The organism is Microcoleus sp. D2_18a_D3 (assembly GCF_036702455.1).
GTDB lineage: Bacteria > Cyanobacteriota > Cyanobacteriia > Cyanobacteriales > Microcoleaceae > Microcoleus.
In genome coordinates this window covers 15116-70653 of the sequence record NZ_JAUBTK010000019.1, presented here as the reverse complement: position 1 = coordinate 70653, position 55538 = coordinate 15116, and the positions used below count along the sequence as shown (strand labels likewise).

Annotated in this window: 60 protein-coding genes and 7 tRNA genes (2 of these 67 running past the window's edge); 19 read left to right on the top strand and 48 right to left on the bottom strand. The window is 45.6% G+C overall.

Features of this window, described 5'->3' with window-relative positions; all coding sequences use genetic code 11:
• The 5 genes from QUB06_RS11880 to QUB06_RS11860 all read right to left on the bottom strand — a co-directional run.
• Nucleotides 1–941: the 5' portion of a DUF4347 domain-containing protein gene (locus QUB06_RS11880; RefSeq protein ID WP_333435431.1), read on the bottom strand. 4423 nt of this gene lie to the left of the window's left edge; the window shows 941 of its 5364 coding nt (coding positions 1–941); its start codon is at nucleotides 939–941; its stop codon lies off the left edge, out of view.
• 783 nt (nucleotides 942–1724) lie between these two features.
• On the bottom strand, nucleotides 1725–2084 hold the full coding sequence (locus QUB06_RS11875) for an NIL domain-containing protein (RefSeq protein ID WP_333281945.1): 360 nt from the start codon (nucleotides 2082–2084) through the stop codon (nucleotides 1725–1727).
• Nucleotides 2085–2278: 194 nt separating this feature from the next.
• The gene (gene cysW / locus QUB06_RS11870) at nucleotides 2279–3157 is read right to left on the bottom strand and encodes a sulfate ABC transporter permease subunit CysW (RefSeq protein ID WP_333435430.1); all 879 of its coding nucleotides are present in this window, start codon (nucleotides 3155–3157) and stop codon (nucleotides 2279–2281) included.
• Nucleotides 3147–4007, bottom strand: a complete 861-nt coding sequence (cysT, locus tag QUB06_RS11865; RefSeq protein ID WP_333435429.1) for a sulfate ABC transporter permease subunit CysT — start codon at nucleotides 4005–4007, stop codon at nucleotides 3147–3149. Before cysT ends, cysW begins: the two co-directional genes overlap by 11 nt.
• A 241-nt stretch (nucleotides 4008–4248) precedes the next feature.
• The gene (locus QUB06_RS11860) at nucleotides 4249–5406 is read right to left on the bottom strand and encodes a sulfate ABC transporter substrate-binding protein (RefSeq protein WP_333435428.1); all 1158 of its coding nucleotides are present in this window, start codon (nucleotides 5404–5406) and stop codon (nucleotides 4249–4251) included.
• A gap of 382 nt (nucleotides 5407–5788) precedes the next feature.
• Between QUB06_RS11860 and QUB06_RS11855 the strand changes: the two genes are divergently transcribed.
• The 4 genes from QUB06_RS11855 (at nucleotide 5789) to QUB06_RS11840 (ending at nucleotide 8644) form a co-directional block, all read left to right on the top strand.
• The gene (locus QUB06_RS11855; protein WP_333435427.1) at nucleotides 5789–7945 is read left to right on the top strand and encodes a WD40 domain-containing protein; all 2157 of its coding nucleotides are present in this window, start codon (nucleotides 5789–5791) and stop codon (nucleotides 7943–7945) included.
• Nucleotides 7946–8070: 125 nt separating this feature from the next.
• A tRNA-Thr gene (locus QUB06_RS11850) sits at nucleotides 8071–8143 on the top strand.
• Nucleotides 8144–8192: 49 nt separating this feature from the next.
• Nucleotides 8193–8393, top strand: coding sequence for a hypothetical protein (locus QUB06_RS11845; RefSeq protein ID WP_333372532.1), 201 nt, complete (start codon nucleotides 8193–8195; stop codon nucleotides 8391–8393).
• Entirely contained in the window at nucleotides 8393–8644 is a 252-nt protein-coding gene (locus tag QUB06_RS11840; protein WP_333103119.1) for a hypothetical protein, read from the top strand. Before QUB06_RS11845 ends, QUB06_RS11840 begins: the two co-directional genes overlap by 1 nt.
• Here the strand turns inward: QUB06_RS11840 and QUB06_RS11835 are convergent.
• From QUB06_RS11835 to QUB06_RS11795, 9 genes are all read right to left on the bottom strand, one after another.
• The gene (locus QUB06_RS11835) at nucleotides 8634–10547 is read right to left on the bottom strand and encodes an aminopeptidase P family protein (RefSeq protein ID WP_333435426.1); all 1914 of its coding nucleotides are present in this window, start codon (nucleotides 10545–10547) and stop codon (nucleotides 8634–8636) included. The genes QUB06_RS11840 and QUB06_RS11835 overlap by 11 nt on opposite strands.
• 16 nt (nucleotides 10548–10563) lie before the next feature.
• Nucleotides 10564–11733: a pyridoxal phosphate-dependent aminotransferase gene (locus QUB06_RS11830; RefSeq protein ID WP_333435425.1), complete on the bottom strand. Its 1170-nt coding sequence runs from the start codon at nucleotides 11731–11733 to the stop codon at nucleotides 10564–10566.
• A gap of 114 nt (nucleotides 11734–11847) precedes the next feature.
• Nucleotides 11848–12180, bottom strand: a complete 333-nt coding sequence (locus QUB06_RS11825; protein WP_333435424.1) for a XisI protein — start codon at nucleotides 12178–12180, stop codon at nucleotides 11848–11850.
• A gap of 26 nt (nucleotides 12181–12206) precedes the next feature.
• The gene (locus tag QUB06_RS11820) at nucleotides 12207–15248 is read right to left on the bottom strand and encodes an SMC family ATPase (protein ID WP_333435423.1); all 3042 of its coding nucleotides are present in this window, start codon (nucleotides 15246–15248) and stop codon (nucleotides 12207–12209) included.
• A 252-nt stretch (nucleotides 15249–15500) separates the two neighbouring features.
• Complete coding sequence (locus tag QUB06_RS11815; protein WP_333435422.1) at nucleotides 15501–16676, bottom strand: exonuclease SbcCD subunit D; 1176 nt, start codon at nucleotides 16674–16676, stop codon at nucleotides 15501–15503.
• Between the two features lie 45 nt (nucleotides 16677–16721).
• On the bottom strand, nucleotides 16722–16967 hold the full coding sequence (locus tag QUB06_RS11810; protein ID WP_445251376.1) for a DUF433 domain-containing protein: 246 nt from the start codon (nucleotides 16965–16967) through the stop codon (nucleotides 16722–16724).
• Between the two features lie 6 nt (nucleotides 16968–16973).
• Complete coding sequence (locus tag QUB06_RS11805) at nucleotides 16974–17315, bottom strand: DUF5615 family PIN-like protein (RefSeq protein ID WP_333435421.1); 342 nt, start codon at nucleotides 17313–17315, stop codon at nucleotides 16974–16976.
• A 3-nt stretch (nucleotides 17316–17318) separates the two neighbouring features.
• Nucleotides 17319–17645 carry a DUF433 domain-containing protein gene (locus tag QUB06_RS11800; protein WP_333435420.1) on the bottom strand — a complete coding sequence of 109 codons (327 nt, stop codon included), beginning with the start codon at nucleotides 17643–17645 and terminating at the stop codon, nucleotides 17319–17321.
• A 79-nt stretch (nucleotides 17646–17724) separates the two neighbouring features.
• Complete coding sequence (locus tag QUB06_RS11795; protein ID WP_333435419.1) at nucleotides 17725–18618, bottom strand: ion channel; 894 nt, start codon at nucleotides 18616–18618, stop codon at nucleotides 17725–17727.
• A gap of 112 nt (nucleotides 18619–18730) precedes the next feature.
• On the opposite strand from QUB06_RS11795, the gene QUB06_RS11790 reads away from it, so the two are divergent.
• Entirely contained in the window at nucleotides 18731–19051 is a 321-nt protein-coding gene (locus tag QUB06_RS11790; RefSeq protein ID WP_333435418.1) for a hypothetical protein, read from the top strand.
• A gap of 373 nt (nucleotides 19052–19424) precedes the next feature.
• Here QUB06_RS11790 and QUB06_RS11785 read toward each other — a convergent pair whose 3' ends face one another.
• From QUB06_RS11785 to QUB06_RS11765, 5 genes are all read right to left on the bottom strand, one after another.
• Nucleotides 19425–20759, bottom strand: coding sequence for a hypothetical protein (locus QUB06_RS11785; protein ID WP_333435417.1), 1335 nt, complete (start codon nucleotides 20757–20759; stop codon nucleotides 19425–19427).
• A 551-nt stretch (nucleotides 20760–21310) separates the two neighbouring features.
• Nucleotides 21311–21832: a glycine zipper domain-containing protein gene (locus tag QUB06_RS11780; protein ID WP_333435416.1), complete on the bottom strand. Its 522-nt coding sequence runs from the start codon at nucleotides 21830–21832 to the stop codon at nucleotides 21311–21313.
• Between the two features lie 287 nt (nucleotides 21833–22119).
• On the bottom strand, nucleotides 22120–22470 hold the full coding sequence (locus tag QUB06_RS11775; protein WP_333103107.1) for a hypothetical protein: 351 nt from the start codon (nucleotides 22468–22470) through the stop codon (nucleotides 22120–22122).
• A complete protein-coding gene (locus QUB06_RS11770; RefSeq protein WP_333435415.1) occupies nucleotides 22467–22679 on the bottom strand; it encodes a hypothetical protein in 213 nt (70 codons plus the stop codon). Before QUB06_RS11770 ends, QUB06_RS11775 begins: the two co-directional genes overlap by 4 nt.
• Before the next feature lie 191 nt (nucleotides 22680–22870).
• Nucleotides 22871–23971, bottom strand: a complete 1101-nt coding sequence (locus QUB06_RS11765) for a saccharopine dehydrogenase NADP-binding domain-containing protein (RefSeq protein WP_333435414.1) — start codon at nucleotides 23969–23971, stop codon at nucleotides 22871–22873.
• Nucleotides 23972–24260: 289 nt separating this feature from the next.
• On the opposite strand from QUB06_RS11765, the gene QUB06_RS11760 reads away from it, so the two are divergent.
• Nucleotides 24261–24419 carry a hypothetical protein gene (locus tag QUB06_RS11760; RefSeq protein ID WP_333435413.1) on the top strand — a complete coding sequence of 53 codons (159 nt, stop codon included), beginning with the start codon at nucleotides 24261–24263 and terminating at the stop codon, nucleotides 24417–24419.
• Between the two features lie 43 nt (nucleotides 24420–24462).
• On the opposite strand, the gene crtO is transcribed toward QUB06_RS11760, so the two are convergent.
• On the bottom strand, nucleotides 24463–26160 hold the full coding sequence (gene crtO, locus QUB06_RS11755) for a beta-carotene ketolase CrtO (protein WP_333435412.1): 1698 nt from the start codon (nucleotides 26158–26160) through the stop codon (nucleotides 24463–24465).
• Between the two features lie 430 nt (nucleotides 26161–26590).
• A complete protein-coding gene (locus QUB06_RS11750) occupies nucleotides 26591–27691 on the bottom strand; it encodes a tetratricopeptide repeat protein (protein WP_333435411.1) in 1101 nt (366 codons plus the stop codon).
• A 150-nt stretch (nucleotides 27692–27841) separates the two neighbouring features.
• Here QUB06_RS11750 and QUB06_RS11745 point away from each other — a divergent pair, with 150 nt between their 5' ends.
• Together QUB06_RS11745 and QUB06_RS11740 are read left to right on the top strand one after the other, a co-directional pair.
• On the top strand, nucleotides 27842–28168 hold the full coding sequence (locus QUB06_RS11745; RefSeq protein WP_172184303.1) for a YbjQ family protein: 327 nt from the start codon (nucleotides 27842–27844) through the stop codon (nucleotides 28166–28168).
• Between the two features lie 263 nt (nucleotides 28169–28431).
• Nucleotides 28432–29055: a hypothetical protein gene (locus QUB06_RS11740; protein WP_333281880.1), complete on the top strand. Its 624-nt coding sequence runs from the start codon at nucleotides 28432–28434 to the stop codon at nucleotides 29053–29055.
• A gap of 170 nt (nucleotides 29056–29225) precedes the next feature.
• Here the strand turns inward: QUB06_RS11740 and metH are convergent, their stop codons facing one another.
• Nucleotides 29226–32777, bottom strand: a complete 3552-nt coding sequence (metH, locus tag QUB06_RS11735) for a methionine synthase (protein WP_333435410.1) — start codon at nucleotides 32775–32777, stop codon at nucleotides 29226–29228.
• A 90-nt stretch (nucleotides 32778–32867) separates the two neighbouring features.
• On the opposite strand from metH, the gene QUB06_RS11730 reads away from it, so the two are divergent.
• Complete coding sequence (locus QUB06_RS11730; RefSeq protein WP_333435409.1) at nucleotides 32868–33029, top strand: hypothetical protein; 162 nt, start codon at nucleotides 32868–32870, stop codon at nucleotides 33027–33029.
• Nucleotides 33030–33172: 143 nt separating this feature from the next.
• Here QUB06_RS11730 and QUB06_RS11725 read toward each other — a convergent pair whose 3' ends face one another.
• Nucleotides 33173–33913 (bottom strand): hypothetical protein, encoded by a 741-nt coding sequence (locus QUB06_RS11725; RefSeq protein ID WP_333435408.1) that lies wholly within the window; start codon nucleotides 33911–33913, stop codon nucleotides 33173–33175.
• 346 nt (nucleotides 33914–34259) lie between these two features.
• Between QUB06_RS11725 and QUB06_RS11720 the strand changes: the two genes are divergently transcribed.
• Complete coding sequence (locus QUB06_RS11720) at nucleotides 34260–35057, top strand: hypothetical protein (protein ID WP_333435407.1); 798 nt, start codon at nucleotides 34260–34262, stop codon at nucleotides 35055–35057.
• 13 nt (nucleotides 35058–35070) lie between these two features.
• Nucleotides 35071–35592 carry a DUF488 domain-containing protein gene (locus QUB06_RS11715; RefSeq protein ID WP_333435406.1) on the top strand — a complete coding sequence of 174 codons (522 nt, stop codon included), beginning with the start codon at nucleotides 35071–35073 and terminating at the stop codon, nucleotides 35590–35592.
• Nucleotides 35593–35637: 45 nt separating this feature from the next.
• Here QUB06_RS11715 and QUB06_RS11710 read toward each other — a convergent pair whose 3' ends face one another.
• Both QUB06_RS11710 and ispE read right to left on the bottom strand, forming a co-directional pair.
• Nucleotides 35638–36003 (bottom strand): DUF3082 domain-containing protein, encoded by a 366-nt coding sequence (locus QUB06_RS11710; RefSeq protein WP_333435405.1) that lies wholly within the window; start codon nucleotides 36001–36003, stop codon nucleotides 35638–35640.
• Between the two features lie 183 nt (nucleotides 36004–36186).
• The gene (gene ispE / locus QUB06_RS11705; RefSeq protein WP_333435404.1) at nucleotides 36187–37164 is read right to left on the bottom strand and encodes a 4-(cytidine 5'-diphospho)-2-C-methyl-D-erythritol kinase; all 978 of its coding nucleotides are present in this window, start codon (nucleotides 37162–37164) and stop codon (nucleotides 36187–36189) included.
• 90 nt (nucleotides 37165–37254) lie between these two features.
• Between ispE and QUB06_RS11700 the strand changes: the two genes are divergently transcribed.
• The gene (locus QUB06_RS11700) at nucleotides 37255–38781 is read left to right on the top strand and encodes an ATP-binding protein (RefSeq protein WP_333435403.1); all 1527 of its coding nucleotides are present in this window, start codon (nucleotides 37255–37257) and stop codon (nucleotides 38779–38781) included.
• 125 nt (nucleotides 38782–38906) lie between these two features.
• Here QUB06_RS11700 and rsmA read toward each other — a convergent pair whose 3' ends face one another.
• A complete protein-coding gene (gene rsmA / locus QUB06_RS11695; protein WP_333435402.1) occupies nucleotides 38907–39728 on the bottom strand; it encodes a 16S rRNA (adenine(1518)-N(6)/adenine(1519)-N(6))-dimethyltransferase RsmA in 822 nt (273 codons plus the stop codon).
• A gap of 180 nt (nucleotides 39729–39908) precedes the next feature.
• On the opposite strand from rsmA, the gene galK reads away from it, so the two are divergent.
• On the top strand, nucleotides 39909–40988 hold the full coding sequence (gene galK / locus QUB06_RS11690) for a galactokinase (RefSeq protein WP_333435401.1): 1080 nt from the start codon (nucleotides 39909–39911) through the stop codon (nucleotides 40986–40988).
• Here galK and QUB06_RS11685 read toward each other — a convergent pair.
• From QUB06_RS11685 to QUB06_RS11675, 3 genes are all read right to left on the bottom strand, one after another.
• The gene (locus QUB06_RS11685; RefSeq protein WP_333435400.1) at nucleotides 40978–41352 is read right to left on the bottom strand and encodes a signal peptidase I; all 375 of its coding nucleotides are present in this window, start codon (nucleotides 41350–41352) and stop codon (nucleotides 40978–40980) included. The two genes, galK and QUB06_RS11685, sit on opposite strands and share 11 nt — an antisense overlap.
• Nucleotides 41353–41537: 185 nt before the next feature.
• Nucleotides 41538–42230, bottom strand: a complete 693-nt coding sequence (locus QUB06_RS11680; RefSeq protein WP_333435399.1) for an SRPBCC family protein — start codon at nucleotides 42228–42230, stop codon at nucleotides 41538–41540.
• Nucleotides 42231–42248: 18 nt separating this feature from the next.
• On the bottom strand, nucleotides 42249–43412 hold the full coding sequence (locus QUB06_RS11675; RefSeq protein ID WP_333435398.1) for a baeRF3 domain-containing protein: 1164 nt from the start codon (nucleotides 43410–43412) through the stop codon (nucleotides 42249–42251).
• A 255-nt stretch (nucleotides 43413–43667) separates the two neighbouring features.
• Between QUB06_RS11675 and QUB06_RS11670 the strand changes: the two genes are divergently transcribed.
• Entirely contained in the window at nucleotides 43668–44345 is a 678-nt protein-coding gene (locus QUB06_RS11670) for a DUF2834 domain-containing protein (protein ID WP_333435397.1), read from the top strand.
• Nucleotides 44346–44548: 203 nt separating this feature from the next.
• Here the strand turns inward: QUB06_RS11670 and QUB06_RS11665 are convergent, their stop codons facing one another.
• The 8 genes from QUB06_RS11665 to QUB06_RS11630 all read right to left on the bottom strand — a co-directional run bounded on the left by QUB06_RS11665 (nucleotide 44549) and on the right by QUB06_RS11630 (nucleotide 47511).
• On the bottom strand, nucleotides 44549–44899 hold the full coding sequence (locus tag QUB06_RS11665; protein WP_333435396.1) for a DUF5615 family PIN-like protein: 351 nt from the start codon (nucleotides 44897–44899) through the stop codon (nucleotides 44549–44551).
• The gene (locus QUB06_RS11660) at nucleotides 44896–45225 is read right to left on the bottom strand and encodes a DUF433 domain-containing protein (RefSeq protein WP_333435395.1); all 330 of its coding nucleotides are present in this window, start codon (nucleotides 45223–45225) and stop codon (nucleotides 44896–44898) included. The genes QUB06_RS11665 and QUB06_RS11660 overlap by 4 nt, the downstream gene beginning before the upstream one ends.
• 14 nt (nucleotides 45226–45239) lie before the next feature.
• Nucleotides 45240–45656, bottom strand: a complete 417-nt coding sequence (locus QUB06_RS11655; RefSeq protein WP_333435394.1) for a hypothetical protein — start codon at nucleotides 45654–45656, stop codon at nucleotides 45240–45242.
• 87 nt (nucleotides 45657–45743) lie between these two features.
• Entirely contained in the window at nucleotides 45744–45938 is a 195-nt protein-coding gene (locus QUB06_RS11650; RefSeq protein WP_333435393.1) for a hypothetical protein, read from the bottom strand.
• A gap of 123 nt (nucleotides 45939–46061) precedes the next feature.
• Nucleotides 46062–46631 carry a hypothetical protein gene (locus QUB06_RS11645; RefSeq protein ID WP_333435392.1) on the bottom strand — a complete coding sequence of 190 codons (570 nt, stop codon included), beginning with the start codon at nucleotides 46629–46631 and terminating at the stop codon, nucleotides 46062–46064.
• A gap of 179 nt (nucleotides 46632–46810) precedes the next feature.
• Nucleotides 46811–47053, bottom strand: a complete 243-nt coding sequence (locus QUB06_RS11640) for a DUF4926 domain-containing protein (RefSeq protein ID WP_333435391.1) — start codon at nucleotides 47051–47053, stop codon at nucleotides 46811–46813.
• 58 nt (nucleotides 47054–47111) lie between these two features.
• Nucleotides 47112–47312, bottom strand: a complete 201-nt coding sequence (locus QUB06_RS11635) for a DUF2283 domain-containing protein (protein WP_333435390.1) — start codon at nucleotides 47310–47312, stop codon at nucleotides 47112–47114.
• On the bottom strand, nucleotides 47302–47511 hold the full coding sequence (locus QUB06_RS11630) for a DUF433 domain-containing protein (protein ID WP_333435389.1): 210 nt from the start codon (nucleotides 47509–47511) through the stop codon (nucleotides 47302–47304). The genes QUB06_RS11635 and QUB06_RS11630 overlap by 11 nt, the downstream gene beginning before the upstream one ends.
• A 60-nt stretch (nucleotides 47512–47571) precedes the next feature.
• On the opposite strand from QUB06_RS11630, the gene QUB06_RS11625 reads away from it, so the two are divergent.
• Both QUB06_RS11625 and QUB06_RS11620 read left to right on the top strand, forming a co-directional pair.
• Nucleotides 47572–47874 (top strand): DUF433 domain-containing protein, encoded by a 303-nt coding sequence (locus tag QUB06_RS11625; protein ID WP_333435388.1) that lies wholly within the window; start codon nucleotides 47572–47574, stop codon nucleotides 47872–47874.
• Nucleotides 47871–48239 (top strand): DUF5615 family PIN-like protein, encoded by a 369-nt coding sequence (locus QUB06_RS11620; protein ID WP_333290224.1) that lies wholly within the window; start codon nucleotides 47871–47873, stop codon nucleotides 48237–48239. The genes QUB06_RS11625 and QUB06_RS11620 overlap by 4 nt, the downstream gene beginning before the upstream one ends.
• Nucleotides 48240–48287: 48 nt before the next feature.
• On the opposite strand, the gene QUB06_RS11615 is transcribed toward QUB06_RS11620, so the two are convergent.
• The 5 genes from QUB06_RS11615 to QUB06_RS11595 form a co-directional block, all read right to left on the bottom strand.
• Complete coding sequence (locus tag QUB06_RS11615; RefSeq protein ID WP_333435387.1) at nucleotides 48288–49265, bottom strand: heme o synthase; 978 nt, start codon at nucleotides 49263–49265, stop codon at nucleotides 48288–48290.
• A 317-nt stretch (nucleotides 49266–49582) separates the two neighbouring features.
• Nucleotides 49583–50497 carry a heme A synthase gene (locus QUB06_RS11610; protein ID WP_333435386.1) on the bottom strand — a complete coding sequence of 305 codons (915 nt, stop codon included), beginning with the start codon at nucleotides 50495–50497 and terminating at the stop codon, nucleotides 49583–49585.
• A 657-nt stretch (nucleotides 50498–51154) separates the two neighbouring features.
• Nucleotides 51155–51228, bottom strand: a tRNA-Lys gene (locus QUB06_RS11605).
• Between the two features lie 75 nt (nucleotides 51229–51303).
• Nucleotides 51304–51426: a hypothetical protein gene (locus QUB06_RS11600; protein ID WP_333435385.1), complete on the bottom strand. Its 123-nt coding sequence runs from the start codon at nucleotides 51424–51426 to the stop codon at nucleotides 51304–51306.
• A 39-nt stretch (nucleotides 51427–51465) separates the two neighbouring features.
• Entirely contained in the window at nucleotides 51466–51741 is a 276-nt protein-coding gene (locus QUB06_RS11595; RefSeq protein ID WP_333435384.1) for a Uma2 family endonuclease, read from the bottom strand.
• Nucleotides 51742–52246: 505 nt separating this feature from the next.
• Here QUB06_RS11595 and QUB06_RS11590 point away from each other — a divergent pair.
• A complete protein-coding gene (locus QUB06_RS11590) occupies nucleotides 52247–53161 on the top strand; it encodes a hypothetical protein (RefSeq protein ID WP_333435383.1) in 915 nt (304 codons plus the stop codon).
• 3 nt (nucleotides 53162–53164) lie between these two features.
• Here QUB06_RS11590 and QUB06_RS11585 read toward each other — a convergent pair.
• Nucleotides 53165–53236, bottom strand: a tRNA-Lys gene (locus tag QUB06_RS11585).
• A gap of 101 nt (nucleotides 53237–53337) precedes the next feature.
• Entirely contained in the window at nucleotides 53338–53910 is a 573-nt protein-coding gene (locus QUB06_RS11580; RefSeq protein WP_333435382.1) for a dihydrofolate reductase family protein, read from the bottom strand.
• A gap of 236 nt (nucleotides 53911–54146) precedes the next feature.
• Between QUB06_RS11580 and QUB06_RS11575 the strand changes: the two genes are divergently transcribed.
• Nucleotides 54147–54311, top strand: a complete 165-nt coding sequence (locus QUB06_RS11575) for a ribbon-helix-helix domain-containing protein (protein WP_333435381.1) — start codon at nucleotides 54147–54149, stop codon at nucleotides 54309–54311.
• A gap of 77 nt (nucleotides 54312–54388) precedes the next feature.
• Nucleotides 54389–54619: a hypothetical protein gene (locus QUB06_RS11570; RefSeq protein WP_333435380.1), complete on the top strand. Its 231-nt coding sequence runs from the start codon at nucleotides 54389–54391 to the stop codon at nucleotides 54617–54619.
• Nucleotides 54620–55165: 546 nt separating this feature from the next.
• On the opposite strand, the gene QUB06_RS11565 is transcribed toward QUB06_RS11570, so the two are convergent.
• The 4 genes from QUB06_RS11565 to QUB06_RS11550 all read right to left on the bottom strand — a co-directional run.
• Nucleotides 55166–55248: transfer RNA gene (locus QUB06_RS11565), tRNA-Ser, on the bottom strand.
• A 4-nt stretch (nucleotides 55249–55252) separates the two neighbouring features.
• Nucleotides 55253–55327: transfer RNA gene (locus QUB06_RS11560), tRNA-His, on the bottom strand.
• 6 nt (nucleotides 55328–55333) lie between these two features.
• Nucleotides 55334–55406: transfer RNA gene (locus tag QUB06_RS11555), tRNA-Ala, on the bottom strand.
• Nucleotides 55407–55481: 75 nt separating this feature from the next.
• Nucleotides 55482–55538, bottom strand: a tRNA-Ala gene (locus QUB06_RS11550); it runs 116 nt beyond the window's last position.

Here is a 55538-nt window from a genome sequence, read left to right as displayed (position 1 = left end):
CCCGCCGCACCTGCACCGCCAACGGCAGAGTTATTAGAAAAAGTAACTCTGTCAACTGTGACTGTACCGTTGTTGATAAAAAGTGCGCCACCTAAGCCCGCAGCGCCACCACCACCGGTGGTTCCTGCGTTGCCTACTGCTTTTGCGGAATCAATGGTGAGGTTTGAGATGTTAAAGGTTGTGTTATCAACTACGAAGGCACGGTTGTTATTGCCACTGATCTTGAAACCACCGCCAACAATAGTGGTGGTGTCGGTAATTCTCGGCAATTGCCCTGCGAGGGTAATATCGGCAGTGAGAGTGATCGTGTCAATGCCACTGTTGATGTTGGCAACATTGATGGCATTTACCAGTCCGTTAAAGTCGCCAGTCGTTTGGTTCAAGTCAGGCAGTACGCCACTATAAGCTTCCCTCGCCTCTGCCGAAAATGCCAAAGGTGTTTCTATGTTGCCCGTAGTTACTTCTAGTTCCCAGTCTCCACCCAAGGCAGCACTACCGGTCAAGTTATCGGAAGCGGCAATATTTGCCCCGGTGAGCTGGCTCAGCCTTTGCACGAAAGCCACACCTGCTTCTGTGGCGGCGACGTTGCAACCGTAAAGTAGAATTTCGGGTTTAGCTGTAATTGAAGAGTTAGAGTTTGTTTCGGCTGCTGGCAAAGCAAACCATGTTTCTAAATAATTGCGGTAGCTTTCAATGTTGCACAGATTTAGTTCTGTTGCTCCCAGTTGCAAGCTGGCTGCTGCACCGTGAGACAAAATGTGGACGGCTGCAATGTTTTTCCGCTGTTTAAGTGTTTCGGCAATTTGCTCGATGCCGTCGCGATCGGCTTTGAGAATAACAATTTCTGTATCGGGATTGACCGTTTCTGTTAAACTTTCACAATCTTTAACTTGTGAATCTGCAAAAACTATCTGGTGTTTCCGTTCTTTATAGGGTTCCACGTTCAAATTCTCCTGGTACACACACACATCAAATTCATATCACAAACCAACCGCAGCAGCGCTCGAGCTTTTTCCAGCGCGGATGAGAGTCGATCGCCCCTAATTTCACCTAACCTAACTTTCACCTAAATTGAATATTGACAAAAAACTTTTTTTATGCTCCCCTGCCCTAACTGAGTTAGTTTGATTGTTTAGAAGTCTTAAAGGGGGATATTGTTCCGGCTGGTACAACAATAATGTTGGAGAAGACTTGCGCGCTGTTTATTGATATGCCAGAGATGGAGAAAAAACCAGATTTTATAAAAATTGTCAATCGAATAGTTAACTGATGACGCTCTATAACCTTTCTCAGAAAGATGAGGTACTCATGGGCATAGGGCATAGGGCATAGGGCATAGGGCATACCTCACTTTTTTGAGAACCGCTATATATTTGTTAATCAAGAGTCATCAGTCACGGTTATTAGCTGTAAGCTGGTGTTATTTGGTAGTTGTTAGCTGCTGAATTATCGGTATGTGCGATCCTCTTCGAGGGCTTCGCTAACGACCAACCGCCCTCAAATTTGTTTGTAGTGAGGAATGCAAATCCTCTGAGTTTTATGACGACTTGCATTCCTTACTAGAAGCTTGATAACGGTTATTTTACAGGAATAGATATGCTGGCTCATGACTAACATTCCTGGAGACTATTAGACTCAATAAACCTGCTCCAAGAAAGAAAATTAGGCGTGTCGGTCCAGAATATTAGCTCCTCTTCCAGTTGTGTGCGTCCAAGACTCACTAATTACCAAGTTTCTTCATCCGGGTTATTGGAATTGCTCCAGATTTCCACATCTAAATCATTGAGATACATCAGAGCCGTTTCAATCTGTTTACTTGTACCGTTAAGTTCCAAGTCAAACCAACCGTCATCTAAAGTTTTGACACCCAACAAAGCCGCATTAAAATTTACCGTCAAACCGTATTCAGAAATCAGGTTAGAGATGACAGGTTCCTGATGGTATTCTTTAGGAACACGAATGCGAATGCGGGTTTGAGTGGGTCGGCTGTCGCCACTATCAGAGTGGGGAATATCTGATTCTTGGGTTTTGTGAAAATGGTCTATCGCCTCAAATTCAGATTCGCTAGTGTTGTGAGCTAACATTTGGGACTCCTAATTTTTGTTTCAGTTTACACTTTGCACCAATATTTTGTAGGGTGGTTCGCTGTGAGATTTTCCAGCTTCCAAGCAGATTGTCGATAGCGCCGCACCATACTAATCACTGGTTTGAGGGATGAGGTTCACAGCGCGCACCCTAAAGCCCTAATGACTAATGACTAATGACTAATTACTAATGACTATTCTTCAACTTCTTTTATCCTAGTTTTTCGTTCTAAAATCTCCTTAAGCACGAGGGTAACAACGGCTAAAAGACCGAGAACTACCGCAGCCGAAAATGCGGCTTGCGTCGCGTACTGCTTGTAAGCATCCTCTACAAACAAAGGCAAAGTTTGCGTTTTCTTAGCAATATTTCCGGACACCACAGAGACGGCTCCAAATTCTCCCATTGCTCTAGCATTGGTCAAAATTACTCCGTAAAGCAATCCCCAGCGAATACTCGGAAGCGTGACATTCCAGAAAATTTGCCAGTCATTTGCTCCCAAAGTTTTCGCCGCCTCTTCTTGATCTGTTCCCACTTCTTCCAAAACAGGAATTACTTCGCGGGCCACAAAAGGCAAAGTAACAAAAGCAGTAGCCAGCACCATTCCAGGGAAGGCAAAAATAACCTTAATATTGGCCGCCTCCAGCCACTGCCCGAACCATCCCAGCCGACCGTAAAGCAGTACAATCATTAAACCTGCAACTACGGGAGAGATGGCAAAAGGCACGTCTAAAAGGCTGATTAATAGCGTGCGACCCGGAAATTTGTTGCGACCAATTACCCAGGCTGCACACAAACCGAATACTGTATTTACAGGCACGACAATCAGAGAAATTATCAGGGTTAGTTGCGCTGCGTGCAGAAAATCTGGCGAGGTTAAGTTAGAAAAAAATGGCTCAAATCCCTTTCTGAAAGCTTGATAAAAAACGTTGAGAGTAGGGATAAATAAGACAAGAGCGAGATAGCCGATCGCAATTCCGATTAAAGTTGGTTTTACCCAAGCTTTTTCCTGACTCCGACTAGAACCTGCGGGAGGAAATGTGTAACCAGCGGGTGAATTGATATTAGCCGTCATAGCGTCTTCTCCATGCTTGTAAGAGATTAATTGCGAACAGCATTGCCAGGGAAATACCTAACATGACAGTGCCGATAACTGTTGCTCCTGCATAGTCGTACTGTTCCAATCTTTGAAAAATTAATACTGGCGCGATTAAATCTTTGAACGGTATGTTAGAAGCTACAATTACAGTAGAGCCGTACTCGCCAACCGCTCGCGAAAATCCCAGTGCTACTCCGGTTAAAATAGACGGAAATAGCGGTGGCAAAACTACTCGCCAGAAAGTTTCAAATTGAGAAGCACCTAAGCACCAAGCTGCTTCTTCAATCTCTTTTTCCATCTCGTTTAAAACTGGCTGTACGGTTCTAACAATAAATGGCAAGGAAATAAATATCATCGCTATACCTACGCCCAATCGAGTAAAGGATATCTTGATTCCTAAAGGTGCAAAAAGCGAACCAATCCAGCCGTTATCGCTGTAAACTGTGGCGAGAGTTAAACCGGCGACGGAGGTAGGCAGTGCAAAGGGTAAATCGACTACTGCATCGACAATCCGTTTTAAGGGAAAGTCGTAGCGGACTAATACCCAGGCAATTAATGTGCCGAATACTCCGTTAATTAATGCCGCAATTAATGCCGTAAAGAAGGTGACATCGTAGGCGGAAAGGGCGATCGGACTGGTGGCAATTGCCCAAAATTCTGCGGGATTTGCTGTGCTGGCTTTCAGCAGCATTGCTGCAACTGGGAGCAATAGCATTAAGCTGAGGTAGCCTAGGGTGATTCCCCAAGGTAATGTTATTTTGCCGATCGCCTTTTTGATATTTTCGATCGGAGATTGAGGGTTACTGATTGCAGATGATCCAGCCATAAGTCAATAGTTTTGAGTTGGAAAGAATAATTGCTGCGGGGGCGGGTTTTACCAAAAATAATTGCCTAAAACCAATCATCTCGTAAACCCGCCCCGGTTCATTAGATAGATGTAGGGTGCAGCTCCATCCTACAATCTGCAAGGCGCGATCGCATATCTAGCAGCGACGCACCCTACCAGATACGGGTTTTACCAAAAATAATTGCCTAAAACCAATCATCTGGTAAACCCGCCCCGGCCACTACTGTTTAATTGAACCTTGGATTTTGTCAAAAACAGCTCCGTCATCGAAGAATTTCTGTTGAATATCTCCCCAACCTCCTAAGTCTTGAGCTGTAAAGAGGGTTTTGATGGGGGCATATTTTTTGACAAATTCTGGTTCCGCTGCTACTGTCGCATCTACTGGGCGGAAGCCTACTTTGGCAAATTCTCGCTGAGCTTCTGGGGTGTAGAGAAACTTGACAAATGCTTCGGCGACTTCGCGAGTACCGTGTTTATCAACGTTTTTATCGACGATGGCGATCGGATTGTCGATCGAAACATTGACTTCGGGAATACTATAAGTCGGTTTTTCGCCTTTCTCACCCGCCAAAATAATCTCGTTTTCGTAGTTAATTAAGGCGTCGCCTTGGCCTTGTTTGAAAAATACGTCGGTGGCTTCGCGGGCGTCTTTAGTCAGGATGGGGACGTTTTTGTAGACTTTAGTAGTCAAGTCTAATGCTTTGGTTTCGTCTCCTCCGGTTTTAACAACAGAGCCCCAAAGTGCGAGGAAATTCCAGCGGGCAACGCCTGATGTTTTAGGATCGGCAGTAATCACTTTTACTCCGTCTTTGCTTAAATCTTCCCAGGTTTTGATGCCTTTGGGATTGCCTTCGCGGGTGACTATTGCTCCTACGGATTTGCTAACTATGCCTTCGTTGGGGACTTCTTTTTCCCACCCAGGTTGAATTAGTCCGGCTTTTTCGATTTTTGCGGTGTCGAGGGCGAGGGCTAGGTGTACGATGTCTGCTTCTAAACCGTCAATTACGGCGCGAGTTTGGGAACCGGAACCGCCGTAGCTTTGGTTGAAGGTGACGGTTTGGCCTTTTTCTTTTTGCCATTGTTCTACGAATTTGGGAATTATCGCTTCGTGGGCGGCTTTGGTGACGGCGAAGGATACTAGGGTTAATTCTACGTTGCCTTTGTTGGCTGCTGGGCTAGCACCGCCTGGACTGCTGCCGGGACTGGCTGCGGGGTTGTTGGTGGTTCCCTGGCCGCAGGATGCAACGGCTAGACTTAAAGTTATTCCCACTAAAAATAGTGACACAAATCTTTTCAGCCCAGTCAATGATTTATTTGTACCGGCTGGTGGCTGTTGCGGCCAGTAAAGGTGTTGAGTTAGGCGTTGCCACGGGCTCATTATATTTGTTCCTCTAGATAAAGTACGGTTCTTAGGTAGGAATACCGTAATTATGGTTGTGAAGTACGATTATAGACAAGAGCGAGTGAAATGGCAACAAAAAAAACAAATTGGGGGAACTCAGGGTCGATCGCATATCCTGAAGTCTTTTCCGTCGGTGTTTTCTAGTCAGATTCGGGGTAAAATGTAAAGTGTATAAATAAATATTATTATTAAGTTAAGGTGCTAAGCTGGCGCGGCTGCACGATTCGCCTGCACGATACGCCTTACATATAGCATCGGCCGATCGCCCAAATCTAATAGCCCCGCCAAGAGTCCCCGCCCCAGGGGGATATGTCTGACTCGCGCGATCGCCCTTAACTAAGAAAAAGTTTTAACTGGTATGCCTTTACCCCGCCCAGTCTCAGACACTCTAATTGAACTGTTGAAGCCTGTAGCCTCTGAATTGGGAGAAAGATTGGGAGCAAGCGCTGTCAACGAACGCTATGCAGAAATTGAACCCTCTGGTTCTTCAGCTTTGAACCAGCAAATCAAAAAAGACCCCCGCTGGATTAAAGCACAAGTGAGATATTTGCAGCGGCAGCAGGCCAGAGAACAAGAATTAATCGCGATCGCCGACGCAGAAGAAAGGGTAAAAGAAGAACGGGCTAATCGAATTAAGGCACAAGAAGTAAGAGATAAGCGGGCAATTAGTCGGCTTTGCCGCGACTTAATGCGGGAGTTTCAATCAGAAGCAATTCGAGTTAAGCTGAGCGAAATTCAAACAATTTGGGACAGGGACAACTGGTTTTCTAATTTGAGCCGGCAGGAAACTGAACAGATTTTGCAGCAACAGCAGCACCGATTGCTGCTGTTAGTTGCTCCCGCAAAAATTAGCCAAGATTGCCCGGATTCGTTTCGCCACAATCTGAATATCGAGCTGCCGGCTAAGTTAAGAGCTTTTTTGAACCAGCACTACCCCCCGCACGGAGAGTTGTGCCCGGTTCAGTTTTACGGAGACTATTTCAAAAAATCCATTTCTGATATAGATGTGGAGCGGTTGCAGACTGTGTTGTCTCCCGTACCGACAGCTATACTGTACAGCGATATCAGCGATTATGAAGTTAATTTTCATGTTGGTTTTTGGGGAGTCATCAATCAGAGCGTTTCTCTAGTGGCGATGCAGCCTTGGAATTGGGAAGAGGTTTATCAACAGTTGGAGGCGGAGGGGAAAGATAAAAAGCTGAGCCTGCGGATTATTCGGCAAATAATTGTGACTATTCACAAGTTATTGGCGGCTTTTTTAGCGGATTTGTATTATTTAAATATCGATTTTACTCACGAACCTCAGCTATTTAATTTAGAGGCGGAATTTGCTCAGGAATGGTTTTCTAAAGATTGGGCAAAACCGTATATTGAAACTCTTAAAGAAATTCAGGAGCAGCAGCGAATAGTCTATAAGGGAGAGATGCGGCGGCTGGCGCTGCGAGAGGCGAAAGCTAGGGCGGAACGCCAGCGTTTGGAGGAGGCTGAACTCAAACGCAGAAAGGAAGCTGAGGCTGCAGCTAAGCGGGTGAAGGAATTAGCTCACAAATTCAAACATCAGAAATGGCGGTGTGTATATACGCTGCCGGGACATTCATCGTTTGTGAATTCTCTGGCGATTAGCCCTGACGGCAAAATTTTGGCTAGCGGTAGTTGGGATAAAACTATTAAGATTTGGGATTTAGAAACCACGGAATTAATTGGCACTCTGACGGGACATTCCGATCGCGTAAATTCAGTTGCTATTAGCTATGACGGAAAAATGTTGGTCAGCGGCAGTTCGGACGAAACAATTAAGTTTTGGAATTTGCACAACGGTGATTTGCTGTGTACTTTTCCGGGACATTCTATGGAGGTGAATTCGGTGGCGATTAACCCCAAGGGCGAGATAATAGCTAGCTGCGGCGGGGCTGATAATACGATTAAGCTGTGGAATTTGCGGACTGGTGAGTTGCTGCGGACTTTGAAGGGTCATTCGGACAATGTGAATTCGGTGGTTTTTAGCCCGGACGGTAAAATATTGGCGAGTGGCAGTTCGGATGCGACGAGTAAGGTTTGGGATGTGGAAAGTGGCAAGTTGCTGCGGACTCTTTCGGGGTTGAATGTTGGGGTGAATTCTGTGGCGATCGCGCCGGACGGTCAGATTCTTGCTAGCGTGAGCAATGATTATACGATTAAGCTGCGAAATTTGCACACGGGCAGTTTGTTGCGGATTTTAAATACTAATTATGCGAAGGGAAAGGGTGTAACGAATTTAGGAACGAATGAGGCGCTGCATATTTTGCAGAATTATGTGAGTCGGGGCGATTCGGTTGCTATCAGTGGGGACGGTTTGACTTTGGTTAGTGGCTGCGATGATAATACGATTAATATTTGGAATTTGCAGACGGGGGAGTTGTTGAGCAGTCTGAAGGGACATTCGGGTACGGTGTACTCGGTGGCGATCGCACCTTCGGGCAATTTGCTCGCCAGCGGCAGTGCGGATCAGACGATTAAGATTTGGCGGTGCGATTAGTTAATTGGCAGTGGGCAGACAATTTCGGTTTTGCCCTTACGGGGAGCGGTTTTGGGCGAATTTGAAAAAAAAATGGCTGGGGGGGTTGCGCTAATGACTATAAGTTTGCTATATTAAGTTTCACTGCTGGTGTAACTCAGTTGGTAGAGTAGCTGATTTGTAATCAGCCTGTCGCAGGTTCAAATCCTGTCACCAGCTTTATTAGTATAATTTTGATAGATATAACTAGCTACAGGTCAGAAGCTCTATGTTGACGATCGAGCAAATTGAAGCCGCTATCCTGGATTTACCACCAGATAAGTTTCATCAACTTTTGGAATGGTTTTTTGAGTTGGATTATCGGCGTTGGGACGTGCAGTTAGAACAAGATATTGCTGGCGGTAAGTTGGAAGATTTAGCCCAGGAGGCGATCGCAGATTTTGAGGCGGGGCGCTATCGGGAAATTTGATGCACTACACGACTCGTCGATTTTGGGAATGCTACAACGCTTTACCTGAAACCGTAAAGCTTTCAGCCGATCGATGTTACGAATTACTCAAAGCCGATCCAACTCATCCATCGCTGCATTTCAAAAAAGTCGGCAAGTATTGGTCAGTCAGAGCCGGACAAGACTACCGAGCTTTGGGTATAGGGATTGAGCAGGGTATTTTGTGGTTTTGGATCGGCGCGCACGCAGAGTACGATCGGCTTATTGGCTAACAGTAACCTCAATTTTACCTAACGCACAGCAGGCTTTTTTCAACCATTCAATTGCTGCTGCATCAAGTACGGGTTCCAGTTTCTCGACTACCGAAGCGTGATAATTATTCAACCATGCTAGTTGAGTCTTTGACAGTCGATCGACATTTATCAATTTGCGCTCAAACGGAATATACGTCAGCGGTTCAAATCCGTACCAAACCAAACCGTTTTTTGAGGGCATTTCCCTGACAACATAGAGATTTTCGATGCGAATTCCGCCCCATCCCGGTTCGTAATATCCCGGTTCAATGCTAGTTACCATTCCGGCTTCCAGGGGATACTGCACAGATTTGCTGATGCCATTGGGCCCTTCGTGACCGGCTAAAAACGCGCCGACTCCGTGCCCGGTGCCATGTCCGTAGTCTAGCTGTTGTTGCCATAATACCGCACGGGCGATCGCATCTAATTGTGCTCCCGTTGTTCCTTTGGGGAATTGCTGCATTGCACAGTTAATGTGCGCGATTAACACTGTGGTGTAGTGTTCTATTTGTAGCGCCGTCGGTTCTCCGATACTTACTGTTCTCGTATCGTCCGTTGTACCTGCTAAATATTGCGCTCCTGAGTCCAATAACAGCAGTTCCCCCGGTTTTAACGTTATTTCAGGGCTGGGGGTTCCATAATGTACGATCGAGCTATTGGCTCCCGCACCCGCGATCGTTCTAAAAGTTAAAGTCTGAAAATCTGTTTCTTGCTGGTAAAATCTTTCGATGGTTTCTTTGACATCAAACTCTGTCACTACCTTACCATTTTCTAGCTGTTCTGTCAACCACTTTAAAGTCAAAGTTTTCGCTCGACTTGCTTTGAAATTGGCTGATTTCATCTGCTCAATTTCAACTGGGTTTTTGCGAGCTTTCATCCCTTCTACCGGATGAGCATCAAAAACTATTTCGATGTTGTAGAACTGCGCTTCTTGCTGGTTTAAGAGTAACTGGTACGTGCCTGCTGTGCTGTGTTTCGGGTCTAAAAGTACCCGAACTTTATTTGGCAAATTTACACAAGTTTCTAATGTATGCCGATAGTCTGCGTAGGGAAGCAAAGTTACATCCGCCCGCAATTCTTGCTTGATTTCTAGGGGAATTCGTTCGGGATTTGTAAACAAAAACGCTGAATCCGTGGTGACAATGGCATAGGATATGAAAATGGGAATGTGGGGAATATCCGAGCCTCGGAGATTGAACAGCCACGCTATTTGATTCAGGTTGGTAATCGGCAGCACATCGATATTGGCGAGTTGCATCGCTTCCCTGACTCTGGCTAATTTTTCGGCGGCGGTTTCTCCTGTCAGGGATACAGGTAAGCTAAATATGGGTTCCGCATCAATCGCGGGTAAAGTCTCTGCTGTTTTCCAAGGATTTTGCGATCGCACTTTGTCTGTCAAATTCTCCGGGATTGGTATGAGTTCAATCTCCGCCGCTTCAAATTTTTTCACCCAATTTTGATATTGCTCTGTCCCTAGGGTAAACGGGTCAAAACCCAGGCGAATTTTAGTTGATTTTTGTGCCGCTTCTACAGCCAGTTTTTCTAAAGTTTCAATCGCGGTTAAATTTCCTTCTAAGCCGAGTTTCGATATTTCGATAAGTGCAGGATCTACTTGCAATTCTGCTTGTTCGTAGTAGCGGGAATCCACAAACAACCAAGCGGAATCTTTACCAACCAACAAATCGCCGGCGGAACCCGTAAAACCGCAAATCCAAGCTCGCCGTTGCTTGGCTGCTGGAACTGATAAATTTAAGTGTTCGTCAACCGCTGGGATGAAATAGCAATCTAAGCCATAATCTGCCATCAAATCGCGCAAGTCTGCCAGTTTTGCAGCGGAGGTATCTTGAATATTTGTATTTGCTTTCAAGTTAGTGGAAACCATTTTGAATTTTCCTATTTTACTTGTTTAAAATTGTCTTCAAACCTTTAACTAATCTCCTAATACCTGCGGTGGCGGTTGCTTTCTCCAAAGCACCGTAAGCAACCCGCAAATAGCAGCCGTTATCCATGCCGAAGGTTGTACCGGGAAGCACTGCTACGTGATATTCGCGAATTAATTTTTCTACTAATTCCATTGTATCGATTTCAGTATCAACTTTCAAGAAAAAGTAGAATGCTCCGCAGGCGGGGGAAATTGTACACAAGTTTTGGATGGTATTGAGTTCGTCTAATACGAGTTGTCGCACGGATGCGATCGCCCTTACATAATTATCGCAGTAACCTCTACCAACTTGCAAGGCTCCCAGGGCTGCATATTGAGAAATTACTGGGGGACAAATTAAGATTGTATCTTGAATTTTTCTCACTGAAACGAGCAAGTGTTCTGGGATTACCATATATCCGATCCGCCAACTCGCAAAACCGTAGGCTTTGGAAAGGCTAAATAGAGAAATTGTATGTTCGCTGCTGTGGGGAAAAGCAGCGGGCGAACAGTGTTTGACGCCGTTATAAGTAAAATATTCATAAGCTTCATCGCTGATGTGATAGATGTTGTGCTGGCGACAAATTTCGTTAACTTCTCGGAGTGCTTCGGCTGAATAAACAACACCAGTGGGATTATTTGGTGAAATGGTAACTATGGCTCGCGTTTTGTCGGTAATTGCTTTTTTTATAGCATCGATATTAAGTTGATAATTGGCGTCAGTTTCTACTATCACAGGTCGGCAACTTGCCATAATTGCCGCCATTTCGTGGTTGAAGTAATAAGGTGATTGGATAATAACTTCGTCTCCCGCCGAGGTGATAGCGAGAATGGCGTTGGTAAATCCCATGTTGCTGCCTGCGGTAACGACAATGCAGTTTTTGCTATTAATTTCTATGTCGTTATCTGTTTTTAGTTTGGCTGCGATAGCATCTTGTAATTGTGGAATTCCTTCCACGGCTTTGTATTTGTGATTGTCGGTATTTGCGAAGAATTCGGGGATTTTTTCAAATGATTCTTGTGGCGGATTGTAGTAAACTACGCCTTGTCCTAATGATATCGTTCCCGGATTTTGGCGAATCAGTTCGCCAACTACTGGAATTATGGGCGACTGTACCGATTGCATTCGAGTCGGCTGATTTTTCATATAATTTTTGTTTCTTGGGGCGTTAAGTAAATTGACATAACTTACAGATTAGAACCCCGATTTGGAGGATTCAGGGTTCTGGGTATTTTGTTGTTTGGGAGATTATTTAAGGATTTACGCTATCGCAAATCCAGTAAATTGCCGTACATAAGGCGCTCGAAATCCCAACACAATATCTGTTTTATGGACTCCAAATTCGAGAAATTGATTTGCAATTCCTGCTTCAGTAAAATCGCGCTGAATCCAAATCTTTCCATCTTTGATATCAACATGAATCGGACATCCATGAATTCGTTCTTCATCCCGCCATCCCACATACAACAATAAATAGCGATCTCGTTCAGTATCGAAAACAATTTCAGTGGTTTCTACATCTTGCTCAGACTGCTCTTTCGCGTGTTGATGTATGACTTTTTGAACTAAATGGCGATAATCTAATCTTTCCATTTGGCCTAAGTCTTATTATATTATAATTAAACTCTCTCAACTTCTATTTTAGAACCTTGCGGGGATTTGGAAACTTTAACTTGGGCGGGCAATCTTTCGCCCAATTCTCTAACGTGGGTAATCACTCCAATCAGCCTGTCTCGCTGGCGCAAAGATTCTAAAATTTGAGTAACGCTTTCGAGAGTTTCGGTATCTAAAGTACCAAATCCTTCATCTAGAAATAAGCTGCCCAAGTGAGTTCCTTGAGACAGCTTTTCTGACAAAGCTAAAGCCATTGATAAGGAAGTGGCAAAGGTTTCGCCACCGGAAAGAGTGCGTACTCGTCTAGCTTCGCCGCCGTTCCAATTATCTGCTACCCAGTATTCGCCGTCTTGGTTTATTAGTTTGTAGCGATTTTCGGTTAATTCTTGCAAGATTAAGGTGGCGCTGCCGACTAATTCTGCTTCTAAATGTTCTAAAATGTATGATTGAAATTCGTTGGATTTGAGATTCTGGGCTAAGGTGTGATAAGTTTGCTCTTGTTCTGTGAAATTTGTGATTTGCTGTGACAGTCTTTCGGCTTGTTCGAGATTTTGAGCTGCTACTTGAATCCACGCTAACAGTTCGGCGCGGTTGTTGTTGGCTTGTTTGAGGTTTTCTTGGGCGGTATGTTTTGCCGATCGCACTTGTGCTAAAGTATTTTCATCGGTAGTTCTGCCTGCGATCGCCTCGCTCAAATCTTTCGCCCGCGTCTCTAACTGAATTTTTGATTCGCGGTGAGAGCGAATAGCATTTTCCCATTCTGATTGTTCCTTAACTGTCGCAACCGCTGCTAAAAATGTCTCTTCTGTGAAATCAGCCGCTGTTAATTTTGCTGACCAATCCAGGTTTAACTGCTGTTTCTGGGCTTGGGCTTGTCCAAAAGCTTCTCCAGCTTGTTGCTCTCTCTCTGCGGCTTGAATAACCTTATTTTGAGCAGTTTGATATGATTTTTCGGCAACTTTCAGCAGATTTGCCAAGTCTTGCTTGTCTTGTTCTAAGACTTTTGCTAAATTAGCATAAGGTTGATATTCAGTAATTTGATAAAGCGCATTTACACAACTTTGCAACTGCTGCTGCCGACGGTCTGATTCGGCGATCGCATCTTGATATTCCTGCTGTTTAGCTGCTTGAGTCGCCACAGCAAAATTAAATTTTTGTTGAAAATTATCATATTCCAATGATGCGAGTTGGAACTGCTGTTCGGTTTGGCGGTATTGGCGATCGCTCTCTTTAAGTATTGCCAACTCCTGCTGCAACCCCAAGCTTTCCCACTGAGGATTTTCCAGCACTTGAGTGATTTGCTGCTGCAATTGAGCAACTTTATTCGCAGTTAATTCCAACATTTGAGCAATTTCAGACTCTTTTTGCCGGCAGGCTGAAACTGCACTTTTTCCCTCAGCAGCCAACCTTTGAGCATCTTGAAAAACCTGATTTGCATCCGCCAATTTCCGCCGCAAACCAGCGACATCGACAATATTAGAATCGGGCAAAGGAGGGAGCCGATCGCTCTCAGGATGCACCCCCCCACACACCGGGCAAGTATCGCCAGAATTCAGCGACATTCTGACAGCAGCAACACTCTCTAAACGTGCCGCTTCCGCATTAGCGGTTTGGGCCGCTTCTAACTCGCGATCGCACTCTTTTAGTCGGATTTCTGCTGCTTCTAAATTAGTGGCAACCTCCACATAATTTTGTTCAGCCTTTTCCTTCTCTGCAATAGAGTTCTCCAACTGTTCTTCCTGAGTTTTTTGCTGCTGGGCAATTAGCTGCAATTCCATCAATAAGGGTGCAATTTGCTGCAATTGCTCTAAACGCTTTCCTCCCGGCGCATACTGTTCGAGTTGTGCCGCTGCTTGAGTAACTCGAAAACCCGCGCCTTGAATTTTAGTGTTAGCAGCTTGCAAATCTTTATCTGCTGCTATAAAAAAGCGGAGTTTTTCCTGTTGAATTTTTTGGGCAAGCGCAACTTCTTTTTCTAATTGAGCGCGCTGTTCTTCATATACTTTAGCAGCAGCTAAAGCATCTTCGCGAGCCTTAATTTGTGGCGCTAGCACCTCTTCTTTCGCTTTTGCCGCGTCAAGTTGCTGTTGCTCTACTGCTAGCTCAGATCGAGCTTTAATTAACTGCTTTCGCGCTGCCACCGAGGCACTTTCTGCAGTTTCATACTGACTGCGAGCCGATCGCACTAAAGCCCAATCTCCCTGTAAATGATTGGCAGCTTGCGCTCTTTCTAAACGCTGTGCTAAAATTTTCATCTCAGCGGAATTAGCATTTAATTCAGCCAGTTGTTGTTGTAACTCTTGCCAGCGAGCTATTTGCGAAAATAGCTGTTCCTCTTCATCTAGATCCTTCTGAGCTTTCATCACAGCGCGATCGAACTGGGGCAACTGCTGCTCTAAAATCAAAAGTTGCGATCGTCTTTGAGCCACCTCATCCGCCGTCGGCGCACTCAAATCCGCTAGCTGCCTTTCCACCATTTCCCGTTCCTGTTTCAGCAACTTTGCGAGTTCATTTGTTTCCTTCCGCATCTGCTCAAAAATCTCAAATCCCGCTAGCTGCCGCAAAATTTCCCGGCGTTTTGATGTATCCCCTTTAATAAACTCATCAAACTTGCCTTGAGGCAGAACAATTGCTCGCGTAAAAGTATCAAAATCCATTCCTAAAATCTGTTCAATGGTATTTTGAACAGCAACGATACTCGTCCCCAAAGTTTCCCATTGACCATTTTGCCAGTTGTCCAAAATCACCTTATTTTCGGGAGATTTCGGACGAAAACGCCACCTTCGCGTCACCCGATACTGTGCCGAACCCACAGCAAAACGCAACTGCACTTTTAAATTTTCGCTGCCTTGACTTGCCAAATCACTTACTTGTTTGCCGCTGCGAGTTGTCGTGCCAAAAAGAGCGTAAGTCATGGCATCTAGGAGTGAAGATTTGCCCGCACCTGTAGCACCAGTAATTGCAAACAAATCGAGTTGAGAAAAATCTAAACGCTGTTCGCGGTGGAAGCTGGTAAATCCTTCGAGAATAAGTTCGAGTGGACGCATACTGATTTTAGATTGGGGATTTGGGGTTTTAGATTGTTATATTCAGGTCTACTGTCTTCCTTCTACAGTCTTCCCGATCCCCCCTAACCCCCCTTAACAAGGGGGGGACAAGAGTATTATCAAAGTCCCCCAACAACCAGGGGGATTTAGGGGGATCTAGACTCGACTACAAGCGACATTGAGCGTGGGTTTCAGTCTTAACACTATTTGAAATTTGAGATTTTGGATTTTGGATTGTATCTTTTTACCCATTTAATTGTTAACTGTTTCCTTAAACTTCTTGTACAAATTTTTAAATTCCTCCAATACTGCCGGTTTTGGTGTCGTTCCCAATCGGTTTTGATAATAGTTGCAAAACTCTGCTGCCGGATCGAAATTATTGGGATCGATATTAGTTATTTCGGTTGCTTCTAGCGCTGCATCTGGATAGCGCGGTTCAATTAACAGCGCTTGAGAACAAATTTGGCGCACTCGATCGGCAAGTCCGATTTGCGGACTGTCCAGTTCTACAATTACTTTCAAGAAACCCGGATGATACTGATGAGCTTGTAAAGTTTCATCCAGATTGTCGTTATGACATTTAAGCACTTTTAAGGGCTTGTGGCAAGCCACAGGCTTAAATTCCACCTTGGCCTGACTTCCCGGCTCAACTTCTATCAAGCAAAATCCTTTTTCCTGTTCCGCTTCTCCAAAATCTAACTGAATCAAAGAACCGGAATAATAAGCGGGAGAAGTCTCAGAAATTCGCTGGTGAATGTGGATGTGTCCGAGGGCAACATACTGAGCTTCCGGCGGCAGAGTTTGCGAGGACAGCAGGTATTTTTCTCGCGTGTAATAAGCGGCTTCAGATTTGGCCAAGCGAGCGCCGTCAATGCTCATGTGTCCCATGAGAATATTGACAGTATTGTCTCTAAACTCTCTGGTTAAATCTTCGAGTAAATATGCTACTATTTCGCGGTAGTCTTTTCGGCGATCGGCATCGCCAGACTGCCAGAGAGAATTAGCATCTAACAGTCTTTGTTCGGAAGCAAAAGGCATCGCTCCCACACAAAGTTTACCGCTTTTTGTATTGAGAGTAATCGTGCCGCCGTCTGCAGAAAGCCTGGGTTTGCCTAAAGCGCGCACACCGGCGAGGGAAAGCAATTGCGCGATGCTGTCGATGCGGGATGCGGAATCGTGATTACCGGCGATCGCAATTGCGGGAATTCCGGCTGCTTGGAGTTCGCAGAAAAAGTTATAAGCAATGCGTTCGGCGTAAGCGGGAGGGTTGGGCACGTCGAAAATGTCGCCGGCAACGAGCACAGCATCGACATCCAAGGCTTTTGCTTGCTTCAAAATCTGTTCGAGGGCGATCGCAATTTCAAAAGTGCGATCGATCCCTCGAAAACGTCGCCCTAAATGCCAGTCAGCAGTATGAATTATTCGCATAGTACAAGGAGTTTTTTGTTTATTTTCATAGAAACCTGTAACTTTTCAATCTTCCTCATTTTCGTGAATGGCTGTTTCAATCTCATCACGATATGCCTCAGCATAACTAAAAGCATTCACCAAATCTGTTGCACAGAGATCGGGATGACCTTCTAAAATATGAGCATCGGTGGCATCTTGACGGCGATAGCTTATTAACAGCCAAACAGGAATCCGCGTTTTTCGGATACAGGCGGCACCACCCATGACACCGGGAGTCTTTTGAATTCCAGACCCAAGGTATTCTATCACTTCTACTCACTCCGAAGGACGGTTAACTCGAATCAGTAAACTTCTCACTGATTCTCGATTAGCAATAGCTTCATTAATGCGTAAAGCCAACAGATCCCTATTTGAATCATCTTTACAAACAATGATACCAGCATGGTCGGGTTGTAATGTATGCAGCCTGATAAAATGACGGCGATTGAGCGTTAAAATAGCGCGGTCAATACTGACTGCAAAAGCTAACACTTCTTCATCAGGAATTTTTTGATTAGCATTTCCTGCTTCCTGTACGGTAAGGACATCGTGACCTAAAGCCCTCAACAATTCCACAACCCGCTTCGGAAATTGTTCATCTGCATAGAAACGCGCCACTTTTCAATCTTCCTCATTGTCTTGAATTGCTATTTCAATCTCATCAGGATATGCCTCAGCATAAGCCCAAGCATTCGCCAAATCAGCGGCACGCAGAGTCGGATAGTCTTCTAGGAGTTCAGCTTCAGAAATACCTAAACGGCGAGCATTCACCAGCACCCAAACAGGAATTCGCGTTTCTCTGATGCAAGCATCGCCGCCGCACACGCCCGGAGTCTTTTGAATTCCAGACCAAAATTTTCTTAAACTTTGGGCTAGTAATTCTATAGCTTGAGCCTTCTCTTCGGGAGTTAAAGCCAAGAGTTGCGGTTGCAATTCTTTCAGTGTCATGTTTGTAATTATTGAGGTCATGAATATTAATTTTTTTTACCATACAGGTATTCTAGCACTGGTGGCTAAATCAAAACTTTCATTCAACAGGCTTCACATCGTGAAACCGAGTATAATCAACCACCCGCCCTCCCGTCGCCGATTTCAAAAGAATATCTACAAACCGCATATTCCACATAATTTCCGACGCCACAAAAGAATGTCGCGCATGAATAGTTTGCGAAACAGTTTCGTCAATTCCTGTTAACGTAATTACAATTTCCGCTTGCTGTTCCATCAAGTCTTGGGCAGTAAGTTGGTACAAAGGACTGCTCTCCTCAATTGCGTGCATAACCGTCCAAGTTAATGCAAAAACGGGAGAGTGACTTCGCACCAATTGCAAATCGTAAAAACGCCGCATAAATTCTCCTTCCGGTGTTACCTCGTCACGGATCAAAGTAGCTCGCTGCTGCGCTTCTAAAATTTGGTTAAAACGCTGATTTGCCGTGCGGTACATCAGAGTCGGAACGCCGTTGAAAGGAGCGATCACAGCTACGCGGCTGAAGATAACTCTAGCTGTTGGTCGAGAAAATCTAGCAAAAGCCAGTCCCGTAATCATCGCGACTCCCCACAAACCAAAAAGCGCTTGGATCGCGACTATAGTATTAGCGTAATCCGTGCGCGGATACATAGAGCCGTAGCCGATCGTCGCCATTGTTTGCACGCTGAAATAAAAGGCATCTGGGAAAGAACCCGGCCGCGCGTTAGCAATGCAATCTCCTCCCGCCAAGTAAGCTAAAGCAAATAAAGAATTTGTGACTATATAGGAGAGACAAATGAGGATGAAAAATCGCGGCCAAGAAAGAGTTAGCAGCCTGTGGTAGAGGTCGGCAAAATGCAGGCGAGGTACTCCCAACTTGACAATATTTAAGGGCAATTGTCCTTTGCGACTGACTAAACGAGCCTGTGGCTGGTGCTTGCGGTTGATTTTCATTGCGATTTGTAACTGCGGCTGTTTCAATTTGTAACTATTGCTTTGACCGGGAAAACTTATCCTTTAGACTGATGTCTGATTCCAAATATTCGGATAAAAGCGGAGTTTAGAAATGGTTGAGCTTAACTGGCATGACTATCTCGTTATGGTTTCTTTTGTGGCATCTATTGCGGGTCTAGTCCTGCTGGGTGATAATCGTGACTCGCAGCCAACGGACGCTCGCACTTTGAGCGAAGAAATCCTAATCAAGATGAGCTTTACTTACTGGATAGTGTACTGCATCTCTTTTTTCGGGCTGAAACTTCACCTACCAGAAGATAGCTGGTTATTGCTCAGTTTGAAGCTGACTACGGTTCTTTCTTACTTGTTGACTGCTTCTAGCATACTCAGCCTGCCGCTGCAACGCATGGCTGTCCGACAAGTTGAAGATTGAAGGGGAAAGGGGAAGAAAATTCGCGCCTGCGGGTAGCCTGCGGTTGGAAACCGCGCCTACACAAACAAAACCCACCTACGTGGGTTAAATACCCCCTTTATCTCTTAGTCCGCGTCGGCGGACTTAGTTTGTGTAGTAGCGATTTCAATCGCCGAGTCCAGAGGCGTCTAAACGTTAATCGGATTTAGTATGATTCACTTTTTCATGATGTGAGGGATGCAGACTAACGCGCCCAAAATGGCTAGGGTCGATCGCACTGATACTTGAAATTGCCACTCTGTTTCTGCTGTCCCTGGGCTGCGGCCATCTCATCGAGTATCCGTTGGCCAAGCCGGCGCATTAGGGCACAGCAGTATGCCAGAAACTCGGTTGCTTAGGATTTAAAGCCTTTAGAGCTTTTCTTTTTCTCCTGCGGTTTAGACTTTGACTTATTAACTTCGCCTAAAGCTTCCTGAAATAAGTTGTGCAGGTGCACGGGAACGCTGGCAATTTCCGGGAGTTCGGGTTCTAAGGGTTTTTTAAACTCTTGCAGCAGGGCATCTAAATCGCGATCGATCTGAAAGTCGGTGCGTCCCAATACAGTTTGCAAAATTTGTTCTAATTTCGCTGGATTAACTTTAGCTAACCGCTGCCAAATCCAGGCATTAATTCCAGGATCTTCTAGATAGTTACGCACCAGCTTTTCGTAACCGGGAACGGTTGAAAAGTCTTCGGCTGCTAGCAGTGCAGTAAATTGAGCGTAGGTAGACAAAAAGGTTTGTCCCCAGCGAGGATGAGAAAGTGCTGTCACCTGTTCGGCTTTCTTGAAGCGATCGGGCAATTCGACTTTCGGCATTACCATTTTTGAACTAGCATTGCTGTCGAGCATTACCTCAACTGCGTTAGCATCCGCACCTGCTGCGGCGATGGCTGCTGCTTTGACTTCTTCTCGATCGACTCCGGCATCTTCAACGATATCCGCCAGAGATTTACTTCCATCAACGCCGATATCAGCTAGGTGTTTTTTAGTGATAAATTCCTGAAATTCAGCCAACTGTTTATTTAAGTGATATCCCGATAGCGTTACTTCCTCACTGCCAAAAAATTCGGTAAAATCTTCGTGGTAGTGTTCTACCGACTGCCAAGCTTGCTCTAACAATTCCGGCGCATCGCTGTACAGGTTATTTTTCTGATTTTGCTTGAAATTGCCGATCGCCACCGCCAACTTCGGCTTGCCCAATTTCCCCATCAGGATGGGAGAGCTCGAAAGTATCCACCAGTCATCGGTAAGGGGAGAAATCCGAGCCCGCAAGATTTCTCCTAACTTAAAGCGAGACATTTCTGCAAGAAAATTAGGACTGTTGGGCTTGACAACGTAGTGCTTTGCCGTCAGCCAGTTCATCAGTTCAAACCTGTCGGGGAAAAGTTGAGTGATTTCAAATAAGCCAGCGAAGCTTCTGTGCTCCCAACTTTCCAGCAAGCTACGATCGCTCTCGGTTAAATCCGGCTGACTTTCGACAAATAGGTCGATCGGCGTTTTCTCTCCGACTTTACCTTCGATGGTAAAACTGTCAATCACTTGATTTTGCTGAGCAATATCGTAGCGCTCGCCGGTCGAGCGAGCAGCAGCATAAGCTTCCAAAGCTACCGCCAACTCTCCTTCAGCATCCAGCACAAAATCAATTAAATTTTGCTTGAGTGTCCAAGCTCTTTCCAACATTTCATCCACAAGTAATACCAATTTTGAATGAGAGGATTTAGATTAACAATTATCGGACTGGAAGCCACCGACGCTTTACGATCCGGCTGCGATTGAAGAAAGCGCATCGCGAACACTGACAAAAATATGCGATCGATGCCTCAGTCCTGAATTAGTTTAATTTTAAGGCTAATAGTCAAAAAAAAATGCCCATCTCCAACCGAAGCATCCCGATTTTGTAAAAAGCGTTTATTACGAGTGCGATCGTCCCGCACAGCAAAGCCTATACGTCTATAGCGAGTTCTCACAGCGAACAGCCCTGTGAAAGAAAAATCGTGCTGAAAAATGCGATTTCAACTTAACCTAAAAATACCCCTCTCCGATGTAGAGAGGGGCTGAAAATCCCCAAAAACTTCGCTAATCTCGCGTTTAAAACTGTGCAACCTATCAACAACAGTCCAAGACGCAGCAACCGGGTTTTTTTATCAAAACACTTCCCTGCATTCCGGTACCCGGCTAAAAATAACCGGAACGCTTGAGTTTGTGTGTCTCCCAGACAGAGAAATACTTGGCGTAAGCCCTTAGCGGCCGTCTTTGTCAATGTCACCAGGAACAGCGCGTTCCACCCGATCCCAAGCGTCGCGCGTGGCGTGCTTAGCTTTTTCCCAACTCACTTTAGACTTACCGCGATTTGTTTCGTAGTCGCGCTGCAAATCCGGTTCGATCTCGTGGTATTTCTTACCAGTAGCGCCATAGCGGCTGTATCCCTCATAACCAGTGCGGTATGCAGGCTGATAGTCTTCGTAAGTTGTGCTCGTGTCGGCGTAAGGACGGGAACTGTAGTTGCTTTGCCAGTAAGCATCTTCTACCGTGGGGTCGATCGCCTCGCCCACCTCTTTGCCCACCAAACCGCCGCTAAACGAACCCACAACAGCGCCCACAACAGCTCCTACAGGCCCGCCGATGGCACCGCCGATCGCAGCACCCGCAGCACCCGCACTCGCCGCACCAATACCCGTTGCGACTGGATGAGCTCCCTTTTCCCCGGAAATCGGGTCTAGGTTAGCATCAGGTTCATGTACCGTTTTTTTGTCATCGCTCATGATATTTTTTTCCTTTTATCTAAATGTAACTATTATTAAATTTACCTTTTAAATTCATATCTATTCATCTGCCTTGAGGATGAACCTGCTAGCTGAAAAACGAGGGAAATGAGAACATACTTCTCGACTCAAAAACGAGTTTTACACGCTACTCTCAAGCAATAAGGTGCGCCGAGGCGCACCCTAGATAATTATGTTCAACTGAGTTCTGAGATCGGCTCAATTGTGTACTCAGTGAAGTTGTGTATTTACCAGCAACTTGAGTTATATCTAAATCTCTTGATTAATTAGTTGCCCGTGACCTTTTCGATCAAATCTTCAGCTTTTTGAACTATGCCTTCTTGCGGGTGTTCTCCCTTGTACTCCTTTAAGCTTTCGTCGTAAGCTTTCTCTACCTTTGCAGGATTTTGAGAGGTTTTGACTATTTCTTCGTAAGCTGCTTGGGGATTGAGATCCTCGAAACTTTCTGCGGGGTCAGTAATTTTAGCTTCTGGCGGCGCCTGAGTTCTGTCTTGACCTGCGTAAGCAGCCTGACTGGGTACTACCGCTAGACTTAGCAGACCAATGAAAGCCAGCGTACATACCAGCAAAATGCTTTGGCTCAATGTTTGTCCGAGAGCTTTTAAAACCCGCTTCATATCAACTTCTCCTCGTATTTTTCCGCAAAAATTATGGTGTTTGTCGCCCCTTCACTGCGATCGCACATTTCAAAATTTAGCGATCGGGGCAACTTTTGTTGCAAGTGCTGCACCCAGATACAGCGAAAAGGGAGATTTACCGTGTTGTGAAATATATTAAACGCCTGCTCGTTAACTTTACTTCTACCAAAAGATAGATTAGTTCTCACCGCTTCTCAATAGAAAATTCCTCACATCACGTACCATGCTCACTAACAGGCTAGGAGTGCGCGTTCCACAACAAATAAACTTTCTTGGATAACAGACCCCAAAGCCTGTTTATGAAAGGCTGATTGAGATTGCTACCCCATTTCAGTTATTCGCAACTGGAGAAACATCCTAACGGATTTAAAGCCAAAAGTTACAAACCTTCTTGATTAATATCGAGGTTGCGACTCTGCATCGCTTGTTCAAATAGTTCGGTAGAAAGAGCTTGCTCTACCGACCAAACGCCAGGTTTTTCCAGCTTTCCTTCTAACATTAATTGAGCTATGCTGCCAGTACCGATGCCCGTAGCGACGGCAGCACTGGGGTGTATCGCTGTCGAGCAAACTTTAGCGGGTTGACCGTTTTTGAGACCGGTCACTTGCGATCGCACTGCCACACCAACCCCACTAAAACTATTAGTAACACTGGTCATCCCATAACTGACGTAGGAGAGAAATTCAATCACGGAGTTATTTTTGAGCCAGCTAGCGGGCCAATACTTGGCAACAAACCAGGTAAGGTGATTGTAAAGGTCGGGAGACGTGCCGAATTTAGTCACAACTGATTTGACCGGGAAAGTTTCGGGCAAAGTGATTGCTTCCGGCATATCAAACCAGTACACCCCTGTTTTGCCGTAGGGCGCGGGAAATTCAATTGTTTCGCGCTTGCTGTAGGGTTTTACTTGCTGCCAATTGCCGTCTTCCCAAACCTCAAAAGGGGTTTGCAAGCCTAAAAAAGTAGTTCTCATGACGGTAACGCCAGCGCCGCCAGAACCTCCGACTACATAACTCAAATGGATGTGTTCTGCTTCATCTAATTGTTCCACATCTCGGCGCACCATGCTATTAGACACACCGGGGAAAATCCCCGTATTAATAATAGCCGTAATCCCAGCATTTTTAGCAGTTTCGCGCAATTCTAAAGCTCTGCGAGTAAAACTGCGGCTGTCGCTGACATCAGTATAATTAACACCTGCTTCTATGCAAGTTTTTAATACACTAGCGTCTCGGTAGTGAAAAGGCCCGGCACAGTGAACGACGAGATTAGAGGATGAAACCGCTTGGTGCAGGGCTGCACTGTCTGCTAAATCTAAAGCTTGATACTGCACCCTATCCGGTGGCAATTCCGGCGTAATAGAGCCTTCAGGGTTGCGTCCGGTAATAGTAATTTCTGCATCGGTATGGGTAACAAGGTCTTGGGCAACGCTGCTGCCAATTCGTCCCCGCCCGCCGACAATCAAAACTCGGTTTGCCATGGCTCAAAAAAGGGTAACGCCAGGTTTAAGTGTCTCAAGTTTGGGTAGTTCTTTTCATCCGCATAAAGTATGAATTTATGAGAATGCCAGAGGCTGGGGGATCGGCAGCGATGCCCCGATCCGCAGATGGGGAGCGACTTCTACCAGCGACTTGCCTGTTCTGCTTTCATTAGAGTTTTGGCTGCGACGCTAAATTAAAAAATGCCTTCACCGTTAACTTGTTCTTCTAATATTGAAAATTTTATCGATGGAATACGCTCTGTGATGCAAAAATATTTTAACAGGTTTGATGGAACGGGAACCGCCGCCACCGATCGCGAAAGATGCACAAGATTTAGAAAAGGTATTGAGGGCGAGCGCAAATCGTTTTCCCTCCACAGGAAATCTAACCATAAAAAGTTCTCGCACTCGCACGCTGATAAATCAATACAAACAAACGCAGATGTGATTCATCTGCGTTTATTTGCGTTCATCTGCAGTTGCTAAAAATCTTACTTCTCATTACTCCGAAATACCGACTTACCCTTCGCTTTCAGAGTATTAGCCGCATCTGCGAAAGTCTGGGCGAAAGGCTGCTGCGAGTGCATGAAAACGCGAGCGGTATTGCGTCCCGGCATCCCGGAAATCGAGCCACCCGGATGCGTTCCCGCCCCCGTGAGGAACAAACCGTCGATCGGTGTTTTGTAATTAGCCAACTCCGGTAAAGGACGGAAAAATATCATCTGATCTAGCGTCATATCAACGTGATAATAATTTCCCTTCAACGCGCCCAAACGCTCTCCCAACTCCGCCGGACTTTCCACGTGGCGGCCGATAATTGCATTTTTGATATTGGGTGCGTATTCTGCTAATTTATCGATGCAGCGATCGGCAACTTTGTTTTTCAGCTCATCCGTCCAACCCGTACCGTGCTGGCCGGTTCCTTCAGCATTTTCGATCATGTAAGGAGCAAAAAATTCAATCCAAGCCGTATGATGTCCGGGGGGAGCCATTGAGGGGTCTAGTACCGTCGGAAACACCACATACATCGATGGGTCAGAGTCGGGGATTCTGCCGATTGAAGGGTCGCTGTGAGAAATTTCAACGTGTCTCACCGAGTCGGCAATTAAAACCGACCCGATTAAATATTCGTCCCGATGATTCCAGCGCTCGAATCTAGGCGCTTCATTGAGAGCTAAGTCTATTTTGAGAATAGTCTCGTTGTTGTTAACAATTTTGCGCTCCAATCTTTCCCGCAAATCCGGGTCGGCACTGTCAACATCGCTCGAGTCCATTAAGTGCAGAAACAAGCGCTTAGCATCAATATTAGAAATGACACCTTTTGTAGCGCGGTATTCCGTGCCGCCGGCAACTCGAACTCCCACAGCGCGACCATCATCAACTAATATTTTCTCTACGTGCTGGTCGGTAAGTACCACACCCGAGTATTTTTTCACTACATTAAGCAGCGCTTGCACTAATGCACCCGTCCCTCCGCGCGGTCTTGCCATGCCGGGATTGTGCCTCATTGCCAGCATAATTGCGCCTACAGCCAGGGTTTTTTGCGAAGGAGGGGCGCCGAGTTCTGAGGCGAATCTTGCGAGGGGTGCTTTGATAAATTCCTCGTCAAACCACTCGTTTACAATGTCTTCAGCGCTGGTGAGCATCGTGCGAATAAAGTCCAGCGTTTTGTCGGGGGAACCGATGACTGACAATAAATCTTTGATCTTTGCAATATCGTAGTTGCCCAGAATATCTATGATGGATTTTGGTGGCGCATTAAACATCGGAACCATTGCACCTAAAGCCCGCTGCCAAAAGTCTGTATATTCTGCATATTTTTTAGCATCGCGCTCGTTGTAGCGGGCAATTTCAGCACAAGTTTTTTCTACAGATTTGTGCGCTAAGAAATATTTGCCGTCGGGATGCGGACAAAAAGCAACTGGATCGCAGAAAAGATATTCTAAACCGTGTTTTTCCAGTTCTAATTCTTCTACAACTGGCCCTAAATGGATAAATTCGTGGTCGATCGCGCACATATTGAATTTAAAGTCCGGCAATTCGGGAATCGCAGCTTCAGTAGTTGCCGCGCCCCCAGGAACCGAACGTTTTTCTAACAACAGGACCGTATATCCCGCTTTGAGGAGATAAGAGGCACAGACGAGTCCGTTGTGACCTGCGCCTATGATAATGACATCATACGTTTGCATAGATGAAGTTCTAGGGATAGGATATTTTGCTTAATTTTACAAATGTTAACAACTTAGCCGTCTCTACCAATAGTAATAGATTCATTGTCAGTAAGCCTTTTTAGCATCTTACAAAAGATGGAGCTTTGACAAAATGCTGTTGTGCGATCGCCTTATTTCTTCTTAATTTTACCGAGCGCTCACCCTTCTCAAATCGCGGGAATATTGTACTCTATTTAGCCACATTTATCTGCATTCAATTAAAAAGTTAACGAAACAAGTAACAAGGAAGAAGGAACAGGAAAGGGGGCATAGGAAATAGGGAATAGAAACAGTTTTGAGAGGTTTTTTTCCTGGCAACACGGCGAGGGGAACGAGTTAAGCCCTAGGAAAATTAGTTACTCCACACTCAAAACTGCTAGCCAATTACCAATTAGTACATTGAGACATTTTACTTTAGTTGCTGAAGCGCCGCCTCAGCTTTTGTTGCACCATCATTGTTGCCTTGCTGGCGGTAAGTGTCGAGGGCTTTTTGAAAAGCTTCAATTGCTTCGGATTTGCGATCGCGCGCTTTGAGTGCCGTACCCATATTGTAATAAGCTTCTGCCCGGTTTGGATCGAGCGCAATCACTCGCCTAAAAGTGGCAATCGCTCCTAAAAAATCTTGTTTTTTCAGTTGAATTTCCCCGATTCCTGCGTGTGCTTCCACTAAATTGGGTCGCACCGCAATAGCCCGCTGATAAGCTACAAGCGCTCCGTCGAAGTCGTTTTGAGCCTGGAGAAGTTCGCCAATTTCTAGCTGCACTTCTGGATTCCGGGGCTCCAATTTGGCAGCTTCTTCAAAAGCTGCTAGCCCTTCGGAAGTATAGCCGGCACGCAGCAAAGCAGTACCTAATTTTAACTGGACACCGGCTTGTTTGGGAGCGAGTTCGGCTGCTTGTTGGAGTACGGTGACAGCACTGGCAAAATTTCCCTGCTGGATCAATACTAAACCCATTGAAGAATAAGCTTGCCAATTTTTCGGATCGAGGGCGATCGCCTCTTGGTATGCTTTAAAAGAACCGCTGTAATCTTTTTGCTGAAAGAGTACCACTCCGAGACCGATCCGAGCATTGACATTTTTGCGATCGAGCGCAGCGGCGCGGCGGTAAGCTGTGGCTGCTGCGGGATAGTTTTGCAAATTCGCCATAGCATATCCTAATGCGTATTGGAAGTCAGCATTGTTGGGTTCCAGACCGATCGCTTGTTGGTAAAATTCTACTGAGGCTTGATAATTGCCCTGACGCGCTTCTAAATAGCCAATACCCGAAAAAATGCGGGGGTTTTCCGTATCTAAACGCGCTGCTTCCTGATAAATGGCGATCGCCTTACTGTAGTCTCCTAAATCTACCAACTCGCGCCCTTGTCGCAGCAGAGCATCTAAATTTGAATCATTTTGAGGGTTGACTTGAACGACTGTTTCTGCTGAGAGGGCTATCTGCGGCGCTGCGACAGCGAATCCTGCTACTAGCAACGTACTGAATACCAAGAGACTTTGTTTGTACACGGCCATTTGTTTCAAAGATTGTGTGGAATGGAAGAGCGAGTGGCTGTCACCTTGTTAAGCTGACAGCTTAGGGTTTACCAGGAATGTTTGAGCGACGAGATGTAGTACATCTACAGAACAAGACCCACTCAAAATTTTCGCGATTGAGGCCAACTGATGATTGTAACAACAACTGATATCATCCAAGGAGCAGAAATTCAATCTTACCTGGGAATTGTAACTGCTGAGGTTGTCTACGGCACCAATGCCCTGCGAGACTTCTTCGCGGGCATTCGCGACATCATCGGCGGGCGCACCGGCAGTTACGAGGAAGTGTTTCTCAAAGGACAGCGAGATGCCCTCGCGGAACTGGAAAAACGAGCCCAGCGCCTCGGCGCCAATGCCGTAATCGGGGTGGAAGTTGACACCGGCACGATTAATGTAGACTCTAGCGGGGCTTTGCTGCTGATTACTGCCGTTGGAACGGCTGTAAGATTGCGTTAAGCTGTATTTTCTGTATACGTCCGCATTTCCTGTATACGTCCCCGAACTTTTCTAACGGGATAAAAAAGTTATCAGTCATCAGTCATCAGTCATTAGCTAATAGCGGCTGGCGCGCGGGCTGATGACTTTTTCGTTTATTTCTTCAGACATAGAGACTGGTTATTTCCCCAGGCAGATATAGTTTTTATCAATCTCAGCCACAATCAATGCTTAGGTGAAAGATTGTTAAAAATTAAAGCAACTCTAAGAGGAAAAAAAAACCTATGTCATACGTAAATAGACCTGTAGATAACGTTGGTACCGAACCCGTGGTCGTAAATTCAGTGATGGAATACCACGATCGAGTACGTTGGGGTCCGATTTTTTCAGGTTTGGTAATTGCGATCGGCACACAACTGGTGTTAAGTGCATTGGGCGCGGCGATCGGCTTGAGCAACATTGCTAATTCAGGAGCTCCGCGCAGTATTTCAGGGGACGTGGGTGCCGGCGTCGGAATTTGGTCAATTATCAGTTTGTTAATTAGCTTGGCAGTTGGCGGTTGGGTAACTGCTCGCGCTTGCGGCCCAATGAATCGCAACACAGCGCTTTTGAACGGAGCAATTTTGTGGGCAACTACCTTAACAATTGGCTCTTGGCTGTTAGCAAATGGCGTAGCCGGTACTTTTGGCGTCATAGCTGCAAATGCGGGAGAAGCAATTAATCAAGCGCAACAGGGCGGGGTCGATTTGCCGAACCGAGCACCTAACGTATCTGCTCAGGATACTCGCAATATTGCTGGTAATGCCGCGAAAGCTGGTTGGTCGTTTTTGTTCGGCTCACTATTGGGTTTAGTTGCTTCGATGGTAGGAGCATCTGCCGGCGCCCGCACTCCCAGGAATTACTCATAAAAGTTTCGTCAGATACGGAAATTTCATATTCATGAAAGCACTTTTTTTAAGGTGCTTTTTTGTTGGTTTAATTCGTGAACTATTTTTTTTATCGTTCCCAGGCAGAGCCTGGGAACGAGGAGAATGAACGAGAAAAACAAGAGAGAGGTGCTTATAGCCCACCCTATAAATTAAGCGCTGAAGTATTTGGCGGCTGCGTGATAGGTGATAATTGCGGTTGTTGATTGTTCTGGATAAAGTTGTTCGCTTTCATCCATGTAGAGGTTGATGCGATCGCACTTTAACAATTCCAGTTGCTTGTACTGATCCGCCATGTTCGGACAAGCGGGATAGCCGAAACTGTACCGCGAACCGCGATATCTTTGGGCCAGCATATCGCGAATGTTGTCCGGTTCTTCGCTACCAAAGCCCAATTCGCGCCGAATTCGCGCGTGAGTCCACTCTGCGATTGCTTCCGCTGTCTGTACCGCTAACCCGTGAAAGTAGAGATAGTCGGTATATTGATGGTTAGCAAATAACTGTTGCGCGTACTCTGTAGCAATTTCTCCCACTGTCGCTACTTGCATCGGAAATACATCGATTTTACCAGATTCTTTGGGCGCGAAGAAGTCGGCAATGCACAGTCGGCGCCCCGATTTTTGCCGGGGAAATGTGAATGTTGCAGCGGGTGTCGATACATCTTGCCCGCCATCCATGATTTCTGGCTGATACACATACAAAGAATTGCCTTCAGCTTGACAGGGAAAATACCCGTAAATTGCTTGTGGCTGCAGTAAATTTTCGGTGATAATTTTGTGTTTCCATTCCTCCAATTTCGGATAAACTGTCTCAGCTAAGAAAGCGTCGTATTCTTCCCGCGATTGGTCTTTTGGCTTGCGGAACTGCCACTGACCGGCAACTAAGGCTTGCAAATCTAAGTGCCAGAAAATCTCCTCAAAGGGGATGTCTTCTCCCTGCAACAGTTTCGTTCCCCAGAAAGGAGGAGTCGGGCGATCGATATCTGCTGCAACTGCCTCGGATCGCCTGGTATCTATTACCACAGGAGTGTCTGCTTTCTTCGCATCTTCTACAGAAGTTTCTGGCGCAGCTTTAGCTTCTTTAACCGCCCCATTCTCCGGCCCTATTTCATCTAAAAATCCTTGCAAATCTTCCCATTTACCAGCAGATTTTGCTGGCATGAGTTTGTCCATAAAATGCAAGTCAGAAAACGCATCTTTGCCGTAAACAACTTTACCTTTGTATGTATTTTGGCAGTCTTCATGTACAAATTTGGGAGTCAAAGCCGCGCCGCCCAAAATTACCGGAACCGTGATTCCTTTCTGGTTGAACACTTCCAGATTCTCTTTCATGAACGCGGTAGATTTTACCAGCAAGCCACTCATCGCTATACAGTCGGCTTTGTGCTTTTCGTAAGCTTCGATGATATTGTCAACGGGCTGTTTAATACCCAAGTTAATCACTCGGTAGCCGTTGTTTGATAGGATAATATCAACCAAGTTTTTGCCGATATCGTGAACGTCACCTTTAACAGTAGCGATGATGAATGTGCCTTTGGCATTGTCCCCAGATTCGGACTTTTCCATGTGCGGTTCTAAATAGGCAACTGCCGCTTTCATGGTTTCTGCTGACTGCAATACAAATGGCAGTTGCATTTGTCCCGAACCGAACAATTCTCCGACTACTTTCATCCCGTCTAGCAAGAAAGTATTGATAATGTGGAGGGGCGGATAGGTTTCTAATGCTTTGGCGAGTTGGATGTCGAGTCCAATGCGTTCGCCGTCGATGATGTGCTGCTTGAGGCGTTCTTCTACCGGAAGGCTTGCGTCTTCTGTACGATCGCGCTTTGTAGTTTTGCCCGCAAACACCGTTGTCAGCTCGCCCAAGGGGTCGTAAACGCAAATTTCCCCGTCAAACTCCCGTTCGTCGTAAATCAGTTTACGGCAGATTTCTTGGTGTTTGGGGTCGATTTTGGCGAGGGGCAAAATCTTATTAGCGCTGACAATTGCCGAGTCCATCCCCGCTTGCATCGCTTCGTGCAAAAACATGGAATTCAAAACTTGCCGCGCCGCCGGATTCAAGCCGAAGGAAATGTTAGAAACTCCTAAAATTACGTGACATCCTGGCAATTCTTCGCGAATGCGGCGGATCGATTCGATGGTAGCTTTGCCGTTTTTTCTGTCTTCTTCAATCCCGGTAGAAATTGGCAATGCTAGGGTGTCAAAAAAGATTTCCTCGGCGGGAATTCCGTAGGCGACGGCGGCGTTATAGGCGCGTTGGGCGATCGCAAATTTTTTGTCTGCGGTTCTCGCCATCCCGTCTTCGTCAATCGTCCCGATAACTATGCCCGCGCCGTATTTTTTCGCCAACTCTAAAACTTGATAAAAACGCGGTTCTCCGTCTTCGTAGTTAGTGGAATTCAGCAAACATTTGCCGCCCGCAACTTTTAAGCCGGCTTCCATCTTTTCCCATTCGGTGGAATCCAGCATTAAAGGGAGAGTGGCATTAGTCACCACGCGGGAAACTAACTCTTTCATGTCTCGCACGCCGTCGCGGCCGACATAATCAACGTTAACATCGAGAATGTGCGCGCCTTCTCGCACTTGTTCCCTAGCCATTGCTACCAAACCGTCCCAGTCTTCAGCGTTTAGCAAATCGCGGCATTTTTTGGAACCGCTGGCGTTGAGTCTTTCACCGACAATTAAGAAGGAATTTTCTTGTTCGTAGGGTTGGGCGGTGTAAATTGAGGCGGCGGATGGTTCCCAAGTAATTTCGCGGATTTTGGGTTTAAGAGTTTTGCCAATTTCTGCTAGTTCGCGGATGTGATCGTAGCGGGTTCCGCAGCAGCCGCCGATGACTTGCACGCCTAAGTCTTCGACAAAGCGCATCAAGGCCATTTTTAATTCTATTGGCGTGAGTTTGTAGTGCGCGTGGCCGCCGATGTTTTCGGGTAAACCGGCGTTGGGAACGCAGGAAACGACGAAGGGGGAATGTTCGGAAAGGTATTTGACGTGTTCGGCCATGCGATCGGGCCCGGTGGCGCAGTTTAATCCTAAGATATCTATGGGATACGGCTGCAAAATGGCTAGGGCGGCGCTGATGTCGGAACCGACTAACATTGTGCCGGTGGCTTCCATTGTGACTGATACCATTAACGGAATTCGCGCGCCTTTTTTCTTAAATACTTCTTCAATCGCATTTAATGCTGATTTAATTTGCAGCACATCTTGACAAGTTTCGACAATAAATAAGTCAACGCCGCCATCATAAAGTCCTTCTGCTTGTTCGGCAAAAGCGGCGGTGAGAGTGTCAAAATCAATGTGTCCTAATGTTGGCAATTTGGTGCCTGGCCCGATCGATCCTGCGACAAATCTCGGTTTTTCTGGCGTGGAAAATTCGGCGGCGATACCCTTGGCAAGTTCGGCGGCAGTTTTGTTGAGATAATATGCTTTGTCTGCCAAATCGTACTCGGCGAGAACGATGGAAGCGCCGCCAAAGGTGTCTGTTTCGATGACATCGGCCCCTGCTTCGAGGAATCCCCGGTGCACGTTGGCGACGGCTTCCGGTTTTGTGTGGACGAGATATTCGTTGCAGCCTTCGTATTCTTTGCCGCCAAAGTCTTCTGCGGTGAGGTTTTGGACTTGCAGGTTGGTTCCCATTGCGCCGTCGAAGACGATGACGGGGCGTGAGGGGTGGTGGAGGCGATCGAGGAATCTGCTATTCATAAGCGGTAAAAAAAGGCAGGTGCTATATATTTACAATTTTATCTATTGTGCAATATTGTCAACAATTGTGTGAATGTTGGGGAATGACTAATGACTGAAGGATTTAATACTGCTGACAATAGTTCGATCGTACCTATAATTTTACCGATCGCCCTGGATTATTGTCAAAATTCTGTGGTGGGCGAGGCTGCGGGGGAAAAACGGGCTAGTTGTGAGGGATTTTTTCGCTTAACTGTTGAGGAATTTGGCTAAAATGCGATCGCCACAATTAAACGAGTCATATAGCAATCCTTGCAGGAGTCGTAAATTTTTACCCCACTCCAACCCTCCCCGAACCGCCTGGGATTCCCTCAGAAATTCACAAATGATGCGAGGATTGCTATAGAACTAAAGCATTAAGATTTCTTTCTCATCCTTTTGTTGGGAGTTCTTTTAGGCTGTCGCTTAATTTCACTTTCCACTCCGGTAAATTCTACTTCTTCTCTATTTTCTATATCTACACTTTTAACATCGCTTTCGGTTATTTTTTCCTTTTCATCAATTCCCTCATAATCCGGTAGATTTTCTATTAACTGCACGTCCAAACCATAATTTTGAATCGGAAATTGTGCGATTTCTTGACTAATTTCAACTTCTCCCATCCCCAGATCAATTTCCGCCGCCACTAAATCTTCCTCAGTAGCAGGAAAGTTATCAATTTCTTGACTAATTTTATTTTGTATTATTTCTTTCTCTACTAGCTGCATAGATAACTGCTGGTTTTCCCTTGACAATTCATCAACCTTAGTCCCAAGCATTCTAATCTGTTCGTTGAGAACGCGAATTTCTCGGTTTTGCTGCTGAATCATTTCTTCGGCATCAGCAAGAGTTCGATTTCTCTCTAATATCACCTCATTTTTAGTTTCTAATTCCAAAGCGCTCATAGCCGCTTTAATTACATTATAAAAATGCGGCTTAGATACATCAACTTGTTTAGCATTATGGCGACTTTTTCCCAAAAGTCCGATCTTTTGTCCTTGCTTAACAGCCAAAACAAAACCTTGATGATTTTTTATTTTTAATTCTTTGACAAAATCAACTTGAACTAAACTGCAAATATATTTGTGACAGTCAAAATAAAATTCTGCTTTCATCAAAAAGCACCCCTTCCTGCTACAGTCCCGCAGAATTATAGCATGAACAAGGTTAAAACTCGATCTAAATCTTTAAATGTAGGATTTGTTGTGCGTACTTTATCATATATAGTCTGGCAAAGGAGGTTTCTCATAACTCTTCAACGTATGCAATGTCAAGAGTTGCTGCTAAAATTAATCAAAAATCGACAACCTAGCGCTCCTTCCCTTCACAATCTCAATTATAACCGTTTGAGACATACTACTATTCATTATAGAAAATGTCTTGGCTATTGCCATAAATCATACTTTATGGTATACATAAATGTATGATTAGCTATTGTCGGGAAATAAATCATAACTACATATTATGGAAACCCAAAAAATATTAATAGCAACTAAAACATATCCATCGATTAGTAGAAAATACCGAGAAACAGTATGCACAGCGGGAGTTATATTGGATGAGGAAGAAAAACCACTTAAGTGGGTTCGTATTTATCCTATTCGCTTTCGACAATTAGATTTCGATCGGCGTTATCCAAGATGGTCTATTATAAGTGCTAAAATCGAAAGATATGATAAAGATTATAGATTGGAGAGTTTTCGGATAGATGATGAATCAATAGAAGTTGTGAAAAAAATTGACACGAGTAATAACTGGAGTGAACGAAAAAAACTTGTTTTACCACTACAGTTCAGCTCTATTCGGGAGATACAAAATCAAGATAAGTCTCTTGGTATTATAAAGCCACGAACTATTAAAAAGTATTTCTGTAAAAAAACCACACGTGAGTGGAGTCCCAAGCAGCAAGCAGTTATCGATCAGTTAGATTTGTTTGCTCCAACCATAGAACTTGAAAAAATTCCATATCAGTTTGGGTATAATTTTATTGATGAAGACGGCCACGAACATCGTTACACTATTAGTGATTGGGAAATTCAAGAACTTTATAGGAAATGTAGAGATAAATCTCAGAGTTTAACCCCACTTGCCAAAGAGCATGATGCCCTCGAAAAAGTAAGGCAAAAACTAGAGGTTGAATTTTTAGGCAATAAGGATTTATACTTTATAGTAGGAAACTTAAAAAACCATAAAAAAACTTTTATGATAATTGGCTTATTTTATCCGCCCATAGTTTCTCATACTCAGCTTACCTTGTTCTAATTCTAAAATTACGATGGATCAACTTATTTGCACCAAAAATCAATCTTCTCAATCCCCCGAAATTTCTCTTAGCATGACGAGTGAAGAGGAAGTTGAAGATTTGTGTAAGAGATGTAATGAATCGGAACTACCTGAAAATGAATACATTTTTACCTTTGGTTATGGAAATCGCAAAAACTACGACTTATTTTTAGCATATCTGCAAAATCATGATATTAAATATGTCATTGATGTTAGGAAAAATCCTCGCGCTTGGACTCGCAGATGGTATGGGGATAAAATTAAAGAATTTTGCTTTTCACAAAACATTGAATACATTTCCAAAATCGATTTAGGAAATACATCTGGCACCCAAAAATGGGTACCGCCCAATCAAAAAAAAGCCAAAGCTGCTTTGGGTGAAGTTGCAGAAATCACTCAGCAAGGCACAGTTCTATTGTTATGTGCTGAAATGAATCCCGATAAATGTCACCGGGTAGATGTTGCTGAGAAATTAGCCAAATTAGTTTCACTACCAATTAAGCACTTGCTGTGACAATAAATAATTGCACTGATATTTATCTGGTAAGAGACATAACGCTTAAACACCAGAAGACTTATCGGGTTTTTTCAGCAACTTTTGAATTACAAGTTGCACAGCCAGCAGCATCAAACCCAAAGATGCAAAAGCAAAAACACCCGCGCCCAAAGCCACAATCCCCATGACTAAAGTTCGCACAGCCGCGCCAATATTAATCGCAGTCACATTGTCAGAATGAATGGGCGAATTTGCAAAAGTTTGGACGATCGACAAAGTTAGCGCGTACAAAGCCGCCGCAAACCCGCCCGCGATCAGCGAACCAATCACGCACCGCAAAATCGTCGGCTGCGTGGAAGATGCAGAGGTTGCATCTCCAGCCGAACTCAGAGGTTTAGAAGTAGAATTTGGATTAGTTAAATCAGTCATGGCGATTTTAGATTTTAGATTTTAGATTTTAGATTTCTGGTTAATTTACCAAAACTAAAATCGGTGTTGCATGACATATTATCAGTTCTTCGATCTCAATAGACTCTGCGAAAAGTTAGATTCATCTTGACCCTCGGCTGTTAGACAGGTTTAACGGCCGATCGCGATCGCACCCTCTTGAAGTTACACCCTCGAAATCGGCGGTTTCGTCTCGTTTCCCTCCGAAAAAATCTGAATTCCAGTATTGCTAAACTGCGCTACCCAAAAATCCAAATCGGGAGAAGCGATCGCACTTTTAACCCGTTCCATAACTTGCTGAGCCTGCTCTGAAGACTCCGCCAGCGCAAACACCGTCGGCCCGGAACCCGACATCATCGTGCCCAAAACCCCCGCCGACTCAAAAGCCTGCCGCAACTGCAACACCTGCGGGTACACGGGCAAAGCAACTTTTTCTAAATCGTTGTGCAGCAATTGACCAATTTTCGATCGATCTTTTTGGGCGATCGCCCCCACCATCGGGCCCGAATGCAGCCGTTCCCGGCGGCACGCCAAATCTTCCGCTGCACAATAGGAACTACTGAACTGCTGGCGATAAGTTTGATACGCCCAGGCAGTAGAAATACTGAGATTGCGGTACTTCGCCAAAACCACATAAAAGCCCGCCAAATCAGGCAGAGGCGACAGTTTATCTCCGCGACCAGTTGCCAAAGCCGTACCTCCCCCAATGCAAAAAGGCACATCCGAACCCAAAGTTCCCCCCAATTCTTGCAACTCCGACTGAGTAAGTCCCAATTGCCACAGCAAATCCATCCCGACTAAAACCGCAGCCGCATTGGCCGAACCGCCGGCAAGCCCCGCCGCCACTGGAATCTGCTTGTGAATGGCAATCTCGACTCCGCCGTATTTCGCCAAAGCATCGGGGAATTGCTTCGCCAACAAATCCGCCGCCCGGTAAGCGAGGTTATTCTTATCAGGAGGGACTTGCGGGTGATCGCAGCGCACTCGAATCGTGTCCGTACCGATCGCGCGCAAGTCAATTCGATCGGCTAAATCTATACTTTGAAGTACCATCGCCAGTTCGTGATATCCGTCGGGGCGATCGCCTATGATTTCCAAATACAGATTGATTTTGGCTGAAGCTAGCAGAGAATATGAACGCATAGGTGATTAAGCCGCAGGTGAAATAAACCCCTGGTTGAAATTAATTGACACCAGTCCCCGTCCATTTTCTCACAACTCAAAGGAAATATTATGCAGGAAATGTGGAAAACTTTTTTTAGTTCCGGGTCATTTATTCCTCACGGTCACTGCTATCTCTGGCATACCCCGTTAGTCTGGCTTCACGTTGCCTCAGATTCGATCATTGCACTGGCGTATTTTTCCATCCCGATTACATTGGTTTATTTTATTTCCAAACGCGAAGATTTGCCCTTTAATTGGATCTTTGCCCTGTTTGGAGCCTTTATCGTCGCCTGTGGCCTCACTCACATATTTGAACTCTGGACACTTTGGCATCCTACCTATTGGCTTTCAGGAACAATGAAAGCAATTACTGCCTTTATTTCATTTGCTACAGCCATACTTTTGGTAGACTTAATGCCTCAAGCCCTAGCACTTCCCAGTCCCGCACAGTTAGAATCCGCCAACCGACTTTTAGAAGCTGAAATTGTCGAGCGCCAATTAGCGGAAGCGGCACTAAAAAAAGCTAAAGAAGAATTAGAAATTCGAGTTGAGGAACGCACCGCAGAGTTAAAGTCTCAAACTCAACAGTTAGAATTGGCAAACCGCCTCCTCGCATCGGAAATTGTCGAGCGCCAATTAGCAGAAGCTGCACTACAAAAAGCTAAAGAAGAATTAGAAATTCGAGTTGAGGAACGCACCGCAGAGTTAAAGTCTCAAACTCAACAGCTCGAACAAGCCTTGTCTGAATTGAAGCAGGCTCAATCAAAGCTAATTCACAGCGAAAAAATGTCATCTTTGGGGCAATTGGTCGCTGGGGTGGCTCATGAAATCAACAATCCGATTAACTTTATTTACGCGAATGTTACTCACGCTCGCGAGTATGCCGATAGTTTGCTAGATTTGGTGAATATCTATCAAGAGCAGTATCCGAATCCCCTACCCACACTTAAAGAAAAACTGCAGTCTGTAGATTTAGATTTTATTATCTATGACCTACCAAAAATATTAATTTCTATGAAAAACGGGGCCGAGCGCATTCTCGGTATTGTCAAGTCGCTGCGAATTTTTTCGCGCCATGACGAAGCAGAAATGAAATTAGCCGACGTTCACGAAGGAATTGACAGCACACTGATGATTTTGCAAAGCAGATTGAATGCTAAGCCCGGCTTGGGGAAAATTCAAATTATCAAAGAATATGGTAATTTACCCCAAATAGAGTGCTATCCGGGACAGCTAAATCAAGTGTTTATGAATATCCTGGCTAATGCTATTGATGCTTTAGAAGAGGACAGCCACAGCCAGTCGATTGCAGCCAATGAAACAAATCCCCGCCTGATCAAAATTTCTACCAAACTTTCAGACAGTGAAGTGGTAGAAATCCGAATTAGCAACAACGGGCCAGAAATCCCAGAATCGGTGAGGAACCAGTTATTTAATCCATTTTTTACCACTAAACCAGTAGGTAAAGGCACGGGATTGGGTTTATCGATTGGCTATCAAATTATCACAGTAAGACATAAAGGCGAATTGCACTGTATTTCTGCACCGGGGAAAGGTGCAGAATTTATTATTAAAATTCCGAGTCGCCTGCAATAAACCTTTAAGAATCCCCACACAACCTAAATTTAACTGTTAGTAGTCAGACCGAAAACTCCTTATAAAAAAAATACCCAGATATCCGAATTATTTAAGAATTCTGGTATCTAATACAATCCTGAACTTCAAACCTCGCACATAATATTATTACTCAAATTTACCCATTGCTCCACGCTTAAATCTTCGGCGCGAGATTGAGGATTTATCTGTAACTCTTCTAGCACTTGAACAAGTTTATCTAAGTCCACAGCCCCTTTCAAATTATTTCGCAGCATCTTGCGCTTGCTACCAAATCCCAACTTAACTAAATTCTCCAAATAGCGCGGATTAATCGCCGCAGTTTCTATCTGTCTGGGAAGCAGCCGCACCACGGCGGAATCGACTTTTGGCGGCGGAAAAAAGTCTTTAGACGGCACATCGCAAATTAACTCGCATTCTGCTAAATACTGCACCCGCACTGACAGCGCGCCAAAAGCTGTCGAACCCGGTTTAGCGTAAAGCCTTTGGGCCACTTCTTTCTGCACTAAGAGCACGATCGCATCGAAGGGTTTAGCAGCAGGAACAGATATCGTTCCCAGCAGTTTTTGCAGAATCGGGCCAGTAATATTATAAGGAATATTGGCAACAACTTTATTCGGATTTTGGAATTTGGGAAATGCCGTTAGTTCAGCCTCTAAGTCCATTTCCAGGATGTCGCCTTGTAGCAGTAAAAAATTGTCGGTTTTGCCGAGTTGTTTGGCTAGCTTGAGACACAAATCTCGATCGATCTCCACAGCAACAACAGACTCAGCCGCAGGCAGCAAACGCCGAGTCAAAATCCCCGTACCCGGCCCAATTTCCAGGACGCGATCGCGATCCAAAGAAGCTGCTTTCACAATCTTATCTAAGGCTTTCTCGCTTTTGAGCCAATGTTGAGCAAACTGTTTTCGGGGTCGGGTCGATCGCATTTTTTGAATTTTTGGAGAAATCTTAGCCTGTCATTCTATCACAGCTCAATATCTTTTCCTAACCTAGGGTCATGTTTATTTTTGTTAACAGGGGTTGAATTAACCAAAAAACATTGGCACTATAAAAAAATAAACGATAAAAAATAAATTAATTTATTCCCAATTACCAATTCCCCACAAATGAAATTCCAACGAGTATTTGGTACATTACCCAAAACCACAGCCAGCGCCCCCGGCAGAGTAAACCTGCTGGGCGAACACACAGACTACAACGATGGATTTGTACTTCCAACTGCGATTCCCCAGCGCACAACAGTACAAATCGGCTTCAGCAGCGACGATCGACACCATTTTTATTCAGCAGAATATGACGAACTCATAAATTATTCAGACGACGATACCATACCGCAAAAATTCGTCAGTTATATCTGTGGCTGCCTGAGACTTGTAGAAAAAGAAGGATACAAAATACCGCCAATAAATCTCTACATTACCTCGACTGTGCCGATCGGAGCCGGTTTGTCCAGCAGCGCAGCTTTAGAAATAGCCACCCTCAGAGGAGTGCGCGCGCTGCTGAACCTCCCCATAGACGACGTGCGGCTAGCTCAAATCGGACAGCAAGTCGAAATCCGGTATGCCGGCTTGAACTGCGGCATCATGGATCAAATGGCGTCGAGTTTAGCAGACACCAACACCATGCTATTGATCGACACCCGCAGCCTCGAATGCCGCCCGATACCTTTTCCCGCAGGCACAGAAATTTTAATAATTGACAGCGGCGAAAGCCACCAACTAGCCGCAGGAAGTGGCTACAACCAGCGACGCGCCGAGTGTGAGGAATCCGCGCGGATATTGGGAGTTAAAGCTCTTAGGGATATCGCCGATCCCCAAGCTGTCGAAGTATTGCCGGAACCCCTCAGAAGACGAGCGCGCCACGTCGTTACCGAAAACAACCGCGTGCTCGAAGCGCTAAAATCCGTGCCTGCAGAGCGTTTTGGCGAGTTAATGAATGCTTCCCATGCCAGTCAGCGCGACGACTACGAAGTTTCGGTGCCGGCAGTAGATGCGCTGGCGGCCATCTTGCAGTCAATCCCCGGAGTCTTCGGCGCAAGGCTGACGGGCGGAGGTTTTGGCGGTGCTTGCGTAGCGCTGGTGGAGAGTGGGAAAGCGGGTGCGATCGCATCCGAGGCGATCGATCGCTACCAGCGCACGGGTTATACCGGCCGCGTTTTGGTTCCCGAAGTTAAAGTTACTTCTTAACTCCTAAACTATCTCCCGACAAAGAAGGCCATCGCACAGTCACGATTACCGAATCCTCCTCGGCAGACCAATAATGAGGCACTCCCGGCAGCCACAGAGCATAATCTCCTTCGCGAGACAGCAAGATTTCTTGTTCTGGAAATTGCAGGCGAAACCGCCCTTTTACGAGGATAGAAAGCGTCGTGGCTGCCGCATTTACCGCCCACTGAGTCCTACAATCTCCGGCGGGGTGAGCGCCCCATTTTACCTCTAAAACAGAAGTCGATCGCGGGTCATCTTCAGGCGTCATAAAGTGACCCGCAAACCAACCGCCCCGACTTGCACCTTCAGCGCCCGCATTTCCGAAAATCACTTGAGATGACATCAGCTAATCAGGTAAACAACAAAGATGGTTAGATCTGACATCTTGCACCATTTTCAATAAGCTTTTTATGGGCGGGCAGGATGCCCACCCCACAAGAAATTCACTCTTTGTGGAATAGGCATCTTGCCTGTTCTGGAGAATAGTGCTCTGGGCGTGAGTTAAAGCGCGGGGAGTAATCTAACTTATTACTTGCGGCCCGAAGGTTGACCTTCCGTATTCGCTATTTCCCCAGCTTCCATCAACTGCTTAAAGCGACGTAAATCATTTGCAATTTGCTGTTCGGGAGCTTCGCCAAATAGTTTAGCAGCGCCAGCACCAATTGCACCGCCCGGAGGGTTGTATTCGATGACAACTTTTACCTCTGTACCCCGTCCCGCTGGTGCCGGTTGAAAGCGCACAAAACCCGAATTGTCAACATCAGCTCCTTCCACAGACGCCCAAGCAATTAAGCGATTTTCTTCTTCGCGGACAATCTCTGCATCCCATTCCACACTATTGCCCATCGGCGCACTGGCAATCCAGTGAGAACGGTTTTCATCGATGACCGTAACGTGTTTGAGATGCTTCATAAACCGAGGCAAATTTTCAAAATTGCGCCATAAACGGTACAATTCATCAGCCGGTTTGTCGATCGTCACGGTCTTTTCAACTTTAATGCTTTGATTCGGATCAGCAGCCGACTGCAAACCCTCCACAACCCCCAGACCGCGCGCCGCTAAACCGCCGCCCGCAACCGCCAGCAAAGCACCTCTCAAAGAACGCTGCGACAAACCAAAAAGCACCAGCGCCCCGCCACCAATTAAAGATGCCCAGCGTTCGGTATCGCCGCTGCTACTTTGGTTTTGTTTGTCGGAATTTGTCATTGAAGTAGATTCCATTGGTTTAAACCTGGTAAATTAATAGCGGAAAATAGCAGCTAAAGGCGCCTCGTCCGGCACTTGTTCCGGCGGCACCGCGTAAACAGTTCCGCCGTTGAGAATAGTTTGAATTGCTGCGGCATTCAACAAATCTTCGTCGCCCAATTCTGCATCTGGGTGGATTTGCACCGAGTTCGTATCGGGATTAAAACTACCCCACTGCTGAACGCCAAGAGCAACAAATAGTCGATCGACCCGTCCAAAATAAGCAGCCGAAACAGCTTCTTTCAAATCAGCAGAAATTTTATCGCTTCCTGTGAGATCGTGGTATTGTGCGATCGCCTCTGACTGAGCCTGCAAAAACAAAGGTTCGACCAGCGGCAAAGCTTCGGCCCGCAACTCTTCCGGCTTGAGAAGTTTCTGATTGCCTGTAATTCCTTCTTCAACTAAATGCGGGTAGGTATTGGCTTCTCGGTAAAGCGGGAGCAAATACTCAACTCCAGCTAACACTAAAGGAGCTTTTTTATTCCGCAAATATTCGTGCAGCGCCGCATCGATTATGTGGAAATACTGCAATATTTCCTGCTGGGGTTCATCTCGATCCGGACTTCCTTGACCGTGAAAACTTCCCGGCTGCTGAAAAGAATTATTAGTGCCTCCTTTTGAAGTAGCAATCCGAAACTGACCATCTTTAGCAGTCGGGTCATATTGCAGAGCCTCCTCAAGGCTTTTCGGCAAGTTTTCAACTTCAACTTCCCGAGCACTGTAAGCCGTACACTGAATCAGTCTCACTTCCTTTTTACTGAGAGCTAAAACATAAAATAAATTCTTTCCTGTCAGCATAGGCATCAGCGGTTTGACGTGAAAATTGTCGCTCACAACCACTAATTCATCAAAATTCACCGGACAGGTATAGTAGCGGAAAAATCCCGAACCGACAAAAATCGCCAGCAGGTTGCTTTGATTTTCCCAAAAGTTTTCCTGGTCAACTTCTGCTCTGACTGGCTCTAGCAATTGGGCAGCTTCTTTTTTGTCAAATCCGTACTCTACAATTTTGTCTTCAGCCTCTCTGATTAAATTTTTGAACCGAATCGGATTTTGTTGAATTTCTGTTCCTTGAGCCACTGGCATATAAATAGAGACACACAATCCAGGAGATTGTTGTACCAGCGCTTTGAGTTCCTCTACAGATATTACGTTCACCGCTGAAACTCCTTTGCTAAGGGGTTATGTAATGAAAACAACCGATGCTTTAAAATGTATCCCTCCTGACGCGGCCCCTGCGTCTGCCTAAAGTAAGGATCGGCTGCTGTAGAGCATTTCATCCCCGAACTAAAACGGGGTTTGCAGCCGCTGTTCCAATCGAACTGCTTATGACCTAAGATAGACGCGCCTAACTCGGGCGTTACTTTACCATAATTTAATTTAGCCGGGTTCAAATAATCGTTATATATAATAATGAAAACAAAATTTTTTCTGGGGTTGCTCTGGGCAACATTCATTGCCTACACCTTACTGCTAGCTCCTCTCGATCAGCCCGGAACGCTAACAGTTATGGAAAAAATGCTCACGTTGCAGCTAGAAGGAATTAACCCCTACCTTGTCACTATATTCGCTCTCATGGGAGTGTGGCCGATGGTCTACGCTTGCCTCCTATTCATTGATGAGAAAACCCAAGATATATCCGCTTGGCCTGCTTTCATCGCTTCCAACGGCGCCGGCATCATCGGCTTAATTCCCTATTTACTCCTCCGCCAGCCTCAGCCACAATTTTCCGACCGTAAAGATATGTTGATCAAAATATCAGACTCTCGCTGGACAGGCTTTTTACTTTTACTAACTACTATCTGGCTGTTAGCTTGGGCTTGGTTAAATGGGGATTGGGGAGATTATGTCAAGCAGTGGCAGTCAATTCCTTTTGTGCATTTAATAACTTGGGATTGTTGCTTGATGGCTGTAATATTTCCCTCACTTTTGGGAGACGACATGGCACGCCGTGGACTCGCGGACGATCGCATTTTTTGGGCAGTGTCTCTAGTTCCGCTGTTAGGGCCGCTAACTTATCTTTGTCTACGCCCCCCTCTCCCAGAATCTGCAACTGAAATCGCCACTTTCCCACTGACAGCCAGAAATTGAAACATTGAAAAATTTGGTAGTGTTCAAGATGTACTTTATTGACTAGCTCAAATGACCTGCCGGAGTCGTCATCCCAGTTGAGAAATTCCTCGAAGGAAAGGGTTTTTTGGGCGATCGCAACCATTGATATTAACCTTTTGCGTAGGTTGGCTCTCTGTTGTCTGTTTCTAGCTTAACGCTTTCGATATCCATTTTAGTGTGCATCAAAGGGGTAGTTTAGCAATACGATCGACCCATTCCTCTGCACTAGATACTGCCCAAATCAAGAGTAGTTCTTCCATGACAACTTCCATCGGTATTTTTCGGGAAACAATAATGACTCCAGCACTCTGATTAGTAGTAATGAACTCAGCAAATTCCGATGGCATTGTTTTGCGATCGTGGCTGACAAGAACACGTCTTTGCTGTGCTGCAATTGCCAGCACTTCTAAATCTTTAACGCCTTCTAACCCAGCAGCAAAAGCAGTTTGAAAGTCGATTGTAGATTCTCGTCGCAGTAATCCTGTGACGATCGCCTGATTTAAGTCAGCATCAGCTTGATAGCGCACATTCACGATCGCACCTGCTGTGTTGCTGCTTTAGCTGCAATCAGTTTGTTGTACAAAGCTGGATCGCTGGTTTGTAGAGGTTGAGGCATGGCATCAAATGCAGCTTCTTCGGCGGCTAAGTAAGCGTCGATTTCAGCGCGGTTGGCTAGATAAAAGGCGATTGCCCCATAAACCTGTTCCAGTGTCAGTAGTGGGAAAGACTGAACAATACTTTCGGGCGATAGTCCTTGTTGGAAAGCATAGGCGATCGAGTCAAGAGAAATCCGAGTTCCTTCAACCCAATAGGCATCATTCCGATACTCTATGTAAGTTTTAACTGCTACAACTGGCATACATTTTTTTGATTCTAACTACTTATTATCATAGACGGAAGAACCCGCAGGCAGCCGAGGGTTTGCATGAGCTCCGTCAGAGGTTGGTTGCGGAAGGTTGCGAGTTGAATTAAGGCTTGAATGCGGGCAACATTGAGTTGTTCAAGGCGTGAGCTCATTTGGATCAGTTGCTTGTGTTCTTCGGGAGTCAGGGTTTCGGCATGACGCTTGGCGATGAGGGCATGGTATTCTTCCCAGGTTTGTGCACTAAAGCCGATGTTAATTTGTTGCAGCAAGTCGGCTTCAGTAGGTTGGGTGGTTGGAAGTCTAGGCTGGAGGCGTTCTTGCAGGGCGTTGAGGATGTAGCGATCGGGTTCAACGCCCTGTCGAGATGCTTCAGTGCGGATCTGGTGTTCGAGTTCGGGAGAGAGGTTGAGGGTGATGGTGGTCATGGTTATCTTGGCAGCAACATCTATTCATCATTTTAGCGATCGGGCTTTCACCTTATCTCGAACTTCATCGCCTGGGACTTCTCGATTTTACTGCCCGCGTCCTGGTTTGCAATCTACGAAACCTAATGCTTCTGTGTCGAGAAAACTGGCGATCGAAATGGCGATCGGATATTCAATTTCCGCAGCACGCGCGATCGGAGCCGCTTGAATTCGTTCTGGCAAACGTCCCAAAATGGCTTCGGCATCAGCAGGAGAAAGTTGTTCTTGAAGTTTGGCTTGCATGGCATTCACCTTTGGGTTGGAATTTGATAGATACATTCAAGCTACTACCCAACTCAGATTTAGCGGTCTAACGACCAAGCTCACCTGCCCTGCCCGCTCAGGTGGCTCTGAAGTCCCAGAAACCTATATGCGGGCCGGGTCAGGTGCAGCGCCTGGTTTTGCCGGGACACCTCGTCGATCCGGCACCACGATGTGGAAAAACCCGCCCTCGTGGTGGATCAGCGACACGCGCGGCGACTGCTCCCAGATGAACAGAACGTCCTGGTGCAGGTCGCAGGGGTTCCCGGCCACGAACTCCCACAACTGCTCCCCCAATAACGAATACGGCTCCCGGCTACCGAAGCAGTCGTCCGGGATGAACCACAGCGGCCCGGGCGTCGGCAGGTGTTCGCCGAAGACCACGTCGTACAACTCCAGCGTGCCGTAACTCTCCCACGACTTCACCCCCCGACCGGCCGGGTTGCTCCGCCATGGGTTGTAAAGCAGGACGGACTCGACGAGGACATTGGCTACGGTGGCGGCCCCCAAAATCGGGTCCGGGGTCATGGCATAGGGGGCGGTAATCTGCTCGCCGGCGTCCGGTAGCAAGGCGAGGAGCCGGGCGTGCGCGGCAACCCAGCCCGGCTGTCGATACAGCGGATTCCGGGCCAACTGTTTGCGGGCCCTTGCCCGCATCGCCTCCCAGTGGCTCACCCGACTCTCCTCCACTCGCGCCCTCCTGTGGCCGAACTTATAACGGATGTTGGCATTGGTTAAAATTGTCTGAAATCTTTGTCTATAGTTTACTTCATTTATCGCCCGAAACTCACACCGCGAGCTAATTCCTCGATCGCCATTTCCAGCTCAATACTCTATAAAGTATTATTCGTAGGTTAGGCGTAAACAGGAAGTGGTTTATAAACGAGTTCCATCAGTTTTTCTGACGGAATGGTTTCGATTGCATAGGTATTACCTTGAGCATCGGCAAAATCTACTAGATAAGCGCGATCGTCAAAGCTCATCAGAATAGTGCCAACTTGTCCGGGCCGGAGCAAAATGGGCTGAGAGGTGTCTTTATGGATTGCCTGAATTTCTGCGGTCAAGGCAACAACATCATACTCGTGTAACGTCATCATAGTATCCTCACTTATTAAGCTGACGATATTGCCGTGCCATCTCGCTAAAGCGCATCAACTAAGTTGCGATCGTTAGTATGAGTTCTTGAGCATTAAACAGTTTACGTTTGGAGGCATTAAGAAATTCGATGCTAACGGGTTCGTCACTTTCGTCATAACTGACAATCACGCCTCCAGGTTCAGAAATAGCATTGGCTGGAAACGCATCACGTAAGATAAAAATCAGAATGTCTGCTTCTGCATCGTATTTAACATTCATTGGGATTCTCCGCAGCGAAAGCAAACACAGCTTGTAGAGATTCAGCATTAAGCGTTGGGTAGTTTTCGATAACTTGTTGCTGCGTCCAACCTTCTGAAAATAGCCCTAGAACGAACTCCACTGATATTCGTGTCCCCTTAATTACAGGTTTGCCAAGCAGAATTTTAGGATTTGAGTGAATATGTGCTTTCCAGTTCATAGCCAGTTCGCCTCGATCGGGTTTTCATCTATTATAGGTATAGTTAAAATTATAAAATTTATGACCGCAGCAGTATCTATTGACATTGGTACGCTCATTACACGCACTCCTGGACTACATGGTGGATGTCCCCACATCGTCGGTAAAGGCGTGACCGTTCGCCGGATTGTAACCTGGTACAAGCGAGGATTGAATGCTGAAGAGATTTGCGATCGCATCGGACATCTCACCCTCGCCGAAGTCTACGCTGCATTAACTTACTATCATGCCAACACCGCAGAAATTGAAACTGATTTGATTAATCAAGCAGCAGAAGCCAAGCGTCTTGAAGCTTTGCACAGCAACATTGGTAAAGAAGCATGAGTGAGATTAGGCTTTACCTAGATGAAGACTCCCAGGATCAGTCCCTACTACGGGCATTACGGGCACGTCAAGTCGATGTAACCACCGTCAACGAAACTCAAACAGAAGGATTAATCGACGAAGAACAACTTCGGCTAGCTGCCAGTCAAAACAGAGTTTTGTACAGTCACAATATTGGAGACTTCTGTCAGTTACATACTGAGTTCCTTGGCAGAGAGGAATCTCATGCTGGCATTGCGCTGATCTCACAAGACTATTCCGTGGGCGAGCAAGTTAGAGTCATTATGGAACTAACGGCTAATAAGACAGCAGAGGAAATGGTTAACCAGTTAGAGTTTTTGAGTAAATACTTAAAAAATAGCTAAATACTCAGATCCCCGACTTCTTCAAGAAGCCGGGGATCTAAAAGCTGACTACATCACAACTGCACTAATCAAAGTTTGCACATTTTGTACAACAGCAGTAGTCAGATTATGAGTCACAGGCAAACTGTCAACGACTATTCCGGCGCACAATAGCATCAGGTACAGAATAGAGTATTTAAAGAGCGATCGCGCAACAACCTTATCCTCTGGAGTCTGCAACAGCAACCAAGCTTTTTGGGCAAAAATAGCACCGAGGAAAATAGCTGTTCCCGCATACACCGCGCCCGCTAAGTGCAGGGGATAAACTAGCAGGAAAGTTGCAGGAATCATCAATAGCGTGTAAATCCAAATTTGGCGGGCTGTCTCTTCGTCGCCCTCAATTACCGGTAACATGGGCACGCCTACTTCCTTGTATTCGTCGCGAATCATCATTGCTAATGCCCAAAAATGCGGCGGTGTCCACAGGAAAATAATCCCAAACAGCAGCCACGCACCCCAACTCAAATCTCCCGTCACCGCAGCCCACCCAACTAGCGGGGGAATCGCCCCTGCTGCACCGCCGATGACGATGTTTTGCACGCTGTGACGCTTCAGCCAGTGGGTGTAAATTAGGACGTAGAAAAGGATGCCTGACATTGCTAGCAATGCCGCTAATAAGTTGGCAACAACTGTGAGCAATGTAAAGGATATTGTAGCTAGGGCGATCGCAAATATCAAAGCATCGCGCTTCTTGACACGCCCGGAAGGAATCGGCCGCCACCGGGTGCGCTCCATAATATAATCGATGTCGCTGTCGTAGACACAATTAATCGTATTCGCCGACGCAGAAGCTAAAGCGCCTCCGGTAATAGTTGATACCAGCAATAGCGGGTCTACTTCTCCTTTGGCCGCCATCCACATTCCTGCTGATGTGGTGATTAGCAGCAGTAAAATAATTCTGGGTTTTGTTAGTTGATAGTAACTTTTCACGACTTGCGAAAAGTTTTCGTGGAGGCGGGGGCTGTCGTTGGTAAGAACTTCTTGCATCGGTTATTAGTTGTTAGTTGTTAGTTGTTTGTTAGTTGTTAGTTGTCATTTGTCATTGGTTCGTAGGGGCGGGTTTTACGAGAGATATTGGCTGTAGCTAAAAGGATTAATAAACCTGCCCCCACCGAGGGATAAATCAGCCATCTCTTACTCAAGGAATAGATAAATCTGCGTTTTATATCCTGTCCGGTTGATTCGTGCTTGTATGGGCGGGGCGGGTTTATGAAACTGTTGGCTTTTATCGAGAATCATGGTGAACCCGCCCCTACAAGACCTTGCACTATATAATAACGATGTTACCGGACATGATATTACTCTCAAGCTGATAAAACTCGATCGCGCCAAGCTAAAACACTAAAAGCTATCAGGGTTCCCAGCAAAGCAGCACCGACTGCTTGGTGGGCGACTGTCAGCGGTTCTACCTGAAGGTGCAGCCGGAATGTTGCTAATCCGAGAACTAATTGAGCAATTAGGCAAACACTCGCCCAATTAGCCAGTTTTCGCAAATTTGGACTCAGTGCAGGCTGCCGCCAAGCCATGACTGCTACTGCTAAAGTCGCTGCTGTAGCTGGTACGATACCGGCGATGTGGCTGTTCATTACCGAGCACAATTCTGAGGAGTCCAAACATTGGTGCAGTGCCCATCTAGAGCCTACTAATGCTCCTAGCAAACTTTGCAGGTAAACTAACAATACTGCGATCGAACTTACCCAAGCTAATTTGCCGACATTTCCTGTAGCTTCGTAGGGAGTCAGCATGAAACCGATGACTAGCAGGGCGCCAAAAAATAGTAAAGCTGTTCCCAAGTGAGCGGTAACGATGTCAAATCTCAGCAGTTGTGTTACTGTCAAGCCGCCCAATACGCCTTGAAAAACGATTAAAAATAGTGCTCCGGCGCTCGCCCAAGGCAGCCATTTTGGCAGGCGGCTGCGGTAAAACAAAGATAGTCCTAAAAGTGCGATCGCGCTTAAGCCAATTGCCGCTGCATCCAACCGGTGGAACCATTCCAGAAATACTTGGAAATTCATTTGCGCTGCAGGTATTAATTGACCGTAGCACAGCGGCCAGTCGGGGCAAGCGAGCCCCGCATTCATGACTCGCGTGGCGCTGCCTACAGCCATTAACAGCCAGGTTGCGATCGCAATTTTCCACACTAGGCTGCGGATAATATCTTTTGGCTGCCACTGCACTCCTGCTGCTGCGTTTGGCTGATTTAAAACTGAGTTTGCCATGAACTTTACCTTAGCCTTTGTTATCGATCGAACTTAATTAAATATCGAGGTTTTGCTTTGGCTGAGCTTAGCCTAGCTTAACACTCTTTTTCTCTGACCAACCGTCATTTTTACTACCTTAGCGACACTTTTATCCAATTAGTTTGTCTTTATAATTTTTTCAACTTTCTTCTTTATATTACAAAAGATGTCCTTTATTTTGTCAAACTTAAAAAAACTTTAATCTTTCCCCGCCCCTGCATAATTAAAAACTCCCCCACTGTCTAGGTTGGGCGGAAAAATAAAGATATAATTAAGAAAAATAATTTATGAAAAATTTGTGATATGAACCGCTCAAAAATGTTTACAAAAAGCTAAACAACATAAAACAACCTATAAAGTAGGAATCGCAACAAACTATATTTAGCTGATTGTTCTACCTTAGTAGGAAGTATGACCGCAAATAAAACGGCAGTCAACAAGTTAAGCAAGCTATAAGCCAGCCACTCTTTACTCCAGGCGTCATAACTGCGAGCAAGCAGCTCAAGGATAGAAAAAGAAACAGGGAAAATACTCAGCTACTTAGAAGAGCGAGACTGAGTGGAATATGAGTGGAAGCCGGAAATCTTAGTGAGGCAATAAATCTGAAACTGTTGACTCGCAAAGGATTGAATTTTATGGGAGTAGAAGGACTTGAACCTTCGACCTTGAGATTAAGAGTCACCTGCTCTAACCAACTGAGCTATACTCCCGCATATATACTACTATAACACAACTGTTCTGAAAAATCAACTATTTTGGTATAAATTTGTGGCGATCGCTCCCAATCACCCGAAAAGTCTCTCAACGGATAGGCGAATGTCGGGAAATGCCAGCGGTATAACCGTTCCAGCCTCGATCTTTTGGTCTGTAGCGTACTCGCCATTCTCCCGATAGCGAAACACGATCATTTGCTTAGCAGATAAATTTAAAACCCAATATTCTTGAATTTATGCCTCGGCATAAATGGCGGCTTTCAACTCTAAATCCTTCTTCAAGCTAGTTTGAGCAAATTCTACAATCCAAAAGATATCTTGAGGTTCGGGATGGCGATCGTTGTAAGCAGACTCCGGCAATCGCACGATCGCAATATCTGGTTCTGGTTCAGAGTCTGATAGCGTAATCGGCCCGTTGAAGCGGACATCGGCTTTACCGGAGAGTAGTTCTTCGAGGTATTTAGTACCTAGTTTGGTTGTGTTGTAATGAATTGGGGTTTCTGGACTCATCTGGCAAACTTCACGGGAGCATCTCATATTTGTAAAAACACTTATTATGGCTCCTTCCTTCTTCCTCCTTCCTTCTTCCTTCTTCTTCTTTCCTCCTGACTCCTGACTCCTGACTCCTAGCTCCAATTTCTAGCGGAGGGCTGCATAAGTGAGATGCTCCCAAACTTCACCGGCTAGCAACTCCACACGGCGATCGCGTAGAATCCCTGCTTCAATCATGCGGTGATAGTCGCCCACAGACCATTTAGCTAGCGTTTTCCTTGCAGAATCAACGCATTTTCTTAAAAGAACAACTTTATTTTACACGCTCGCCCTTATTCAATACCTAATTAAAGTACGATCGCGAAACCTGTCAAGACCATCGCGCTGACCAACTTCACCGACATCTTCACTATCTCGCCCTGCATGACTATTTCAATTGGGGTAAATACAGGATTGACTTGTGTAAAAAATCTAGATACACTCGAATGGCGAGGAACTATATACTTTTAAAACTAATCGCATTATGAAAAACAAGAGCGTTCCACTATTAGATAGGTTAGAATGCTTTTTAACAGCAGCGATTGACATTACATTCCTCACATCCATAGGCAATTATCTGAACTATCGTGAAGCGACACTTGGTGAGTGGTTTTACTTGTGGATAATGACAGCTCTGGCGCTATATCTTCTGGGTCTATACACCATTGCTCTGGTGGATCGACAACTTTCAGAACAAGAAATGGAAATTGAGCCGTTGTTTCTGGTTTTCGGTTGCATCATCGGTTTGCTGGTCGGCTGCTTACCTACCTATCTCTCCTACCCGACGCTGCCTGGGTCATTTTGGGGTTTACTTTTCCCGTTTTGGCTATCTATTTTAGGAATTTATATTGCTGGAAAATTTAAGCGGAGTAAATCCACAAGCAATCTCATCGTTTCATTGTTGAGAATTTTAATTCCGTCTGCGATCGCTTTAACATTTATCTTGGTTAACAACAACGGTTTTCCTGGTGTAGCAGCCCCTGCGGAAGTTAGACAGCAATGGGCGTCCAAAGAATTTTGGAATTATGCCGGAGTTGTGAATTCAATTAAAAGCTGTCAGCCCATCATCAAGCGAGTAGGCAGCGTAAAATTTGTGGCACCTACCCAAGGTCAAAACGATGTTTTTTATGATCCTGGTAGTTCAGGTCATTCCGGGGAATTTACGCTAGAAGTAGTTGGTGAGAAAGGTATAGGTGTCGCTAATTTTGACTTTCGTATCGGTACTTTCGTCTCAATGTTCGATTTACTTATCAGAAAAAAACAGAGGAACTATCCTGCGCGAAATAGAATAAATCCAACTATTTCAGAATTTGGGAGACGACGCCCGCACCGACACTACGATCGCCCCTCGCGGGCAAAAGGCATATTTAACCCTGTAGCTTCTACCTTCGGCCTTTAAAAATGGGTGATATAGGAGTTGAACCTATCTGGTACCGGTTAAAAGCCGGGTGCATCACCGCTCTGCCAACCACCCTTAAAAATTCAGCTTTTGTGTAAGTGCTATAAAATCATTTTGTAGTAAGGAATTCACTCGTTTCTTGCCCCCAGCAATTGCAACGCATAAAGTCCCAATTGCTAATGCTTCACTCGATAATGAAGCAACATGAAACCGTTGCTATAGATTTGGCGATCGGCAAGTTGCAAATTGGTCGCATCGAGTGCACGGGAAAAAAGAGGAATTCCCGCTCCGATTACTACCGGATTTAACTTCACAATCATCTCGTCAATCTCAGAAAAAAGAGTTGTCGCTAAAGCGCCACCACCGCAGAGCCCGATGTCTTTACCCGTTTCTTTTTTCAATTCCTTAACTAATTCAACAGCATTGTCCGAAACAAGTTGAATATTCTCATCTGGAGTGGCTTCCATACTGTGCGAAAAGACATACTGCTTCAAGCTGGGATAAGGATTAGTTACACCAAGATTTAGCCCTACCTCATAGGTTTTCCTTCCCATCAAAACCGCATCAAACTGCTTGTTCTCTGCACGAATGCCTCGTGCTTCCTGAAAGTGAGCAGGAAAAGTTTCAGGAAAGGAATCGAGCAAATCTGCGAAATGCTCTCCTGACATAGGAAAACAATCAAATGAGCCATCTTCGCGAGCAATAAACCCGTCAACTGTGCAAGCAACATAATATTTTAGTTTTCTCATGTTTAACCTTTTTTATTAACTTGTTTGGTTACTGCTTGCTTCTGAAGGTAACTAATATATCCAATCGCTCCCTTGGTTAGAGATTTGCGATCGACCTTTTTATTTGTTAGCGCACAGTTTCGCAGCAGCAGCCATTTTATCGCGCTGCGCCCGCATCCCTACAGACGATCGCAGCAAGGTGCGATCGGTACTCGGAAAGAGGATAAGCTGGTGTCAACTAAACATGACTTCTTGAAATGGCTGACAAAGAAGAGACTGCTGTGATTAAAGTCACAGTTCCCAAGCGTTTGCACGAAAAACTGAGAAACATCTCCCAGCAGACAGGAGTTCCTATGTCCACTCTGCTAGTCATGGCGGCTATCAAGGAATACAACCTCGTGGAGGAAACTGAAATTAAGTAAGTATCAGTATACTAAAAGTACCTTTAAAAGGTACTCTATGGTATATTCCAGGAATAGTCAACCCTGGAGGTGTGCTTGTGACTCAAGATGAACTCGAAGCCCTTGTCGATGAACTCGGCTTAGTGTCAGTCGTCAGCCTGCTGGCAAATATCTGCCACAACAAAGCCCGACAAACCTTGTGCCTGAAGGGACAAGGGGCTACTCCTTATACCGCTTGGAACAGCAACGGCTTCTTGCTGAAGCAGTTGATGACCAGACTGCGGCCAATCGGCAGCTACGATCACGATTTAGACCTCAAGAACAACTGAGGTTCTGAGGTTCAACCCGTGCAAGTGCGTAAAGCATTGGTTTTAGTCGGTTAACAGCCGAGTATGTATGCTTTAACTGTTAGGGCACGGGTTGAAACTCTTCGATTTGGACTTGAACGTTGAATGGAGAGGACGGGACTCGAACCCGCATCGATCGACAGCAACTTTCAGGAAACGCGCTTCCTTACTGCCGGCAAGCAGACGGGAACTGCCCCCATCTCGGACTGTTAATTCCTTTCAGTGCCTCCGCAACCCGCTGCCAGTTTGCGTTTTCAGGGAACGTCGCGAAGCAACTTTTTACCCTACTCAACAAACCCGATCGTCCTTTTGGGAGCCGCTTTTCCAAAGTTTTTACGGTGCCATTCCATTTAGGCGACATCCCCATAATTTGGCTCGCTGTATAATAGTAAATCTCGTGAAAATAATTAGCCCTCATACTCGATAATTTATATATAAAATCATAAGAAATCCACCGAGGAGGTACTGCCCCTCCTATCCCCGCGTTATCAGCACGGTGTCTCGCTTTTCGACTTCCGGTGGGTTAAAAGGAAGATGAAGGAATCGAACCCTTACAGTTACCTGTACCCCAGTTTTCAAGACTGGTTGCCAACCATTTAGCGGCATCTTCCAAGGGGTGTCCGACGGGGCTTGAACCCGCTAATAACTAGCTTCACGGGCTAGCGTCTCGACCGCTTCGACTTCAGACACCGGAAGTGGAGTCAAGGAGAATCGAACTCCTGACCTCTTGCGTGCAAAGCAAGCGCTCTACCAATTGAGCTATGACCCCGCGTAAAAGATTCACCTGTGGAGTAAATCTAAAATCTAAAATCTCAAATCTAAAATCGACTTCAGACACCGGAAGTGGAGTCAAGGAGAATCGAACTCCTGACCTCTTGCGTGCAAAGCAAGCGCTCTACCA

Excerpts from the sequence above, each read along its gene's own strand:
- QUB06_RS11835 (WP_333435426.1), bottom strand. The coding sequence starts at position 10,547 with ATGGTTTCCACTAACTTGAAAGCAAATACAAATATTCAAGATACCTCC.
- QUB06_RS11720 (WP_333435407.1), top strand. The coding sequence starts at position 34,260 with ATGGAAACCCAAAAAATATTAATAGCAACTAAAACATATCCATCGATT.
- QUB06_RS11745 (WP_172184303.1), top strand. The coding sequence starts at position 27,842 with ATGATTGTAACAACAACTGATATCATCCAAGGAGCAGAAATTCAATCT.
- QUB06_RS11830 (WP_333435425.1), bottom strand. The coding sequence starts at position 11,733 with ATGAAAAATCAGCCGACTCGAATGCAATCGGTACAGTCGCCCATAATT.
- rsmA (WP_333435402.1), bottom strand. The coding sequence starts at position 39,728 with ATGCGATCGACCCGACCCCGAAAACAGTTTGCTCAACATTGGCTCAAA.
- QUB06_RS11715 (WP_333435406.1), top strand. The coding sequence starts at position 35,071 with ATGGATCAACTTATTTGCACCAAAAATCAATCTTCTCAATCCCCCGAA.
- QUB06_RS11790 (WP_333435418.1), top strand. The coding sequence starts at position 18,731 with ATGGTTGAGCTTAACTGGCATGACTATCTCGTTATGGTTTCTTTTGTG.
- QUB06_RS11580 (WP_333435382.1), bottom strand. The coding sequence starts at position 53,910 with ATGAGAAAACTAAAATATTATGTTGCTTGCACAGTTGACGGGTTTATT.
- QUB06_RS11775 (WP_333103107.1), bottom strand. The coding sequence starts at position 22,470 with ATGAAGCGGGTTTTAAAAGCTCTCGGACAAACATTGAGCCAAAGCATT.
- QUB06_RS11765 (WP_333435414.1), bottom strand. The coding sequence starts at position 23,971 with ATGGCAAACCGAGTTTTGATTGTCGGCGGGCGGGGACGAATTGGCAGC.
- QUB06_RS11670 (WP_333435397.1), top strand. The coding sequence starts at position 43,668 with ATGAAAACAAAATTTTTTCTGGGGTTGCTCTGGGCAACATTCATTGCC.
- QUB06_RS11730 (WP_333435409.1), top strand. The coding sequence starts at position 32,868 with ATGACTGAAGGATTTAATACTGCTGACAATAGTTCGATCGTACCTATA.
- QUB06_RS11840 (WP_333103119.1), top strand. The coding sequence starts at position 8,393 with ATGCACTACACGACTCGTCGATTTTGGGAATGCTACAACGCTTTACCT.
- QUB06_RS11685 (WP_333435400.1), bottom strand. The coding sequence starts at position 41,352 with ATGTCATCTCAAGTGATTTTCGGAAATGCGGGCGCTGAAGGTGCAAGT.
- QUB06_RS11815 (WP_333435422.1), bottom strand. The coding sequence starts at position 16,676 with ATGCGAATAATTCATACTGCTGACTGGCATTTAGGGCGACGTTTTCGA.
- QUB06_RS11590 (WP_333435383.1), top strand. The coding sequence starts at position 52,247 with ATGAAAAACAAGAGCGTTCCACTATTAGATAGGTTAGAATGCTTTTTA.
- QUB06_RS11650 (WP_333435393.1), bottom strand. The coding sequence starts at position 45,938 with ATGCAAGCCAAACTTCAAGAACAACTTTCTCCTGCTGATGCCGAAGCC.
- QUB06_RS11860 (WP_333435428.1), bottom strand. The coding sequence starts at position 5,406 with ATGAGCCCGTGGCAACGCCTAACTCAACACCTTTACTGGCCGCAACAG.
- QUB06_RS11760 (WP_333435413.1), top strand. The coding sequence starts at position 24,261 with ATGGAACGGGAACCGCCGCCACCGATCGCGAAAGATGCACAAGATTTA.
- QUB06_RS11795 (WP_333435419.1), bottom strand. The coding sequence starts at position 18,618 with ATGAAAATCAACCGCAAGCACCAGCCACAGGCTCGTTTAGTCAGTCGC.
- cysT (WP_333435429.1), bottom strand. The coding sequence starts at position 4,007 with ATGGCTGGATCATCTGCAATCAGTAACCCTCAATCTCCGATCGAAAAT.
- QUB06_RS11740 (WP_333281880.1), top strand. The coding sequence starts at position 28,432 with ATGTCATACGTAAATAGACCTGTAGATAACGTTGGTACCGAACCCGTG.
- QUB06_RS11615 (WP_333435387.1), bottom strand. The coding sequence starts at position 49,265 with ATGCAAGAAGTTCTTACCAACGACAGCCCCCGCCTCCACGAAAACTTT.
- QUB06_RS11855 (WP_333435427.1), top strand. The coding sequence starts at position 5,789 with ATGCCTTTACCCCGCCCAGTCTCAGACACTCTAATTGAACTGTTGAAG.
- QUB06_RS11655 (WP_333435394.1), bottom strand. The coding sequence starts at position 45,656 with ATGACCACCATCACCCTCAACCTCTCTCCCGAACTCGAACACCAGATC.
- galK (WP_333435401.1), top strand. The coding sequence starts at position 39,909 with ATGAAATTCCAACGAGTATTTGGTACATTACCCAAAACCACAGCCAGC.
- QUB06_RS11630 (WP_333435389.1), bottom strand. The coding sequence starts at position 47,511 with ATGAACTGGAAAGCACATATTCACTCAAATCCTAAAATTCTGCTTGGC.
- ispE (WP_333435404.1), bottom strand. The coding sequence starts at position 37,164 with ATGCGTTCATATTCTCTGCTAGCTTCAGCCAAAATCAATCTGTATTTG.
- QUB06_RS11610 (WP_333435386.1), bottom strand. The coding sequence starts at position 50,497 with ATGGCAAACTCAGTTTTAAATCAGCCAAACGCAGCAGCAGGAGTGCAG.
- crtO (WP_333435412.1), bottom strand. The coding sequence starts at position 26,160 with ATGCAAACGTATGATGTCATTATCATAGGCGCAGGTCACAACGGACTC.
- QUB06_RS11845 (WP_333372532.1), top strand. The coding sequence starts at position 8,193 with ATGTTGACGATCGAGCAAATTGAAGCCGCTATCCTGGATTTACCACCA.
- QUB06_RS11825 (WP_333435424.1), bottom strand. The coding sequence starts at position 12,180 with ATGGAAAGATTAGATTATCGCCATTTAGTTCAAAAAGTCATACATCAA.
- QUB06_RS11780 (WP_333435416.1), bottom strand. The coding sequence starts at position 21,832 with ATGAGCGATGACAAAAAAACGGTACATGAACCTGATGCTAACCTAGAC.
- cysW (WP_333435430.1), bottom strand. The coding sequence starts at position 3,157 with ATGACGGCTAATATCAATTCACCCGCTGGTTACACATTTCCTCCCGCA.
- metH (WP_333435410.1), bottom strand. The coding sequence starts at position 32,777 with ATGAATAGCAGATTCCTCGATCGCCTCCACCACCCCTCACGCCCCGTC.
- QUB06_RS11700 (WP_333435403.1), top strand. The coding sequence starts at position 37,255 with ATGCAGGAAATGTGGAAAACTTTTTTTAGTTCCGGGTCATTTATTCCT.
- QUB06_RS11875 (WP_333281945.1), bottom strand. The coding sequence starts at position 2,084 with ATGTTAGCTCACAACACTAGCGAATCTGAATTTGAGGCGATAGACCAT.
- QUB06_RS11635 (WP_333435390.1), bottom strand. The coding sequence starts at position 47,312 with ATGAATGTTAAATACGATGCAGAAGCAGACATTCTGATTTTTATCTTA.
- QUB06_RS11800 (WP_333435420.1), bottom strand. The coding sequence starts at position 17,645 with ATGACACTGAAAGAATTGCAACCGCAACTCTTGGCTTTAACTCCCGAA.
- QUB06_RS11820 (WP_333435423.1), bottom strand. The coding sequence starts at position 15,248 with ATGCGTCCACTCGAACTTATTCTCGAAGGATTTACCAGCTTCCACCGC.
- QUB06_RS11620 (WP_333290224.1), top strand. The coding sequence starts at position 47,871 with ATGAGTGAGATTAGGCTTTACCTAGATGAAGACTCCCAGGATCAGTCC.
- QUB06_RS11750 (WP_333435411.1), bottom strand. The coding sequence starts at position 27,691 with ATGGCCGTGTACAAACAAAGTCTCTTGGTATTCAGTACGTTGCTAGTA.
- QUB06_RS11640 (WP_333435391.1), bottom strand. The coding sequence starts at position 47,053 with ATGATGACGTTACACGAGTATGATGTTGTTGCCTTGACCGCAGAAATT.
- QUB06_RS11595 (WP_333435384.1), bottom strand. The coding sequence starts at position 51,741 with ATGAGTCCAGAAACCCCAATTCATTACAACACAACCAAACTAGGTACT.
- QUB06_RS11625 (WP_333435388.1), top strand. The coding sequence starts at position 47,572 with ATGACCGCAGCAGTATCTATTGACATTGGTACGCTCATTACACGCACT.
- QUB06_RS11710 (WP_333435405.1), bottom strand. The coding sequence starts at position 36,003 with ATGACTGATTTAACTAATCCAAATTCTACTTCTAAACCTCTGAGTTCG.
- QUB06_RS11660 (WP_333435395.1), bottom strand. The coding sequence starts at position 45,225 with ATGCCAGTTGTAGCAGTTAAAACTTACATAGAGTATCGGAATGATGCC.
- QUB06_RS11600 (WP_333435385.1), bottom strand. The coding sequence starts at position 51,426 with ATGATCGTGTTTCGCTATCGGGAGAATGGCGAGTACGCTACAGACCAA.
- QUB06_RS11680 (WP_333435399.1), bottom strand. The coding sequence starts at position 42,230 with ATGGAATCTACTTCAATGACAAATTCCGACAAACAAAACCAAAGTAGC.
- QUB06_RS11575 (WP_333435381.1), top strand. The coding sequence starts at position 54,147 with ATGGCTGACAAAGAAGAGACTGCTGTGATTAAAGTCACAGTTCCCAAG.